Annotated in this window: 44 protein-coding genes and 3 pseudogenes; 21 read left to right on the top strand and 26 right to left on the bottom strand. The window is 70.1% G+C overall.

Annotated features, from left to right (window positions below):
- Nucleotides 1–87: 87 nt before the first annotated feature.
- From ACIRC0_RS37505 to ACIRC0_RS37490, 4 genes and pseudogenes are all read right to left on the bottom strand, one after another.
- Nucleotides 88–2,565 (bottom strand): tyrosine-type recombinase/integrase, encoded by a 2,478-nt coding sequence (locus tag ACIRC0_RS37505; RefSeq protein WP_403625924.1) that lies wholly within the window; start codon nt 2,563–2,565, stop codon nt 88–90.
- Between the two features lie 14 nt (nt 2,566–2,579).
- Nucleotides 2,580–3,860, bottom strand: a complete 1,281-nt coding sequence (locus ACIRC0_RS37500) for a tyrosine-type recombinase/integrase (RefSeq protein WP_403625921.1) — start codon at nt 3,858–3,860, stop codon at nt 2,580–2,582.
- A gap of 9 nt (nt 3,861–3,869) precedes the next feature.
- Nucleotides 3,870–4,025, bottom strand: a complete 156-nt coding sequence (locus ACIRC0_RS37495) for a diguanylate cyclase domain-containing protein (RefSeq protein ID WP_403625918.1) — start codon at nt 4,023–4,025, stop codon at nt 3,870–3,872.
- A gap of 289 nt (nt 4,026–4,314) precedes the next feature.
- Nucleotides 4,315–4,641 (bottom strand): annotated as a pseudogene (locus ACIRC0_RS37490) (MMPL family transporter); the annotation flags it as partial.
- Between the two features lie 6 nt (nt 4,642–4,647).
- Between ACIRC0_RS37490 and ACIRC0_RS37485 the strand changes: the two are divergent.
- Nucleotides 4,648–4,869, top strand: a pseudogene (locus ACIRC0_RS37485) (transposase); the annotation flags it as partial.
- A gap of 109 nt (nt 4,870–4,978) precedes the next feature.
- Here the strand turns inward: ACIRC0_RS37485 and ACIRC0_RS37480 are convergent.
- Nucleotides 4,979–5,749 (bottom strand): SDR family NAD(P)-dependent oxidoreductase, encoded by a 771-nt coding sequence (locus ACIRC0_RS37480; RefSeq protein WP_403625915.1) that lies wholly within the window; start codon nt 5,747–5,749, stop codon nt 4,979–4,981.
- 190 nt (nt 5,750–5,939) lie between these two features.
- Entirely contained in the window at nt 5,940–6,581 is a 642-nt protein-coding gene (locus ACIRC0_RS37475; protein WP_403625912.1) for a TetR/AcrR family transcriptional regulator, read from the bottom strand.
- 302 nt (nt 6,582–6,883) lie between these two features.
- Here ACIRC0_RS37475 and ACIRC0_RS37470 point away from each other — a divergent pair, with 302 nt between their 5' ends.
- The 3 genes from ACIRC0_RS37470 to ACIRC0_RS37460 all read left to right on the top strand — a co-directional run bounded on the left by ACIRC0_RS37470 (nt 6,884) and on the right by ACIRC0_RS37460 (nt 9,602).
- Nucleotides 6,884–7,723: an SDR family oxidoreductase gene (locus ACIRC0_RS37470; protein ID WP_403625910.1), complete on the top strand. Its 840-nt coding sequence runs from the start codon at nt 6,884–6,886 to the stop codon at nt 7,721–7,723.
- 121 nt (nt 7,724–7,844) lie between these two features.
- Nucleotides 7,845–8,894 (top strand): aldo/keto reductase, encoded by a 1,050-nt coding sequence (locus ACIRC0_RS37465; RefSeq protein WP_403625907.1) that lies wholly within the window; start codon nt 7,845–7,847, stop codon nt 8,892–8,894.
- Nucleotides 8,895–9,032: 138 nt separating this feature from the next.
- The gene (locus ACIRC0_RS37460) at nt 9,033–9,602 is read left to right on the top strand and encodes a TetR family transcriptional regulator (protein ID WP_403625904.1); all 570 of its coding nucleotides are present in this window, start codon (nt 9,033–9,035) and stop codon (nt 9,600–9,602) included.
- Nucleotides 9,603–9,703: 101 nt separating this feature from the next.
- On the opposite strand, the gene ACIRC0_RS37455 is transcribed toward ACIRC0_RS37460, so the two are convergent.
- On the bottom strand, nt 9,704–10,249 hold the full coding sequence (locus tag ACIRC0_RS37455; protein WP_403625901.1) for a CGNR zinc finger domain-containing protein: 546 nt from the start codon (nt 10,247–10,249) through the stop codon (nt 9,704–9,706).
- Between the two features lie 7 nt (nt 10,250–10,256).
- Nucleotides 10,257–10,682, bottom strand: a complete 426-nt coding sequence (locus ACIRC0_RS37450; protein WP_403625898.1) for a hypothetical protein — start codon at nt 10,680–10,682, stop codon at nt 10,257–10,259.
- A 71-nt stretch (nt 10,683–10,753) separates the two neighbouring features.
- Between ACIRC0_RS37450 and ACIRC0_RS37445 the strand changes: the two genes are divergently transcribed.
- The gene (locus tag ACIRC0_RS37445) at nt 10,754–11,224 is read left to right on the top strand and encodes an EamA family transporter (protein ID WP_403625895.1); all 471 of its coding nucleotides are present in this window, start codon (nt 10,754–10,756) and stop codon (nt 11,222–11,224) included.
- 39 nt (nt 11,225–11,263) lie between these two features.
- A complete protein-coding gene (locus ACIRC0_RS37440; protein ID WP_403625892.1) occupies nt 11,264–11,494 on the top strand; it encodes a hypothetical protein in 231 nt (76 codons plus the stop codon).
- A gap of 15 nt (nt 11,495–11,509) precedes the next feature.
- Here the strand turns inward: ACIRC0_RS37440 and ACIRC0_RS37435 are convergent, their stop codons facing one another.
- The 4 genes from ACIRC0_RS37435 to ACIRC0_RS37420 form a co-directional block, all read right to left on the bottom strand.
- On the bottom strand, nt 11,510–11,647 hold the full coding sequence (locus ACIRC0_RS37435; protein WP_403625889.1) for a hypothetical protein: 138 nt from the start codon (nt 11,645–11,647) through the stop codon (nt 11,510–11,512).
- Nucleotides 11,644–12,156, bottom strand: a complete 513-nt coding sequence (locus tag ACIRC0_RS37430; RefSeq protein ID WP_403625886.1) for an acetoacetate decarboxylase family protein — start codon at nt 12,154–12,156, stop codon at nt 11,644–11,646. The genes ACIRC0_RS37435 and ACIRC0_RS37430 overlap by 4 nt, the downstream gene beginning before the upstream one ends.
- Nucleotides 12,157–12,461: 305 nt before the next feature.
- The gene (locus ACIRC0_RS37425) at nt 12,462–13,181 is read right to left on the bottom strand and encodes an LLM class flavin-dependent oxidoreductase (RefSeq protein ID WP_403625883.1); all 720 of its coding nucleotides are present in this window, start codon (nt 13,179–13,181) and stop codon (nt 12,462–12,464) included.
- Between the two features lie 60 nt (nt 13,182–13,241).
- Nucleotides 13,242–13,754, bottom strand: coding sequence for a sigma-70 family RNA polymerase sigma factor (locus ACIRC0_RS37420; protein ID WP_403625880.1), 513 nt, complete (start codon nt 13,752–13,754; stop codon nt 13,242–13,244).
- Nucleotides 13,755–14,158: 404 nt separating this feature from the next.
- On the opposite strand from ACIRC0_RS37420, the gene ACIRC0_RS37415 reads away from it, so the two are divergent.
- Complete coding sequence (locus tag ACIRC0_RS37415; RefSeq protein ID WP_403625877.1) at nt 14,159–14,863, top strand: alpha/beta hydrolase; 705 nt, start codon at nt 14,159–14,161, stop codon at nt 14,861–14,863.
- 72 nt (nt 14,864–14,935) lie between these two features.
- Complete coding sequence (locus ACIRC0_RS37410; RefSeq protein ID WP_403625874.1) at nt 14,936–15,262, top strand: nuclear transport factor 2 family protein; 327 nt, start codon at nt 14,936–14,938, stop codon at nt 15,260–15,262.
- A 541-nt stretch (nt 15,263–15,803) separates the two neighbouring features.
- On the opposite strand, the gene fumC is transcribed toward ACIRC0_RS37410, so the two are convergent.
- The 4 genes and pseudogenes from fumC to ACIRC0_RS37390 all read right to left on the bottom strand — a co-directional run bounded on the left by fumC (nt 15,804) and on the right by ACIRC0_RS37390 (nt 21,101).
- The gene (gene fumC, locus ACIRC0_RS37405; protein WP_403625871.1) at nt 15,804–17,267 is read right to left on the bottom strand and encodes a class II fumarate hydratase; all 1,464 of its coding nucleotides are present in this window, start codon (nt 17,265–17,267) and stop codon (nt 15,804–15,806) included.
- A pseudogene (locus tag ACIRC0_RS37400) lies at nt 17,264–18,942 on the bottom strand (NAD-dependent malic enzyme). The gene fumC and the pseudogene ACIRC0_RS37400 overlap by 4 nt, the downstream one beginning before the upstream one ends.
- Before the next feature lie 165 nt (nt 18,943–19,107).
- The gene (locus ACIRC0_RS37395; RefSeq protein WP_403625930.1) at nt 19,108–19,734 is read right to left on the bottom strand and encodes a YoaK family protein; all 627 of its coding nucleotides are present in this window, start codon (nt 19,732–19,734) and stop codon (nt 19,108–19,110) included.
- Nucleotides 19,735–19,871: 137 nt separating this feature from the next.
- Nucleotides 19,872–21,101, bottom strand: coding sequence for an MFS transporter (locus ACIRC0_RS37390; RefSeq protein WP_403625868.1), 1,230 nt, complete (start codon nt 21,099–21,101; stop codon nt 19,872–19,874).
- Between the two features lie 259 nt (nt 21,102–21,360).
- Between ACIRC0_RS37390 and ACIRC0_RS37385 the strand changes: the two genes are divergently transcribed.
- The 4 genes from ACIRC0_RS37385 to ACIRC0_RS37370 all read left to right on the top strand — a co-directional run bounded on the left by ACIRC0_RS37385 (nt 21,361) and on the right by ACIRC0_RS37370 (nt 24,311).
- Entirely contained in the window at nt 21,361–22,221 is an 861-nt protein-coding gene (locus ACIRC0_RS37385) for an NAD-dependent epimerase/dehydratase family protein (RefSeq protein WP_403625865.1), read from the top strand.
- A 142-nt stretch (nt 22,222–22,363) separates the two neighbouring features.
- A complete protein-coding gene (locus ACIRC0_RS37380; protein WP_403625862.1) occupies nt 22,364–23,242 on the top strand; it encodes a LysR family transcriptional regulator in 879 nt (292 codons plus the stop codon).
- 89 nt (nt 23,243–23,331) lie between these two features.
- Nucleotides 23,332–23,484, top strand: a complete 153-nt coding sequence (locus tag ACIRC0_RS37375; RefSeq protein ID WP_403625859.1) for a hypothetical protein — start codon at nt 23,332–23,334, stop codon at nt 23,482–23,484.
- Entirely contained in the window at nt 23,484–24,311 is an 828-nt protein-coding gene (locus ACIRC0_RS37370) for an amidohydrolase family protein (RefSeq protein ID WP_403625856.1), read from the top strand. Before ACIRC0_RS37375 ends, ACIRC0_RS37370 begins: the two co-directional genes overlap by 1 nt.
- A 107-nt stretch (nt 24,312–24,418) precedes the next feature.
- Here the strand turns inward: ACIRC0_RS37370 and ACIRC0_RS37365 are convergent, their stop codons facing one another.
- Both ACIRC0_RS37365 and ACIRC0_RS37360 read right to left on the bottom strand, forming a co-directional pair.
- On the bottom strand, nt 24,419–24,655 hold the full coding sequence (locus tag ACIRC0_RS37365) for an SsgA family sporulation/cell division regulator (protein ID WP_403625853.1): 237 nt from the start codon (nt 24,653–24,655) through the stop codon (nt 24,419–24,421).
- Nucleotides 24,652–25,464 carry a LysR family transcriptional regulator gene (locus ACIRC0_RS37360; RefSeq protein WP_403625850.1) on the bottom strand — a complete coding sequence of 271 codons (813 nt, stop codon included), beginning with the start codon at nt 25,462–25,464 and terminating at the stop codon, nt 24,652–24,654. The genes ACIRC0_RS37365 and ACIRC0_RS37360 overlap by 4 nt, the downstream gene beginning before the upstream one ends.
- Nucleotides 25,465–25,566: 102 nt before the next feature.
- Between ACIRC0_RS37360 and ACIRC0_RS37355 the strand changes: the two genes are divergently transcribed.
- Together ACIRC0_RS37355 and ACIRC0_RS37350 are read left to right on the top strand one after the other, a co-directional pair.
- On the top strand, nt 25,567–26,064 hold the full coding sequence (locus ACIRC0_RS37355) for a nuclear transport factor 2 family protein (RefSeq protein ID WP_403625847.1): 498 nt from the start codon (nt 25,567–25,569) through the stop codon (nt 26,062–26,064).
- A 1-nt stretch (nt 26,065) separates the two neighbouring features.
- Nucleotides 26,066–26,992, top strand: coding sequence for an NADP-dependent oxidoreductase (locus ACIRC0_RS37350; RefSeq protein WP_403625844.1), 927 nt, complete (start codon nt 26,066–26,068; stop codon nt 26,990–26,992).
- Nucleotides 26,993–27,014: 22 nt separating this feature from the next.
- Here ACIRC0_RS37350 and ACIRC0_RS37345 read toward each other — a convergent pair whose 3' ends face one another.
- On the bottom strand, nt 27,015–27,437 hold the full coding sequence (locus ACIRC0_RS37345) for a DUF2000 domain-containing protein (RefSeq protein WP_403625842.1): 423 nt from the start codon (nt 27,435–27,437) through the stop codon (nt 27,015–27,017).
- Nucleotides 27,434–29,125, bottom strand: a complete 1,692-nt coding sequence (locus ACIRC0_RS37340; protein WP_403625839.1) for an alpha-keto acid decarboxylase family protein — start codon at nt 29,123–29,125, stop codon at nt 27,434–27,436. The genes ACIRC0_RS37345 and ACIRC0_RS37340 overlap by 4 nt, the downstream gene beginning before the upstream one ends.
- Before the next feature lie 139 nt (nt 29,126–29,264).
- Here ACIRC0_RS37340 and ACIRC0_RS37335 point away from each other — a divergent pair, with 139 nt between their 5' ends.
- The gene (locus tag ACIRC0_RS37335; RefSeq protein WP_403625836.1) at nt 29,265–30,422 is read left to right on the top strand and encodes a PucR family transcriptional regulator; all 1,158 of its coding nucleotides are present in this window, start codon (nt 29,265–29,267) and stop codon (nt 30,420–30,422) included.
- Between the two features lie 19 nt (nt 30,423–30,441).
- Here the strand turns inward: ACIRC0_RS37335 and ACIRC0_RS37330 are convergent, their stop codons facing one another.
- The 6 genes from ACIRC0_RS37330 to ACIRC0_RS37305 all read right to left on the bottom strand — a co-directional run bounded on the left by ACIRC0_RS37330 (nt 30,442) and on the right by ACIRC0_RS37305 (nt 39,199).
- Complete coding sequence (locus ACIRC0_RS37330; protein WP_403625833.1) at nt 30,442–30,939, bottom strand: SRPBCC family protein; 498 nt, start codon at nt 30,937–30,939, stop codon at nt 30,442–30,444.
- 122 nt (nt 30,940–31,061) lie between these two features.
- Nucleotides 31,062–33,848 carry an ATP-binding protein gene (locus ACIRC0_RS37325; protein ID WP_403625830.1) on the bottom strand — a complete coding sequence of 929 codons (2,787 nt, stop codon included), beginning with the start codon at nt 33,846–33,848 and terminating at the stop codon, nt 31,062–31,064.
- A gap of 150 nt (nt 33,849–33,998) precedes the next feature.
- Complete coding sequence (locus ACIRC0_RS37320; protein ID WP_403625827.1) at nt 33,999–35,552, bottom strand: FUSC family protein; 1,554 nt, start codon at nt 35,550–35,552, stop codon at nt 33,999–34,001.
- Between the two features lie 118 nt (nt 35,553–35,670).
- Nucleotides 35,671–37,155, bottom strand: a complete 1,485-nt coding sequence (locus ACIRC0_RS37315; RefSeq protein WP_403625824.1) for an aldehyde dehydrogenase family protein — start codon at nt 37,153–37,155, stop codon at nt 35,671–35,673.
- Between the two features lie 22 nt (nt 37,156–37,177).
- The gene (locus ACIRC0_RS37310) at nt 37,178–38,092 is read right to left on the bottom strand and encodes an SDR family oxidoreductase (protein WP_403625821.1); all 915 of its coding nucleotides are present in this window, start codon (nt 38,090–38,092) and stop codon (nt 37,178–37,180) included.
- Nucleotides 38,093–38,188: 96 nt separating this feature from the next.
- Complete coding sequence (locus ACIRC0_RS37305; RefSeq protein WP_403625818.1) at nt 38,189–39,199, bottom strand: alcohol dehydrogenase catalytic domain-containing protein; 1,011 nt, start codon at nt 39,197–39,199, stop codon at nt 38,189–38,191.
- Between the two features lie 418 nt (nt 39,200–39,617).
- On the opposite strand from ACIRC0_RS37305, the gene ACIRC0_RS37300 reads away from it, so the two are divergent.
- From ACIRC0_RS37300 to ACIRC0_RS37275, 6 genes are all read left to right on the top strand, one after another.
- Nucleotides 39,618–40,394 (top strand): SDR family NAD(P)-dependent oxidoreductase, encoded by a 777-nt coding sequence (locus tag ACIRC0_RS37300; protein ID WP_403625815.1) that lies wholly within the window; start codon nt 39,618–39,620, stop codon nt 40,392–40,394.
- 125 nt (nt 40,395–40,519) lie between these two features.
- On the top strand, nt 40,520–41,008 hold the full coding sequence (locus tag ACIRC0_RS37295) for a DUF2000 family protein (RefSeq protein WP_403625812.1): 489 nt from the start codon (nt 40,520–40,522) through the stop codon (nt 41,006–41,008).
- A gap of 124 nt (nt 41,009–41,132) precedes the next feature.
- Nucleotides 41,133–41,621, top strand: coding sequence for a (2Fe-2S)-binding protein (locus ACIRC0_RS37290; protein WP_403625809.1), 489 nt, complete (start codon nt 41,133–41,135; stop codon nt 41,619–41,621).
- 1 nt (nt 41,622) lies between these two features.
- Nucleotides 41,623–42,600 (top strand): FAD binding domain-containing protein, encoded by a 978-nt coding sequence (locus ACIRC0_RS37285; RefSeq protein WP_403625806.1) that lies wholly within the window; start codon nt 41,623–41,625, stop codon nt 42,598–42,600.
- Nucleotides 42,600–44,792, top strand: coding sequence for a xanthine dehydrogenase family protein molybdopterin-binding subunit (locus ACIRC0_RS37280; protein ID WP_403625803.1), 2,193 nt, complete (start codon nt 42,600–42,602; stop codon nt 44,790–44,792). Before ACIRC0_RS37285 ends, ACIRC0_RS37280 begins: the two co-directional genes overlap by 1 nt.
- A gap of 45 nt (nt 44,793–44,837) precedes the next feature.
- Entirely contained in the window at nt 44,838–45,947 is a 1,110-nt protein-coding gene (locus tag ACIRC0_RS37275) for an XdhC family protein (protein WP_403625927.1), read from the top strand.
- Nucleotides 45,948–46,915: the final 968 nt, after the last annotated feature.

Genomic DNA, 46,915 nt, shown 5'->3' with positions numbered 1-46,915 from the left:
TCCAATACCGGCCCGACACCCTCGACGGCTTCATAGCGGGCACCGGCCTGACCCTCGACGATCCAACGTCACCTTGACGAGCCGAAGTCAGTAACTCGAAGGTCTCGCAGCTGTGCTGGTCCGCGTCGAGATCTGGCTGAAGGTAGGCATACCGAGGTGGATCACCTTGCACTGCCGTTCTCGTTCCGAGTCGAGCTGGGTGAGCTTCTCCTCTGCGCTGGCGAGGCTGACTTGGAGTCCTTCGATCTCACCGAGCCATCCCTCCTGTTCTGCTTCGGTGATTCGGGCGATCAGGTTGTCGCGGATCTCGATGAGGCGGTGTCTCTGAGCCGGGTCCGGTCGGAGCATGGAGCATCGAATACACGCGTGTTCGTGGATGCAGGGAGTTCCGAATGCGCGAGCGCAGATTCCGATGGAGAGTTTGCGTCGCTCGAAGTGTCCAAGGAAGGCATCCCATTCCTCGTGGGTGGGGGTTCGATACTCCTCGCTGGGCCGAAGTGCTCGGCGCCGGGCGATGAACGCGCGATGAGCTTCGATAGCCTCGTCGGGGTAGATGGCGTTGTATCCCATGGTCGTGTTGATGCTGGTGTGCCCAGCGATGACCTGCGCGATGTGCGGGGGCAGGCCGCTTCGGATGGCGTCGGTGATGAAGATCCGCCGAAAGTCATGGGGTGAGAAGTCCAAGGGCTGTCCGGCTGAGTCGGTCAGATTCGTGGAAGCCAGCACCTCTTGAAGTGCTTCGCGCAGGAGCTTCGGGGAGAGACGGGAGCTCTCGCCACTGCGGCACCACTGGAAAAGCAGTGGCATCTGCGGATTCCAGGTCTTCTCGGCCATGTCATAGCTGGAGACGTAGGGGACGGCACCGGTGCGCGGGTCGCGGACGCGGGCGATGATCGCACTGAGCACATCGGCGAGCTCCGGGCTGACCAGGATGACCCGCTCCTCATCGGTTTTGGAGGGCGCGATCTGTAAAAGGGGGACAATCTCGCCGGTTGTGGGCAGTCTGTACTGGATCAGGCTGTGATGGCTGGCCTCCAGCATCTCCTCAATGCGGACACCAGTGTGCTGAAGAAACTCGACCATCGCCCAGGCCCAGAACGCGCGGCTCTCGGCCAGGGCCAGGTCGACGCGCCGACCGGTAGCGATGTTCACCGCCCAGGTCGTTCCGTCCTTCGTTGCCCGCCTGAAAGTGTCGCCCGCGAAAGCGAACTGACCGCCTGGCGGGGTGTCCATCAGCGCCTGTAGCCGGGCTTTGGCCTCGTTCAGGCATGATGAAGCCGCTCGGGCGACGACAGGCAGAGCCGGGAGCCGTTCCCTCGTCCGGTGGTCCATTCGGGCTTTGCGCCGCTTGTTGTCTTTCACGACAGCGACATCCGCGTCCTTGATCGGACTCGGCACCGCCCAAGGCCCCCAGCGCGCCGGCTCGTCAATGGCCCACTGGGCGATGTCGAGATAGAACGCCCGGACGGAGAGCATGATGCTGGCGACGTTGGCGCGTCCGGTCACTACTTCACGCACGTTGCCGTCTGGCTGACGGCGCCGTTCGATGCGAGTCTGGCATCTCTGCTTCCAGGCCGCGCTCACCTCGGGCGCCAGGTGGAGAGAGTCGATCCCAGGATGATGTTGTTCCAGATCACCCCAGAAGTTGCTGGCCAGGTGCCGGGACAAATTGTTCAGGGACGTGTAGTCGAGACCCGGCTGCCGCTCTTTGAGATAGTCCACCAAGAGATCTCGGACAGGGCGGCAGCGGACACCGAACCGGTCGACGAGCTGCTCCATCGACACCTGCCCACTGGTGTTGGCCAGGTAGCGCAAGGAACTGGGGGCTTCTGCAGGCAGGGTGCCCAACTCGCGCAGCCAGGCGTAGAAGAGGGTGTTGCCGCGCGCTTTGGCGTTCGCGGCTTTGTTCGCCGCTTTCAGTGCGGCGAGATACTCCACCGCGTCGCCGACGGTGATGTCCGCCAAAGTGCCGCCCTTGGCGGCCACGATCTTGACCAGGGAGTGCAGGGCATCACGCCCAACCTTGGAGGACCACGTGGCAGATTCGATCACCGCTTCAAGCTCGGCGAATCCTTCCGGGTCACGGGCAGGGATCAGCCCGATCCGCAGGCTCGTCATGTTGGCCGAGGTCCGTGACAGCAGCCAGGGGAGGGCGGGCCTGACAACGTCGGCGCAGATCAGACTCAGCAGCCCTCCCGACAGCGCCTGCCGTTGCGAGGGACCAGCAGCCGTTCCGATCCAACCGGGTGCCAACCGGGCCCAGTCATTGCCAGGACGCGTGCTCGCGGGACTGCTATTCCAGCGCTGCTGCCAGGTGGCCCCCGGGAAGGTCTCCAGCCACTGCAAGGTCTGGCGAGCTCCGCGGATCCTGGCGCGGTGCTGCTTCACGTCCGCCGGCCGCAGAGGAGGTTGCTCCAGGCGAGCCAGGATGTCGGCCTGCGTGCCTGCCGTGGCCGCCCAGTGATCCTCCGCAGGTCTGGGCGGGAAGCGCAAAGCGACGGCTTTCAATGCCTCCCCGGCCAGGCTCAGGGATGCGGGAGGTGCGACATGCGTCGCGGCGGACAAGGTCTCCGTAGGTGTCACCAGGCGGTCCCGAAAAGGTTGTTGAGGGATTCAGGGTTGTAGCCGGCTGCCGGAGGCGCGGGAGTCCGCTCGGTGGACTTGGCCCGTCGGGCATGGTGTGCTCGAACGTGTTCGATCACCTCGTTCCGGTCGGCCGGAAGATAGAGCTGTGTCGTCGACAGGTGTGCATGGCCGAGCACCCACTGCACGTCGGTCAGCGGCATCTTCGGATCCCTCGCCAGCCGATAGGCGGCGGTGTGGCGGAGATCGTGGCGAGTCCAGTTCGTACCGAGCAAGCCGTTGGCCCGGTTGAACATCGCACGGGCCGCCGGATAGTTCAGAGGGCGCCACGGGCGGCGTAGCGTCCACCACAGCCCCTCGTTCTGTCCGCGGGGCACCCCAGCCCGCCAGGCGCTCTCCTGATAGAGCCGTAGCCAGACGAAAGCGTCCGCTGAGCAGGGGAGTTGTTGATAGGCCCGGCTCCCCTTGCGGACCACCCCCAGGACCTGTTGGCCGGGCAGCGCGTCGCGGTGCCGACTGGTGAGCAGTTCCTCGGCGCGAGCCCCGTTGGAAACCCAGAAAGCCAGCAGAGCTCGATCACGGTCGTGCTTCAGCGCGGCGAAGAGTGCGTTGAACATTGCGTCGGGGATCCGCCGAGGGGCTCGCTTGGGAATGGCCGGCCGGTAGCGGCCTTGCCGTTCGTGGCGAAACCGCTCGTCAGGGTTGTGGTGAGCGTGTGCTCTGCCATGGCGCCGGGAGCGATCCAGTGGAAACGGGTTCAGGATCGGCCCAGTTCCCTCGGAGAGGTGGAAGTCGTAAAAGACCCGCAAGACGGTCTCGCAGTGCGCTCGCGTTGTTGGCGCGTATCTCAGCCCTGGTGACGACTTTCCGGTGATCGGATTGGGGGTTCCGGGCGGCAGCTTCTCTGGTGCTGGCTTTGGTGCTGTCTCCGTCTTGATGTCCCGTCGGTGGCGCCAGTGCAGCGGTGCGGGCTTGTTCGCGATCTTCATCCAGCGGGCGAAGTCCCGAGCGTCCGACCGGGCTGCACGATCCCAAGCGATCCCCCAGCCCCACAGGAAGCGCCACCAACGCAGCAAATCCATTCCGTACGACCGGATTGTGGCTGCTGACTTGTCACAAGCCAGCAGCTCCGCGAAGAAGGCGGCCACGGGTTCGATCTCGACCCCGTCCGCGTCCAGGAGGACAAATGGCCTCCATCGATCTCCCGTCTCCGCTAGCTGTCCGGCCTCGGGCAGCACGAAGCTCGCTAACTCCCTCTCGGGATCACGTCCAAGCATCCACGGAAGCTAGCAGAAAGGCTGCCTGACCTGCGAAAATGATCGAGTTAGTTCAGTCAACGGTTCATCTCCCCCGAGGCGGCCTACGGCTGCGCGTGGACCTGCCCAGGCGGTGAGCCGGGCCGCGATCGCCTTGAGGACGGCGTCCCCACCCGGGTGGCCCATCGTGTCACCAACCCACCCCCACCCCATGGGTCGGCCTGCGGCGGAGTTCCCACTTGCTGCAGTCCGGCACATCGGCGGACAGCCTTCGCGCAGGAGATTCCACGAAAGAGAAGTGGTCGGCCGACGACGTGCCCGGCCAGCAGGGCCGGGTGGCAGTGGTGACCGGCGCCAACACCGGCCTCGAGATCGCGAAGTGCTCGCATCCCGTGGCGCGTCGGTTGTGCTCGCGGTACGCAACGTCGACAAGGCAGGGAGGCTGCCGCACGCATCACCGGCCTGAACCCCGGCACGGAGGCCACGGTCCAGCAGCTCGACCCAGTGCCAGGACGGCCGGGACGATCGCCATGCGGACGACGAACGCGTCGAAGAAGACGGCGATGGCCAGGCCGAAGCCGATCATCTTGACCATCGACTCACTGGAACCGATGAAGCCGGCGAAGACAGCGATCATGATCACGATCGCCGCGGTGACGTCCCTCGCGCCGTGCCTGAACCCGGTCACGATGGACTGCGTCGGCTGCTCACCGTGGACGTACACCTCCCGCATGCGGGTCACGAGGTACACCTCGTAGTCCATGGCCAGACCGAAGACGACACCCACCATGAAGATCGGCATCCTGCAACCATTGCCCAGCCCGATGACCAGCGGGCCTAGCGCCGACGCAAGGGCCGGGCCGGTGGACGTCCGCCGGCCTTCGACAAGGCCCAGTACCGCCGCCGCAGTGCCGTCGAGCGGCGCATCAGCAAGTGGAAGCAGTTCCGCGCTGTCGCAACGCGATACGACAAGCGCGACTACATCTTCAACGGCACCCTGACCGTCACGGCGATCGTCATCTGGCTCCGGGACATCACCCAAGAGCTATCAGAAGCACCCTCACCGACACGAAGCAGACGTAAGACCAGACGTACGACCGGAAAGGCAGTGACCGCGGTGGATGACGCGCCTCCCCTCCTCAGGTGCGCTCAGAAATAACCGCCACGGTGGTGCGACCGCCGTCTACGTCGAGCACGGCACCGTGCACGAAGTCGGCTTCGTCGCTTGCGAGGTAGACCGCAGCGTGTGCGATCGCGCTGGGTGAGCCCATGCCGTCCGCCGGTGTGCCCTTCATCATCAACTCGCCCGGGTGGACCTCGCCCGGAACGGCTTCGTTGACGACACCCGGCGAGATCGCGTTCACCCGCACACCGCGCGGCCCGAACTCCGCCGCCCAGGCGCGGGTCAGCGTTTCCAGGGCGCCCTTGGACGAGGCGTAAAGCGAGGCGACGGGGATGCCGAGGCGGACTATCCAGGAGCCCAGATTGATGACGGCGCCGCCCCCGGCTTCGGCCATGGCGGGAGCGATTGCGGCGGTGAGGAAGAACGGTGCCTTCACGTTCACCCCGTAGACCTCGTCGAAAGTCTTCTCGTCTGTACTGGGGGTGTTCTCGCCGGGGAAGATACCTGCGTTGTTCACGAGGATGTCGATCCCGCCGCCCAGCGCCGCCGTCGCCTTCGCGGCGAGCGTCTGTGACGCCTGGGCGCTGCCGTCCAGCTCTGCCTGCACGAAGTCGGCGCGCCCGCCACGGGAACGGATCCCGTCGACTACTCCGGCGCCGCGCTGCTTGTTGCGTCCCGAAATAATCACGTGGGCACCCTCGGCGCCGAACGCTTCGGCGATGGCCCGTCCAATGTTGCTCGTCGAGCCGGTCACCAGCGCCCGCTTACCCTGCAGCCGTCCGCTCATCTGTCACTCCCGCACACTGGTGATCGCCGACAGGCGGGCAGGACAGCATGTCCTGGGCCCGCATGTTCCGCTCGGAGGGCCCGAGCGGCTTCTCGACTCACTGTGCGCAGAGAAAAATGGACTTACAAGTCCAATCTTGCGGGGAGGCCGACCGGATCCGGTCGGCCTCACGGGTGACCTCGCTCTCGGGTCACAGAGCTGCCAAGCGACTCCCAGCGCTGCCGGCCGCATGATCCAGTGCCGCACGGCGGAGCCCAGCAATGCCCTCGTCGAGCGCCATTCGCAGGTGGTATGCCTGTCCGGTCGCCTGAAGGATGGCGACGCCTCCCTGGATGGCCGCCAGCAGGGCAGCCGACCGCGCTTCGACGTCCAGATCTGCAGGCAGGTGTCCGGCACGCTGGAGCGCGCGGATTCCGCACGCGAGATCTTCCTGCCATGCGCGCATCAGCTCCACCACCACGGCCCGCGCACCTGGAGTGGTCCGGCCCATATGCAGAAAGAGAGCACCAAGCGGGCAGCCGGCGGCCTGCTCCTCGTAACGCTCGACCAGGTGGTCACGCCAGCACTGCCAGGCTTCCCAGGAATCGAGCGACCCGAGGTAGGGCTGCTGTTCAGCCAACACCCGGTCGGCCTCAAACTTTGCCACGGCAAGCAGCAACTCGTCCTTTCCACCCGGGAAGTAGTGGCAAAGCTGACTCTTGCTGGTCTGCGTGCGCGCCATGACGTCGTCCAAGGTGGCCAGCGCGACTCCCCTTTCTCGCAGCACTTCCGAGGCTCCCTGGATGATGCGTCTCTGCGTGGCCTTGCCCTTGGCCGTGAGCTCCCTGGTCATGACGCCCCCCAAAGTGGACCTGTCAGTCCATTCTAGAGCGCCGACCTTCCTGGTACCGCCATCCAGCCAAAGGAAGCGTTCAGGGGTTGGCACATCAGGCGCCCTGACGATCGCCATCCTGCGGCGGAGGCTGGCACCCGCCCCATGGCCCCGGACTCCGATTTAAACCATCCGGTTGCTTTAAACGACTGGGAGCGCTACGTTAAAACCAACCGGATGGATGGAACGGTCTGGACCGTCCGTCGCAACCATCCGTCCCACCAGAACGCGAGCAGTCAGTTGATTCAGCTGGAGGAATGGCTATGAGCACGTGGTTGGTGACCGGGGCGTCGTCCGGCATCGGTCGTGAGGTGGCAGAACAGCTTCTGCGGCGTGGTGACAGGGTCGCCGCCGTGGCCCGGCGCACCGAGCGCCTGAACGACCTGGTCAAGCAATACGGCGACCAGGTCTGGACGGCCCAGCTCGACGTGACCGACACCGCGGCCTTGCGCGCGGTGGTCGACCGTGTCTTCGCCGAACTCGGCCGGGTGGACGTCGTCTTCTCCAACGCCGGCTCCGGCGCCGTCGGTGCCGCCGAGGAGATGGAGGACGCCGCCATCGAGCAGCAGATCGCCCTCAACATGACGGCCCCGATCCAGCTCGCCCGCGCCGTGATCCCTCACCTGCGGGCCCAGGGCGGCGGCCGGTTCATCCAGACCTCCACGATGGGCGGCCAGATCACGACACCGGGCGCGAGCATGTACCACGCTTCGAAGTGGGGCGTCGAGGGCTTCATGGAATCGGTGGCCGCCGAGGTCGCGCCCTTCGGCATCGCGATCACGCTGATCGAACCTGGAGTCGTACGCACCGACTTCGGCGCATCGCTCTCCATCGCACCGGCGCTCGACGCCTATGCCGCGACCCCGGTCGGACGCATACGCCATTACATCGAGGCGACCGGCGGCAATCTGACGGCCGAGGCGACCGGTGACCCCGCGAAGGTGGCGGCCGCGATCATCGACTCCGCGGACATCAACCCGGCCCCCTTGCGCCTCGCCCTCGGCAGCGACTCCTACACGACCATCAAGAGCGCACTGGAGCGCAGGCTCGCCGATCTGGAGAGCACGAAGTCCATCGCCTTCTCCACCGATTACGCCAAGTAGCACACCCCTCCCGGGAGCCCGACGGCACCGCCCGTTCCTCCTCGGGCCATCCCATACGCAACTGCCGTTCTTCTGCCGCCTTTTGCGCCCTCTCGTTCATCAGCTTCAAGGAGATTCCCCCATGAGCCTCACCGACTTCCGCACGCTCGGACGCACCGGCCTTCGCGTCAGCCCCCTCGCGCTCGGCACGATGACCTTCGGCGACCCCTCCTGGGGCGCCGATGAGCAGACCTCGCTCGACATCGTCGCGCGCTACGTCGACGCGGGCGGCAACTTCATCGACACCGCCAACCGGTACATGGAGGGCCGCTCCGAGCAGGTCATCGGCACCTACCTGCGCAAGAACCCCGAGCAGCGCGACCGGCTCGTCATCGCGACCAAGGTCGCCCTGTCGATGGACCCCACCGACCCCAACAACGGCGGCACCAGCCGCAAGGCCATCCGCAAGCACATCGACGCCTCGCTGGGGCGGCTCGGCACCGACTACGTCGACCTGTACTGGCAGCACAACTGGGACCAGCACACCCCACTGGAGGAGACCATGTCCACGCTGGACGACCTCGTCCGCGAGGGAAAGATCCGCTACGTCGGCCTCTCCGACACTCCGGCATGGGCGGTGGCCCGCATGGCGACCCTCGCCGAATGGCGCGGCTGGACGCCGGTCGCCGCGCTCCAGCTGGAGTACTCGCTGCTGGAGCGTACCTCGGAGGGCGAACTGTTCGGCGTCGCGCGGGAACTGGGCCTCGGCGTGATGCCCTGGAGCCCGCTCGCCAACGGTGTGCTGACCGGCAAGTACACCCGCGAGGACCACAACCCCGAAGGCTCCGGCCGCGGTGTCTTCGTCGGCCGCCACCTCAACGAGCAGACCTTCGCACTCCTCGACGTGCTCGCCCGCATCGCCAAGGAACTGGACACCACGGTCGCGGCGGTCTCACTGGCCTGGGTGCGCCAGCAGCCCCTGACCACCGCCACGGTCATCGGCGCCCGCACGGTGGCCCAGCTCGAAGCCAACCTGGCCTCCCTGGACGTCAACCTCTCCGCCGACCATCTCGCCGAGCTCGACGCCCTCACGGCACCTGCCCTGAGCTTCCCCCTGCCCTTCCTCAAGACCCTGGGGGTCCCTGCCCAGCAGGGCACGACGGTCATCAACGGCGTCAAGGCCGGCGTCTGACCTCTCCCTCCCGCATGGTCCCTGCCCTGTGGCGCGTACCCTTCGTGGGCCCGCGCCCCAGGGCCTCGGACTGTGCGAAGGAGAGGCAGGGGCTTGGGAGAAATTTCCATCCAGACGTTTGTATTTTAGGCTGGTCCCATGGGTTATGACTCTTCCGCGACGCGTGCGCGGCTGTTGAAGGCCGCGCACCAGGAGTTCGTCGCATACGGACTCGCCGGGGCGCGCGTGGAGCGCATCGCCAAGAACGCACCCGCCAACAAGCAGGCCATCTACGCTTATTACGGCTCCAAGGACGACCTCTTCGACGCCGTCCTGGAAGCACGCATCCGCGTCCTGGCCGACGTCGTGCCCTTCACCCCGGACGACCTGGCCGCCTATGCCGGTGCCCTGTTCGACGCCTTCATCGAGGACCCCGAGCTCATCCGGCTCACCCAGTGGAAGACGCTGGAGAGACCAGAGGCGTCGGCCGAGGAGTTGGAGGCCCATCTCACCAAGGCGCAGGCCGTGGCCGACGCGCACGGCACCGATCTGGAAACCGGCATGGACGCCCTCATGATCGCTCTCGCCGCCGCCCAGGCCTGGCTGTTCACGCCTCCCGCCATCCGTAACCCCACGGGCGACGACGAGGAAGCGCGGCTGAAGCGGCACCGGGCGGCCGTGATCGCGTCGGTGGAGGCGCTTACCGAGCGGTTGATGCCGGCCAAGTGACGTTCCTCGGCCGGGCTGTTGGTCGTCGCAGTGACCGCCGGTACCCGCCCAGTCCTGGACTCTGCTCGACGGCGTCGCAGGAGTTCCGCACGAGGGCTTCGTCAGGCGCCCTGCGTCGTCGACTGGGTCTCGCCCCGGTGTCGTCCGCGATGCCGTGCCACAGCGTCGTTGTTGGCGCAGCGCACCGAGCAGTAGGTGCGACGGCCGTTGCGGGACGTGTCCACGAAGGCCAGACCGCAGCCCTGGCGCGCGCAGCGGCCCAGCCGGCCGGCGTCCGCGAAGCACACCACGTAGGCGAGTCCGGCGGCCGTGACCGCTCGGATGTGGGCGGCGGCATCCGCGTCGGCGGTGCTGTAGTGCAGATGAGGGCTGCCGTCGTGCAGGGAGATGTAGGGCCTGCTCGAGGAGTCGGCGAGCAGCGCGTTGACCGCCTGGCACCGCTGGTCGAGTTCCTGTGATCCGAAGCAGGCCGCCAGGCGCCGGCTCCACTCCCAGACTTCCTTCGCCTGTCCGGCGGTCAGCGCACGGCGCGCTATTCCGTGTGCGGCGAGCAGCGGTTCGAGGTCAGAGGGGCCCGGTGGATCCGTGAGGTTGGTCAGGTCCGCGGCCAGTCGGGCGGCCTCCCCGCCGTAATGGTTGAAGTACATAAGACTATTACAGCACCGTGGGCGGGGCGACGCGCAGCCCGAACGACGCCGGAGGTGCCCACGGTGAAGAGTCCCCGCCCGGATCGACGGGATGCCGCAGTGGCACGGCCCTGATGCTGGGCCAGATCTTCAGCCTGCAGGTGGGCTCGGCCCTGGCCGAAGAGGCGTATGCGACCGCGGGTCCGACAGCGTTGGCGGGTATGCGGATCGTCTTCTCCCCGGCGTTCCTGTGGCTGTTGGTCCGGCCCCGACTGCGGCAGGTGACGGCCCGGCAGTGGCGAGCGGCCGTCTCCCTCGGGCTGGTGCTCGCGGCCATGAACCTGGCGTACTTCCACGCCATCGGCCATCCGCCGCTCGGGGTGGCCGCCACGTTGGAGTTGCTCGGCCCGCTCGGGCTGTCGATCGTGCTGTCCCGCCGGCCCGAGCACGTCATGGCGGCCCTGCTGGCGCTCGCCGGCGTGCTGCTGGCCGCGCCGGGTAGCGTCCCTTCCCGCGGTCGGGGTCGTGCTCGGTGTCACCGCGGCGGTGCGCCGGGCCGGGTATGTGCTGCTGAATCAGCGGGTCGGGCGTCTGTTCACCGACTGGACTGGCCTCACCCTGGCCCTGGCGTGCGGCGCCTGTGTCCTGGCCCCGGTCACCGTCCTCACCGACGGTCGGGATGTGGCCGCCCACCCTGGCGTACTGGGAACCGGGGCCGCGGTGGCTCTGCTGTCCTCCTTGATGCCGTACTCGCTGGACATGACGCTCCTGCGGCGAATCGACACACGCACCTTCGGGGTACTGCTCGCGCTGAGCCCCGCCGTGGGGGCGGGGATCGGATTCGCCTTGCTGCACGAACAGCTCACGGCGCGCCAGCTGGCCGCCACGGCGCTGATCGTCGCGGCGGGCGTCTGGTCGCTGCGCCGGGCGACTGCGAGCCACACGCCCGCACGCCCCTCCGCTTCCCACATCGGGGAGAGCCGGCGGCCGGTGTAATGGTTGAAGTTCATTAGAGGGTTACCTCACCGTGGTGACATGGCTTCCACGTCCATGGTCACGCTCTCGGATGACGACCACTGCCCCTTCTGCCGGACTCCGGTCTCCGGACGGCTTCGGTGGTGGGCCCTGCTATCGCGGCACCGCACCTCGGAAGGCGAGGTCGAGTACTGCTCCGGCGGGTGCGGCTGCCAAGTCCTCGTGGTCGACGGGGAGATCGTCAAGACCCTCGTCCGCCGACCACGACCGGCCCGCGTCGCCGCACCCTGACCCGCCTCGCCCCCGTCAGTCGGTGGCCGCATCCGGACCGGTGAGGATCTTCAGGTCCGTCATCGTGTACGACAGGGCGCCCCGGAATCCCGCACCCGTGCGGGTCACGGCCAGGTCGGCCAGCTCTTCGCCGGGCACGGGGAAGAAGCTCACGCTTCCGTTGCCGGTCCAGCATGAGGCGACCCGCGGATGTCGAGGATCGACATGGTCAGCTCGTGCACGGCGGGATCGTCGTAGCGGCCGGCCATCAGACGAGGGAAGTGCCGCAGGTTGACGATCGGGCGGGCGAGCGCGGGCAGGGTGTCCGTCGCACGTTGCAGGGTGACCTTCGCCTCCGCCAGCCGTCGGCCCGCCACGAACGCCGCGGCGGCGAACGTGCCTCCCGCACCGACCACCGGAGCGGCCTGGCCGGTCACCGGGAAGGCCCTGGTCTGCTGGATGCTGCCGAGCTTCTTGGGGAAGCCCTGGAACCAGCCACGGGCCAGAGCGGCGTCGTTGTCCACCCAGATGAAGGGACACCACGCCACCGGGGTGCTCTGCCGGCGCGCGTCGAGCAGCACCAGGAACTCGGCGTACTGGCTGCGGACCGGGTCGAGGTACTCCTGGTGCTCGCTGGAGAACTGCCAGTCGATGAACAGTGCGTACCCGTGTCCCGGCGACACGGATCGGGGGTCAGTCCCGCGGGAAGCGCACGTTCCGCGGCCTCGGGAGAGGTCCAGAACTCCACTCCGACAACGTTGCCGACGTAGTGCCACGGAGGCGGCCCTACGATGTTGGCGGTCCCACGAGCGGAGAGCGGAAGGCTGTAGCCCCGCAGCTCGTTCTCCGGCACGACGGTGAGGGCCGCTGGTGCCTGTGTACCGCCGGCCTCGGCCTCCTCCGCCGAGGCGGAGGGCGCCAGTCCCCCCCCACGACGGCGGCCACTCCCCCGGCGATCAGTCCCCGTCTGCCCAGTTCCTGCGCAGCCTCATGCATGGATGTTCCTCCCCGTGTCTGAATCATCGGATACGCGCCACCGTGTGCGAAGGGTGGCGGTGGTGTCGGGCGTGTGCCGCGGGCGGGGCACCGGAGTCGGTGCGCCTCGCCGGTCCGCGGTTACAGCACTACGTCGGCCAGCCTGGCCACCTCGTCGATGTCGTCGCTCGTCGGGTTGAACACAAGCTCGTCGGCGCCGATGTCCTCGAACGCCTGGACGGTCGCACGGACGGCGTCCGCTCCTCCAGAACAGCAGCGGCACCTCTCGGGTGCCCTCGGGTACGACCGGGTTGTCGCAGCCGGGCGGGATCTCGCCGCGCCACAGGCTCTTGTAGACCTCCAGGTCGCGGTCGAGCCGCTTGCCGGTGCCACGCGGACCGAGTCCGTCCACGACGAAGTCGTCGGGCCGTCCTCCGAGGCCGATGCCGAGCATGAAGCGGCCCTCCGAGACCGCGTCGATGCTCGCCGCCTCCTTCGCCAGCAGGACGGGGGGCCACACGGGGCCGAGCAGGACGTTGCTGATGAGCCCGATCCTGCTGGTGGCGCCCGCGGCGGCGGCCAGCGCGATGGTGTCCATCACGCCCGGATAGGCGATGCGGCCGACGCTTCCGAGCGTGGAGAAGCCCGGCTCCTCGGAGCGCCTGGCCCACTCGGAGATGACGGTGGGCCGTACGTTGCGGACCTGGTTGGGCAGACCGATGCCGATCTTCACGAAATGTGCTCCTAGTCGATGTCGAGTAAATCTGTGCCCGCGTCGCTGGGACGGCTCTTCTCAGCGCGTCCGGTTCGGGTGCTGGTCGCTCCCCTGGCGCCTCAGACTGTTGAGGGCGTGGTGCCGGCGGGACTTGACGGTTCCGGCGGGTATGCCGAGGATGCGGGCCGTCTCCTGGGCGGTGCGGTCGTACAGGCAGGTGTGCAGGAGGACTTCGCGATGTTCCGGGGAGAGCAGGCGCAGCAGCGCGGTCGCCTGCACGGAGGTCAGCACGGCGTCGGCGTGGTCGGGCAGGGTGACGTCCCGGTGCTCGGCGCCGACGGTCTCGTGGCGGGCCCAGGCGCTGCGCGTCCGGTCGACCACCAGGTTGCGCGTCACGGTCAGCAGCCAGCTCCTGACGGAACCCTCGGTGCTGTAGGGGCGCTCCGCATGCGACCACGCGCGGATGAGGGCTTCCTGGACGATGTCCTCCGCCGTATGACGGCCTTTCAGCAGCTTCTCGGCATAGCCGAGCAGGCGGAACTCCCGGCGCAGCATGGTGTGGGCCATATACATGTCACGTACATCCGCCATGGGTTCATCGACGGCCAGACTCATCTGGACCTCTTCCTTTGTCATCGTGACTAGGAACCGAGGACGACGCCCGGCGCTTGTCCTGGATCCGCGCCGCGACCAGTGCGCCGCCCCAGTAGGCCCGCAGAACGAGACGCAGGAGGCCTCTGGCCAGGGATTTCTTGAAGTGGCCGTGGCTCGTGGGCTGCGTTCGTTCCGTGTCGTCCATGGATCCGTCCCGGTGGGGTGAATGCTCAGCGGGCGCCCGTGTGGAGGCGCCCGCTCAGTTCTTCAGTGCTGACACGACGCGAGGCGCGTGAGGGGTTCACCGGAAGGGTTCATCGACGCCGGGGCGGGGATGGCGCGCGTTCCTGCCTCCGCACGAACACGTGCGGTTGCTTGAAAGGTCTAGTAGAAAGAGGCGCATGAGCTCCGCCCCCGCGCTTCTGCTCGTCCACGGTGCCTGGCACGGCCCCTGGTGCTGGCAGCCGCTGATCGACGAGCTGCCCGACCTGGACGTGCGGACTGTCGCGCTGCCCAGCAGTGGCCCGGACCCGGCGGCGCTGGGCGACCTCTACGACGACGCCGCGGCGATCGCGGAGGCACTGGAGGCGATCGGCGGCCCGACCGTGGTCGTCGGACACTCCTACGGCGGGTGTCCGGTCAGCCAGGCCGCGGGATCGGCGGGTGACGTGCGCAGGGTCGTCTATCTGTGCGCGCTAATGCAGGACGTGGGTGACACGCTGCTGTCCCTGGTCAACGGGGCCTACCCGCCCGACTGGGATGTGCATGAGCGGCCGGGCGGTGCTGGCCTCGGCCACTTCGACGTCCACGACCCCGTGCGTGCCCTGTACGGCGATGTGGACCCGGACCTGGCCGAGCGGTGCGTGGCCAGGCTCGGCCATCAGTCGCTGTCGGCCGTGCACCAGCCGCTCACCGAGGCGGCGTGGCGCACGGTGCCCAGCACATACGTCCTCTGTGAGGACGACGTCGCCATCCCCCTGCCCCTCCAGGAGGAAATGGCGAAGCACGCCCAACGCGTCCGCCGCCTGCGCTCCTCGCACTCGCCGTTCCTCAGCCGCCCGGCGGAACTGGCTCGACTGCTCCGGGACGAAATCGGGTTGTCATGATCGTTGATGTCGACGGGACTGCCCGGGCACCGCGAACGGCCCGTGCCCACCTGTTGCGAAGGAGTCGTCACCATGACGGACATCGAGATCCCGCCCGCCATCCGCACGTTCATCGACGCGACCAACAACGCCGACTCGGACGCTTTCGTGAACGCGTTCACACCCGACGCCTATCTCAACGACTGGGGGCGGGAGTTTCACGGACGGGACGGCGTGCGCAGCTGGAACACCACCGACAACATCGGTGTACAGGCACACTTCACGTTGAAGGGCGTGGAGAGGCCGGCCGAGGACACCTTCGTAGTGACGCTGACCGTGACGGGGAACGGCTACAACGGCACCGGGCCCATGACCTTCGTCCTGCGGGACGACCTGATCGCCAGCCTGAGGATCAGCTAGGCGCGCGGGCCCGTAACCTCGCCGGGCGATCGCCGGTGCGCGCGGCGGCATCAGTCGTCGCGTCCGAGGCCGCGGTCGGGTGCCGCTCATGTCCCCCGTCCTGGGTATGCCCTCGGCGAGGCCGTAGCGCAGGTAGACCGTGCCCGTTGGACTGGCTGCCGGCGGTTCGAGGAGTGTGACGTTCTTGGGCACCGCGCCGCCCTCGAACACCTTCTTCCCGACGCCGAGCACGATCGGGTGGTCCCACGAGAGGTCGGGCTTGCCGCGGGAGTCCACGTACTTCGGCACGCTGTTGAAGAGTATGGCGATCTCGTGTCCTCGCCGCCCTTCTGGTGCGGCCAGTAAGCGGCGAAGCCAGCTGCCGAACAAGAACCCACCGGGTCCTCGTCGGGGCCGCCGGGCGACTACCCGACGAGGTCGGGGGTTGCGAACAGCTCGATGTGGATCTGGCCCATGTCCTGCTCACGATGAGTCGGTTGTCCCGGTCGGGAGGTGGTACCTGCGGGCACCGGCAGACTCGTCGCTGCGACCGCACCGGGTTTCACACAGGGGCCGGGCCGGCCATGGCCGTCGGATCGACGATCCGGTCGAACTCCTCCCCACTGACGTACCCGGAGGCCAGCGCGGCCGCGCGCAGGGTGGTTCCCTCGTCGTTCGCCCGGTGCGCGATGGCGGACGCCTTGTCGTAGCCGATCACCGGCGAGAGCGCGGTGACCAGCATGAGCGACCGGTCGACGTACTCGTCGATTCGCTTCCGGTCCAGCTCGGCGCCCTCGACGCAGTACTCGCGGAACTTGGCGCAGGCGTCGGCGAGGATGCCGGTCATGTGCAGGAAGTTGTTGATGATGACCGGCCGCATGGCGTTCAGCTCGAAGTTGCCCTGCGAACCGGCGAAGGCGATGGCCTGGTCCTCGGAGAGCACTTGGATGCACACCATGACCATGGCTTCGCACTGGGTCGGGTTCACCTTGCCGGGCATGATCGAGGAGCCCGGTTCATTGGACGGCAGAACCAGTTCGCCGAGCCCGCAGCGCGGCCCGGAGGCCAGCCAGCGGATGTCGTTGGCGATCTTCATCAGCGGCACTGCCAGCGCGCGCAGCCCGGCCGAGGCGCCCACCATGGCATCGAGTCCGCCCTGCGCGGCGAACTTGTTGCGCGGCGTGGTGAAGGAGATCCCGGTCGCCCGCGCGATCTCCTCCGCGACCTGCTCAGCGAAGCCCTCCGGTGCGTTCAGACCGGTGCCGACCGCGGTGCCGCCCATGGCGAGTTCGAGCAACCCCGCGCAGGAGTCGACGACGCGTTCGCACGCCTGCTCCAGCCGGCGGGCGTAGCCCGACCATTCCTGGCCGACGGTGAGCGGGACGGCGTCCTCGAGGTGCGTACGGCCGATCTTCACCACGTCGCGCCACAGCTCCGCCTTGTCGGTGATGGCCTGCTGGAGCGCCCGCACGCTGGGCAGCAGGCGCTCGTGCACCGCCTTGACCGCGGCGATGTGCATGGCGGTGGGGAAGGTGTCGTTGGAGGACTGCCCCATGTTGACGTGGTCATTGGGGTGGACCGGCGTCTTGCTGCCGAGTTCGCCACCGACGAGCTGGATCGCGCGGTTGCTGATCACCTCGTTGGTGTTCATGTTGGACTGGGTGCCCGATCCCGTCTGCCAGACGTAGAGCGGGAAGTGGTCGTCCAGTTCGCCCGCGATGACCTCGTCGGCCACCCGCTCGATCAGGCGGGCCTTCCAGGCGGGCAGCCGCCCGGCGCGCCCGTTGACGATGGCGGCGGCCATCTTGACGTGGCCGTACGCGTGGTAGACCTCCTTCGGCATGTGGTCGTCGCCGATGGAGAAGTGTGTGAGCGACCGCTGGGTCTGTGCGCCCCAGTACCGGTCGGCGGGCACGTCGACGGCACCCATGGAGTCGGTCTCGCGCCGGGTGCCGGTCGCGTGCAGGCCGATGGGTACGTCGTGGATCTCGGGCACGTCGGTGCCGCGTGCGTCTGGCGTGTTCATATGGACCCGACCTCCTGCTTCTCGTAGACCGGCTCCCACATCCGGTCGCGGACGGCCCTGGCGGGGTCGGAGGGACGGTTGCCGGCGATGCCCTCGTCCATGGCCGCTTGGACGACCGCGGTGGCGGTGCGGGCGGACGACTCCCACAGGTCCTCGACCGGCGGCAACAAGGCTGCGCCGGGCTGTGACGGGTCGACCTGGTCGGCGACGGCCTGGGCGGCGGCGCACAGCATGCCGTCGGTCACCCGGGCGGCGTTCGCGACGACGGTGCCGAGCCCGAGCCCGGGGTAGAGCAGGGCGTTGTTGGCCTGGCCGATCCGGTGGGTCACGCCGCCGTACTCGACGGGGTCGACCGGGATGCCGGTGGCGACCAGCGCCTTGCCCTCGGTCCAGGCGAGGACGTCGGCGGGCATGGCCTCGATCTGCGACGTCGGGTTGGACAGCGGAAGGACGATGGGGCGCTCGCTGCTGGCGGCCATGGCTTCGATGACGTCCTGGGTGAAGGCGCCGGGCACGGTCGAAGTGCCGAGCAGGATGGTGGGCCTGACGCGGCGCACGGTCTCCAGCAGGGAGACCCCGTTGTCGCCGTCCGCCCAGCCGTCGACCTCGCCGGGGTCCCGGGCGTCGCGCTGCTGGAAGTCGCGCAGGTTTTCCATGTCGCGGGTGAGGAGGCCCGGCTTGTCGATGAGCCAGACCTGCGCGGTGGCCTGCTCCTCGCTCGCGCCGTCGCGGACCATGGCGTCGCGCAGCTGGTCGGCGATGCCCACGCCCGCGCTGCCGGAGCCGAAGACGACCAGTCGCTGGTCGCGCATGGGGACGCCGCTCACCTTCACCCCGGCGAGAACGGCGCCCAGGGTGATCGCGCCGGTTCCCTGCACGTCGTCGTTGAAGATCCGGTACTGGCACCGGTACGCCTCCAGGATGCGGCGGGCGTTGCTCGGGCCGAAGTCCTCGAAGTGCAGCAGGGCGTCCGGGAACAGGGAGGACGTGGTGCGCAGGTACCTGTCGATGAAGGCGTCGTACGCGGCGCCGCGCACGCGGGGGAAGCGGATGCCCAGGTAGAGCGGGTCCTTCAGCAGCGATCCCGGTCGGTGCCCACGTCCAGGGACACGGCTACGACACGCCTGGGGTCGATTCCGGCGGCTGCGGTGTAGACAGCCAGCTTGCCGAGGGCGATCTCGATACCGCCCACGCCCCAGTCGCCGATGCCGAGAATCTGCTCGGCGTCGGAGCAGACGATCAGGTCCACGTCCCGCGGGCCGAGCCCCAGGCCGGCGAACGCCTCCTCCATGGCGTCCGGCTCGTCGATGGAGAGGAACACTCCCCTCGGGCCGCGGAACTCGTGGGAGTACTGCTCGATGGCCTCGCCCACCGTGGGGTCGTAGACGATGGGCAGCAGCTCCGGCAGGTGGTCGCGGAGCACCTTAAAGTAGAGGGTTTCGTTGCGGTCCCGGAGCTGTTCGAGATACACGTTCTTGGCGAGGCCGCTGCCCTGGGTTTGTAGCTGCCCGTAGGCGCGCTGCGCCTGCTGCTCCAGTGTGAGCACGGCGGCCGGCAGGCGGCCGGTCAGGCCGAGCGCCTTGCGTTCGGCTTGGGTGAAGCCGACGCCGTGGTTGCGCAGCGGGTCCGTCAGTGCGTCGGGGGTCGCGGGGGTGTGCACGTTGTCCTCCGCCATGTCGAACTCCTTGTCCGTGTCGGGGCGGGTCGGAGTACCGCCCGTGGTCGCTCCTCATGTGCCAGCGTGGACGGAAAGGGACACATCGCACATCGGTCATGTGACTGGGCGTGGCATCGAAGGACGACGGCGCTTCCCGCTGCCGCGGGATCCGGGCGCCGTCGATCAGAGCGGGTCGGTGCAGTGGTGACGCCGTGCCGCGAGCGGTACGCAGGCGGCGGCGATCGCGCACAGCAGCAGGACCACGGGGGACAGCGCGGCCCAGGCACGCGCGTGTTGCAGCAGTACGGCGGAGACGGCGGCGCCCGCGATCAGGCCCACGAAGCGCAGCGGCACCCAGACGCCCGGGCGGCCGGTCCCGACACCCTTGACGTCGTTGGTGGCCAGCGTGCCGGTCAGATACGTCGTGGGAGCGGCGGCCCGTCCTGCGGCGACCATGGCGGCGGACTGCGCGCCCATCAGGAACGCGGCCCCGAACTGCATGACGTCCCGGGTCACCCGGTCAGGTGCGCCGTCGATGAGTCCCCAGATCAGCGCACCCACCGCGAGCAGGACCGCCTCGACGCCGAGGACGAGCATGATACGCGGTGCCCAGTGGGTGGCGGCCGGCACGCACCCGCGGGTGTACCGGGCCGCGACCAGCGCACCGGCGCCGAAGCCGGCGAGCGCCAGCACGGCCGCCGTCACATCGACCGACTCGCCGCGGCCCGCGGCCATGCCGAGCAGGGCGAGATTGCTGGTCATGACCCCTGCGAAAACCCGGTCCAGGGCGAGGAAGGAGACGGATTCCAGGGCTCCCGGAGGCCGCCACCAGCAGCACGACGGCGATCCGCAGTGACCGTTCCGGGCCGGCCTTCGGCTGCACCTGCTGCTTCACGGTTCTCCCGCGCCAAGGATCGTCACTGGTGGTGTGCCAGCGTAACGCTGGGCTACGGCTCGCGCCGCGCCCGTGCGGCGGAGGTGCGGGCCCACAGCAGTGCCGCGAGCGCGGTGACGGCGAGGCCGGTGAGACAGACGCCGGTCCAGCCCGCCCTCGACCACATGAAGGACGCGACGGCGGAACCGAGGGCGCCGCCGGCGAAGTAGAACGTCATGTAGATGCTGTTGACCCGGTTGCGGGCGGCCGCGTCGACGTCGTAGATGACGCGCTGGTTGAGTACGTGCAGCCCCTGGACGCCGATGTCCAGGACGAGCACGCCCGCGATGACGCCCCCGAGGCTCTGGCCTGCGAACAGGAGCACGGCGTAGGCGACGGCGATGAGGGCGACAGCGGTGGCCGTGGGCATGGGGTGGGTGTGCCGCCTGACGCGGCCGGTGAGATTGGCGGCCATCGCGCCGACGGCACCGAGGAGTCCGAACAGGCCGATGACGGCGGGCGAGTAGGTGAACGGAGCCCGGCTGAGCTGGAGTGCGGCGGTGGACCAGAAGACGCTGAACGCGGCGAATCCAAGGGCGCCGTAGGTGGAGCGGATGCGGACCGCGGGTTCGGTCCGGTAGATACGGACGGTGGAGCGCAGTACCGCGCGATAGCCGACGCGGCGGTGCGGGACGGCATCGACGCCGTGCAGAGCGCGACGCAGCACCAGGTTCACGAGGATCATCAGCACGGCGGCGCCGAGGAACAAGGGGCGCCAGCCGACGAGTTCGGTCACGACGCCGGCGACGGTCCGGGCCAGCAGCATGCCGGTGAGCAGACCGCTGATCACTGTCGCCACCGTGCGCCCGCGCTGCGCGTCGTCCGCGAGATGCGCCGCTACGGGCACGAGCACCTGCGCCGCGACGTTCGCGAGGCCGAGCACGGCGAAGGCAACCAAGGCGACGGCCAGTCCGGGCGCGACGCCCACCGCGGCCAGCGCGGCGGCGTCAAGGACCAGCAGAACGGTCAGCAGGGACCGCCGCCTGACGATGTCCGCCAGCGGAAGCACGAGCACCAGACCCGCGGCGAAGCCGAGTTGGGTGACGGTGACGATGACACCGGCGGCCTGCGTGGAGGTGCCGAGGGAGCGCGCGATCACGGCCAGCAGGGGCTGGGCGTAGTACATGTTGGCGGCGACCGCGCCGGTGGCCGCCGCCAGCAGCAGAGTCATGGCGCGTGTGATGCCGGGGGGCACGGGATCCGTCGTCGTGGGGGCGGGCCGCGCTGCGGCGGTGTGGGACATGGTGCATCTCCTGGTGAGCCGTGGTCTGGCCCTTCCCAAGCTCCGGGCGCGGCGGCCGGATGTCCAAGACCTCTTTCGGCATCGCTGATGCCTGATTGACATGAGCGGCACCGCGGGGCGTACGGGCAGCGCGCAACCGGCCCCGGTTGATGCACTTCGGGTATCAGAGACGTCGAAAGAGGTCTTGGACGCCGGTCCGCTCCCGGACGCAGGCTGGTCAGCGAAGTCGGCAGCCCACGAAAGACAGGAGCCCCTGACCATGAAGATCTTCCTCACCGGCGGATCCGGATACATCGGCAAGGCCACGATCAGTGCGCTGGTCCGCCACGGGCACACCGTCGAGGCTCTGGCCCGCAACGACCGCGCCGCCGAGACCGTCGCCTCCCTCGGAGCGACGCCGGTACGCGGCGGGCTGGGAGACCTGGGCGTGCTGAACGCGGCCGCGGCCCGCGCGGAGGCGGTCGTCCACCTGGCGCAGGCCGAGACGGGGGACGAGGACCTCGCGGCCGCCACCGCCATGCAGGACGGCATCGGCACCGGCACCTACGTGCACACCGGCGGCACCTGGGTCTACGGCGACACCGACGGAGTCGTGGACGAGACCGCCCCCTGGAACCCGCCGTCCCTGGTCGCCTGGCGCAAGCGCGTCGAGGACGCCGTGCTGCGGCGCGCACAGCAGGGTGGCCGGCCCGTCGTGGTACAGCCCGGCCTGCTGTACGGCGGTGAGAACCGCCTGATCGACATCTTCTACGGCACTCCGGGCAAGGAAGCGGGAGCCGTCCCCTACATCGGCGATGGTGCGAACCGCTGGGCGCTGGTGCACATCGACGACATCGCGGAGCTCTACGCCGCCGCCCTGAAGGCGAAGCCCGGCTCGGTGTACGTGGGCGTGGGCGGAGTGAACCCGACCGCCAAGGAGTGCTCGCTGGCCGTCGCACGAGCCGTCGGCCTCGACGGCAAGGTCGTCTCCCTCACGCTGGAGCAGGCCCGCGAGCAGATGGGCCCGATCGCGGACGCCTTCGCCCTGGACCAGCAGCTCACCCCGGCGCGCGCCGAGGCCGAGCTGGGGTGGATCCCCGCGCACACCGACCCACTGGCCGTACTCGCCGGGGGCGCGTGACGCGGGTAGGGAGCGGGCTGCGTCGGCTGGGACGGCTCGCGAGGGCCAGGCCGGTAGATTTGTGACCAACTGCCCCGCTCGTCCCAGGTGTCGGCAGGGGCGACGAAGTCGGTGAATCGGCGAAAGTGAGCGGTGAGTCCGGGTGGATCTTGACCTGCGAAAGCTCCGGTACTTCGTGGCGGTGGCCGAGGAACTTCACTTCGGACGCGCGGCGGAGCGGTTGCACATCGCGCAGCCGGCGCTGTCCCGGCAGATCCGGAGCCTGGAGGACGACCTGGGCGTCGAGGTCTTCGACCGGGACCGGCGCGGCACGCTGCTCACGCCGGCCGGGAAACAGCTGCTGGAGGACGCGGTCCCGCTGCTCGCCTCGGCCGAGGCGCTGCTGCGGCGGGCGAAGGCGGCAGCGCGGGGCACGCCCACGCTGACCGTCGGCTTCATGCCCGGCATCACGATCACCCCGGCCATGGCCGTCTTCTCCACAGTCCGTCCGGACGTCAACGTACGCCTGCTGCGGACCAGTTGGGACGACCAAGTGGAGGTGCTGCTGGACGGCCGGGCGGACATCGGCGTCGTACGGCTGCCCATCGACCAGCGCGGCCTTCAGGTACGGCCTCTGTTCGAGGAGCCCCGGGTCGTCATGCTGCCGGTGGGGCACCGCCTGGCGGACCGTGCGTCGGTAACCGTCCACGACCTCGCCTCCGAGCATCTGCTCCAGGACCCGGACGCCGTACCCGAATGGCGGGACGTGGCCCTGGAGTTGCGTGACCGGCGGCGCCCCGAAGTGCCGGCGATCCACCAGGTGGAGGAGAAGCTGGAGCTGGTCGCCTCCGGCGCGGGCATCTGCGTACTGCCCTTGTCCACCGCCAACTTCTACATCCGCCCCGATGTGATCCCACTGCCCGTGGAGGACATCGGCCCCAACGAGGTGGCCCTGGCGTGGGTGGTGTCCCGCCGCTCCCCTCTCGTCCACGACTTCGCCGAGGCCGCGGCGGAGACCCTGGGCCGGCCTCGGTCCGAGTAACGCCCCCGGGACCACCGAGGGCGCACACGACAAGCGTCTCTTCGGGGACGACACGAAGTCACGAAGTCCCCACGGGAGGAGAGCCGGTCATGACCACGGACTCGGAGCGCACACCCTTGATCGACGTGCACGCCCATTTCCTCACCCCTCGGTACGTCCGGGCCACGCAGGACGCGGGACACGCGCGGCCCGACGGCATGGCGCGGTTCCCGAGTGGGAGGCGTCCACGCATCTGGAGCTGATGGACCAGTGGGGCGTGGCGACGTCCCTGTTGTCGATCTCCTCTCCTGGCGTCCATTTCGGGGACGACACCGCGGCGCGGGCCCTGAGCCGGCATGTCAACGAGGCCGGTGCCGAGATCAAGCGGCAAAGCCCGCTCGGTTCGGGCACTTCGCCTCGTTGCCGCTCCCCGACGTCGACGGCGCCCTGGCGGAGCTGGCCCACGCCATGGACCAACTCGGCAGCGACGGCGTCACATTCGAGACCAACGCGCACGGCATGTATCTCGGAGACCCGCGCCTGGAACCGCAGACGCACGCCCGTCTTCGTCCACCCCACCTCACCGCCCAACCACCGACAGGTGGCGCTCGGCAGGCCCCGGCCCATGCTGGAGTTCCTCTTCGACTCCGCACGCACCGTCAGCGACCTGGTCTTCAGCGGTCACCTCGTCAAGTACCCGGACATTCCCTGGATCTTCACCCACGGTGGTGGTGCGCTGCCGCTGCTCAGCGAGCGTATGGAGCTGTTCCGCAGCGTATTCGCCGGTGACAGTGATCCCCCAGGGGACAATCCGCCGATCGGCCCGATCCCGGAACAGGTCGGCCGGCTCTGGTTCGACCTGGCGGGCACGCCGTTTCCGCACCAAGTGCCCGCCCTGACAGCCGCGTTCGGCACCGAGAGAGTGCTGTACGGCAGTGACTACTGCTTCACACCTGCCCTGGGCGCCAGCGCGCAGGTCACCTCCATCGACGCCGCACCGCAGCCCGACAGCGACACCTGGCGCGCCCTCACGACGTGCAACGCGCTGCGTCTGTTTCCGCGCCTGAACGGGAGCTCCGAGCACGACTGAACGCTCGGCCGGGTCCGGTCACTTCCCGTCGAGCAGCTCGCGGACAACGGCGTCCCAGTCGACACCCTCCCGTTCCTCCCCCGGCGGGAACAGTTCGCAGGTACGCGTCAGCCAGTCCTCCAGGTCGAGCCGTGCGTCTCGAGTCGCACTCTCACGAGCGGGCGGCCTCTGTACCGCACCGGCCAGATCCGGACGTCGCCTATGCCGCTGGGCTGCTGCAGACCGTCGCACAGCAGGTCGCGGCTGATCCGCCAGGGCAGGTTCGCTGTCGCGCTCGTGCGTCCGGATGCACTGCCCGAGTACCCACGAAGTCGTACGCCCCTCCGACCCCGCCGTCTCTTCAAGCCGCCGTCGGCCGCGACGGCGAACCCCGCAGAGCCGGACTGTCCACCAGCCTCCGCAGGTCGGGATTGCTGTTCTCCGGGGACCAGCAGAAAGCCAGCGTGGTGGGCGGCAGGTCGGTGACCGGCACGGCGGTCACCTCGGTCGGCAGCCGGTCCACCACCGCGGAGCCGACCACGGGGACCAGCCGTCCGAGCGCGACCCGGTCGGTGATCTCGTCGAGCCCCACCTCGGGGCAGTGCGACCGGTAACCCGGCTCCCCCTGGATGTCGGCGACCGTGAGGGCGGCACGGTCGGCCAGGCGGTGGTCCCGGGGCAGCAGCACCATCGGGTTCTCCTCCCCCACCTCGACGCCCCGCAGGCCGGTCAGGTCGTCGCTCCCCTTGCACAGCAGGGCGGCGTCCGCGACGCCGTCGCGCAGTGCGCCCGCCCGGTCATGTGTGAAGACCAGCTCGGGCTCCGGTCCGGTGTAGTCGCGCAGCACCCGCGACAGCAGCCCGCTGCCGGTCCCGGGCCGCACGGCGATGACCAACCGGGGCGCGTCGGCGGATCGTTGGGTGCGCCGGACGGCGATGTCGAGCAGACGCAGTAGGCGGCGGCACTCATCACTGAAGGTGCGGCCGGCCTCGGTCAGCTCCACCCGCCGGCTCGTGCGATTCAGCAATCGGACGCCCATGCGGCGCTCCAGGCGGGCGATGGCGCGGGAAAGCACCGGCTGGGAGATGCCCAGGTTCTCCGCCGCCCGGCTGAAGTGCAGCTCCTCGGCGATCGCCGCGAAGTACTCCAGCTCTCTGGTCTCCAGTCGATCCATGCCTTCAGGGTATTGCCGCATGCCCCATTGCTCATGGCTCCCCCGTGCGCCTTCTGGTCGACTGAAGCGGAAGGGATCACACAGCACGAGGAGAGCCCCATCATGAGCGATGAGCGCGACGCACGCGCGGTGCGAGAGGTGCTCGCCCGCTACGTCCGGGCGACGGACGCCCGCGACGGCAAGGCGCAGGGCGCCCTGTTCACCGACGACGCGGTGGTGCGGATCCGCACCAGAACCGGCCAGGGCGGCTACGAGCCGTTCGGCGAGCCTCTGATCGGCGGCGCCGCGGTCGCGTACGCGGTCGAGAACTACATGGCACCGCACCCCGAGGGCGGCGCCGGCCACCACATCACCTCGGACCACATCATCGAGGTGGACGGCGACCGTGCCCACATGAACGCGCAGTTCATCGTGTTCCGGATACGCGCCCGACGCCGCCCGGAGACCGGCTGGCCGGCGGACACCTTCGGCACCCAGGGCAGCGTGGAGCCGGTCGAGTCGGGTTACTACGACACCGAGCTGCGCCGGGTCGACCGTGAGTGGAAGATCGTGCGCCACGACGTCCTGCTGGACATGCCCATGGCCGTTCCGGGGGCCTGACATGAAGGCCATGGTCTACGACCGCTACGGCGGCCCCGAGGTGCTGAGGCTCGCCGAGCTGCCGGAGCCGAAGACGCACGTCGACTCCGTTCTCGTACGCGTGCGCGCGGCGGCGCTGAACCCCGCCGACCTCGCTCTCCAGGCCGGCGCGCTGGACGGCGCCGTCGCCACCTACTTCCCGGTGATACCGGGCTGGGACGTCGCCGGAGTGGTGGAGCGGGCCGGTCTCGCGGCCGGTGAGTTCGCGCCCGGCGACGAGGTCGTCGGGTACATCCGCGCCGACGTGCAGCACGCGCACGGCGCGCTGGCCGAGCTGGTCTCGGCGGACGTGCGCACCCTGATGCACAAGCCCCGCTCCATGGACTTCACGGAGGCGGCCGGGCTGCCCCTCGCGGGCCTGACCGCCTACCAGGCCGTCGTGCACGCGCTGGACGTCCGGGCGGGCGAGACGCTGCTGGTGCACGGCGCGGCGGGCGGGGTGGGGTCGCTGGCCGCGCAGATCGGCCGGGCGCGAGGCGCGCGCGTCGTCGGGACCGCCTCGCCCGGCGATCACGACCACCTGCGCTCCCTCGGCATCACTCCCGTCGCCTACGGGGAGGGCGTCACCGAACGCGCCCTTGCCGTGGTGCCCGCCGGTGCGGACGCCGTCCTGGACACCGTCGGCAACGGCATCCTGGCGTCGGCCGCCTCCGCCGCCCGGCCGCGCGCTCGTGCGGCCTCCGTGGCGGAGGTCGGGTTGCCCGGTGTCACCCCGGTCTTCTGCCGGCTGGACGGCGACGACCTGCGGGCGGTGGCCGAGCTGGCCGACTCCGGGCGGCTCGGTGTACGCGTGGGGCGCACCTTCCCGCTGGAGCGCGCCGCCGATGCCCAGCGGGCGCTGGCCGCGGGGCGTACGGGCGGAAGGGTCGTCGTGACCGTCGGAAGCTGAGTCTCTGGAGGTTTCCGGCCGGTCAGCGCAGCAGCGGCAGGCTCCCGGTGAGGCTGTTGACGGCCTTGCGGGTGCCGTAGAGCGCGATCGCGGCCCGCTCCAGTTTCTCGGTGGGGGTCGCGGCGACCAGTTCGGTGAGTTCGTCGTAGCTGTTGGTCGTCTGCGCGACCGCCGGGAACTCGCACAGTCCGAGGCCCCGTTCGACGGCGCGGGCGCAGATCCGGCCGAGTTCGTCGCGGTCGGCGCGCAGCACGGGCAGGCCGGTGGTGTAGGTGCCGGTGTGGGCCTGGCCGTCGGCGTCCTTGAGGTCGGCGCCGAGCAGGTGGGGCATCCTCGCGCCGACGATGAGGCCGGCCACGGCCGCCGCGTTGGCCAGGTGGCCGGGCGGCAGGTCCTGGTCGACGACGATGACGAGCCGTTCGACGGTCTCGGGGGTCTGGTTCATGCTTCTCCTCCGTTCCGGGCCCGCACGGTGCGGGCGAGCCGGTGCAGCAGTTCCGGCATGTCGTCCATGCCGGTGTGGACCTCGACGAGGACCATGCGGTCGGTGGTGCGGCGCGCTGCCTCCAGGGCGGCGGCGAGTTCCGCGGGGGTGGCCGCGCTCAGCACGAGCGCGTCGGGGGCGCCGAGTGCGGCGGGCATTTTCTGCCAGTCCCAGGCGGCGATGTCGTTGTAGGCGGCGCGCCGGCCGTGGATCGCCCGCTCGACGGTGTAGCCGTCGTTGTTGACGAGGACGATCACCGGAGTCAGGCCCTGGCGGGCGAGGGTGCCCACTTCCTGGACGGTCATCTGGGCCGAGCCGTCGCCGATCAGCAGCAGGCCGCGCCGGGTGGGGTCGGCGAGCTGGGCGCCGAGCAGCGCGGGCAGCGTGTAGCCGATCGAGCCCCACAACGGCTGGGCGATGAACCTCGCCCCGCCGACGAGGTGTTGGGTGCACATGCCGAAGAAGGAGGTGCCCTGCTCCGCCACCACGGTGGTGTCCGGGCCGATCCAGGCGGCGAGCGCCGGCCACAGGTGCGCCTGGGTCAGCGGTGCCTCCGGGTCGGCCGGCACGGGGGCCACTGGCACGGCTGGCGTGGGGAGCTCGGTGCGCTGCGGGCCGCCGAACCGGCGCGCGACCAGTTCGGTGAGGACGGGGAGCGCGGCGGCCAGGGGCACCTTCTCGAATTCCTTGCCGTCCACGCGCGCGGAGCCGGGGCCGAGGTCGATGCCGGACTCCGGGTCGAAGCCGTGGGTGAAACCGCCGGTCGTGGTGTCGGCGACGACGACTCCCACCCGGATCAGCAGGTCGGCGCCCTCCACGACCGCACGCGCTTCGGGTGCTGCGAGCGCTCCGCAGTAGACGCCGGCGAATCCCGGGGTGTCCTCCGGCAGCAGGGCCTTGCCCGAGGACAGGGTCGCCCAGGGCAGGTCGCCCGCTTCGATCAGGCCGGCCAGCAGGTGTCGTACGCGAAAGCGGTCGGCCAGGAAGTCGGCGAGCACGGCGGCGCTCCCGGCCTCGTCGATAAGTGTCGCGGCGGCGGCGCAGAAGGCGGCCAGGCTCTCTTGGTCGGTCTCGGCTGCCGCGTCCAGTGTCCCCGTGGGCGCCGCGACCCGAGCGTCCGCGACATCGGAGGGCAGCCGCAGATAGCCGGGGCGGCACTCGCGCAACGCGGTGGTGAGCACCCGGTCGATCTCGCTCGCCGCGGTCTCGGGCCGGAGCACGGCCGAGGCGCAGACCACGGGGGCGTGGGCGCGGGCGAAGCGGTCGTAGTCGCCGTCGGCCGCCGTGCGGTGGACCACCGCTCCGGCTCGCTCGGCCGCCTGGGACGGGCCGACTGTGATATGCACCAAGGGCACGCGTTCGGCGTAGCTGCCGGCGACGCCGTTGACCGCGCTCAGCTCGCCCACGCCGAACGTGGTCAGCAGGGCGCCGAAGCCTCGGGTGCGGGCGTAGCCGTCGGCCGCGTAGGCGGCGCCAAGTTCGCCGGAGGTGCCCACCCAGGTGATGTCCGGGGAGGCCAGAACCGTGTCCAGAAGTGCGAGGTTGTAGTCGCCGGGCACACCGAACACGTGGTGTACGCCCAGCGAGGCGAGGCGGTGCAGCAGGTACTGCGCGACCGTGATGGTCGGGGGTGGCTCGGTCGGGCTCATGTGTTTCAGCTTCGCCGCGCGGCCGCGGTCGTCACCAGAGAGGTATCGGAGAAGCTCGCGGTGCAAAACTGTGGAAAGCACGGAGGAGCGACCGGAGCCCGAGGGCAGAGACGGTTCGGCGAAGGGGTCACGGGTAGAGGTGTCAGCGCGTGAGGAGGGCGGGCAGCGGGTCGTCGCGCTGTGCCGCGCCGTCAACGACGATCTCGATGCCCTGGTCCCGGGCATCGTGGACCGTATCCGCGGCGAGATCCCGGGCTACGCGGTGGTGGGGCGCGCGGAGCACGAGCAGGCGGTGACCGTGCAGTACGAGGGGCTGCTCACCGGTCTGATCACACGCCGGCCTCCCTCGCGCGAGGAGAGCGAGCGGGCGCGGGAACTGGGGCGGCGCCGGGCGCAGCAGGGGCTGGCGCTGGAGTCGATGGTCAGCGCTTATCACGTCGGCTACCGCGAGATGTGGAACATCCTGCTGCAGCGGGCCGGCTCCGACGACCAGGCGATGCGCTCGGAACTGGCGGGCCTGGTCGGCACGGTGTGGATGTGGATCGAGCGGGCGAGCAGCGCGGCGGCCGACGCGTACGGAGAGGCCGTACGCGCGGAGGACGCCGCCCGGCTCGCCCTGACCCACCGCTTCCTGGACGCTTTGACGGCGGGCGGACCGCCCACGGCTGAGCACGCGCACATAGCGCAGGCGCTCGGCTTCGATCCGGCCGGCAGGTTCCAGGCCGTGTGCTCGCCCGGAGTGGAGTGGTCGGAGGAGGACATCGAAGCGCTGCGCAGCCGTATGCGCCGCCACCGCGGAGCGATGCTGTGCGCCAACCGGGACAACGCGCTGATCGCCGTCCTTCAGGGGGTGTCCGCCGACGTGTTCCTCGATGTTCTGCGCGGGCTCGGGCCCCGGCCGGCGGGGGTCGGTCTGGTCAGGGAGGGGCTGACGGGGGCCGGCGTGAGCATCCTTGACGCCAGGGAGGTCCTGCCCGCCGACGGCACGGGAGTGGCGCGGTACGAGGACGACTGGCTGGCCGCGACCGTCCGCCCGCAGTCCGGCAGGCTGACCGCGCTGCTCGGCCCGTGCGCCGCGGCGGCCGGGAAGCACCCGGACCTGGCGGAGACGATCCGCGCGTTCGCCCGGCACGGCTTCTCGCTCACCGGCACCGGCCGGGCCCTGCACATCCACCCCAACACCGTCAGGTACCGGCTGGACCGCTGGCAGGAGGTGACGGGGTTCGACGTGCGCACGTGGGCGGGTCTGAGCGCCAGCATGGTCGGGCTCGACCTGTCCCGCCGCCCGGGTTCCTGAGCGGCGGCCGGCTGGGGGGTCAGCGTGCCGGTGAGCAGTTCTCCACCCGCTGCTTGAGGGCGGCGAGCCAGCCGTACCGCAGGAAGTTCTCCCACTCGGGGTGTGCCTCGCGCATGGTGACCGCGGTGGCGCCGCGCGCCGCCTGCTCGCTGACGACGACCGTCGCTTCGTACCGCGGCTCGAAGGTCCAGCCGTGGTAGAAGTGCAGCCCCGGGCCGAGCCCCGACCAGCCGAGGCGGGTGGCCGGCTGCCACTGCGCGATCAGGCACTCCAGGTCCACCTCGAACAGTCGGTAGCGGAAGGACTCCTGCAGGCTCAGCGCGCCGCCCGACATGGTCGGTCCGGCCTCCGTGACGCCCGGCACCCACAAGGGCCAGCGGTCGAGATCCGCCAGACAGCCGAACACCGCTGCGGGCGAGGCGTTGATCGTGGTGCTCGCCCGGAAGTGGTAGTCGGCTTCGTCCGGAGTGAATCCGGACGGCCAGTGAACCGTCAGGCCCATGTGATCGCTGGGCATGTCATCGTCTTCCCCTCGCCGCCACCCGTCCCCCAAGACTGGCTCGTGCGGCAGGTCGGGGCATCCGTCATCTGACTGCCGTACGGCGGCGGACCCGGCCGGGGACACGTCGGGTACGGCGGTCAGGCGTCCGTCGGGCCCTCGTCGAGGGAGGCCAGCGCGTCGCGCAGTGCCGCGCGCGTGGTGATCCCGAGCTTCGGATAGATCTGGTACAGGTGGGAGCCGACGGTGCGGTGCGAGAGGAAGAGGCGTTCGCCGATCTGCTTGTTGGTCAGACCGGTGGCGGCCAGGGTGGCGATCTCCAGCTCCTGCGGGGTGAGCTGTGCCTTGGGGGCCTCCCCCGCCGCCCTGGGCAGGATCTCGCCGGCCGCCCGCAGTTCGGCGGCCGCCCGGTTCGCCCACGGGGTCGCACCGAGTCGGCGGAAGGCGGCGAGCGCGGACGACAGGTGGGTGCGCGCCTCGCCGGTGTTGCGGGCGCGTCGCAGGTACTCGCCGTACAGCAGCTCCGTACGTGCGTGTTCGAAGGGCCAGCGGCGGGCCTCACCGGCGAGCGCGGCCTCGAAGTGCCGCTCGGCCTCCTTCCCGGTGGCGGTGATCGCCTCGATGACGTCCACCTGCGCGGCCATCCGTGGTGAGAGGGCGGCCATGTTCGAGTTCCTGACCGCCCCGGCGTGATCGCGTGCCTCGTCGGTGCGTCCGGTCCGGATTGCGGACTCGACCAGGTCGAGCGCGTTCCACATGGCGTGCGGCACGAAGGGGGCCAGCTCGCCGGGCGGGGAGACCAGGCAGGACTGGCGGTAGGCCTCCTCCAAGTCACCGGAGCCCATCGCGCACAGGGCCCGCGCCTGCGCGGCCCAGAGCGCGGCCCCGTGGGCGCCACGGGGTGCGGCCCACTGCTTGATCTGGTCGGTCAGTACCCGGCTGGTGTCGGTCTGTCCGCGCGCGGCGGCGGTGAAGGCCTGGCAGTAGCGGAAGTACCAGACGAAGAAGTGGAACTCCTGCTCCTCGCAGATCCTGAGTCCTTCCTCGGCGAAGCCGTCCACCTCGTCCCAGCGCGCGGTCGACAGGTACTCGACGCAGAGGTGCATGAGGGCGCCGAGGTGGCGGCGGGCGGGGCTCTCGCCGCGGCGTCCTTGGCGGATCACTCGCCAGGAGGCCTCTCTGAGGTCGCCGAGCCGGTCGGGATAGACCGACGCGGTGCCCATGCGGATCACGCGGGTGGGGTCGGTCTCGGCCGAGGATTCGCGCAGCACCCGGTCCAGGCGCGGCAGGGCCTGGACACCGGTGCGGGCGGCGTCGCCGAAGGTGTGGGCGGTCAGCCAGAGCAGTTCCGGGACCGCCTCGCCCAACCGGTCCATGGCCTGGAACAGCGGTTTCCACAGTTCGGCGCGGCCTCCGTACCAGCACAGCAGCAGGAGGGTGTGCAGGGCCTCGGCGAGCGCGAAGTCGTCGTACGGCTCCGGGCCGGCCAGATGCGCCTCGACCGCGCCGACGACGAGGGTGTGGGCCGTGTCGACGTCGCCGTCGGTGTTGATCAGCAGGTGGGCGGTGGCCGCGGCGGCCAGGAGCGAGTCGCGCAGGGCCGGGTCGACTCGTCGTGCGCTGTCCAGCAGGACGGAGGCGCTGCGCAGTTCGCCTCCGGCGTCCGCCCCGATGTAGGCGGCCTCCGCCAGCCTGCGGCTCTTGTCCTGGGGCAGTGGGCTCAGCCGCGCGGCACGGGACAGGGCGGCGACGGCACCGGTGGCATCCCCCCGGGCCAGATTGCGCTGGGCCGCGGTCTCCAGCAGTTTGGCGACCTCCTCGTCGGCCGAGAAGGCGGCTTCCCCGAGGTGCCAGGCGCGGCGCTCCGGGTGCGCGGTCAGGGTGTCGGCCAGCGTGCGGTGCGCGTCGCGGCGCTCACCGGAGGTGGCGCTCTCCACCACAGCGGAGGCGAGCAGCGGATGCGTGAAGGCGAGCCGGTACGAGGCGAGGTCCACCGTCACCACGCGGGATCGTTCCGCCGGGCCCAGGTCGTCCACGAAGGAGGCTCCGATCCCTTCTTCGATCACCGAGAGGTCGCCCGTGCCGTCGAGGGCGGCCAGGAGCAGGGCATGACGGCAGCCCGCGGGGAGTTCCGCGACGCGCTCCGCGAACAGGGTCTTCAGGCGTTCGTTGAGCGGCAGCACGGAGGGCATGCTCGCCTCGGCCTGCTGCTGCGGTCCCGACAGCACCGACGGCAGTTCGACCAGGGCGAGTGGGTTGCCGCGGGCCTCCGTGACCAGGCGGCGCCGCACGCTGAAGGCGAGACGAGGGTGAACGGTTTGCAGAAGTTCGTGGGCGGAGTCGTCCCCAAGGGGCTGGAGGACGTGCTCGGGCAGGCCACCGCGTTCGAAGTAGCCGTCGGAGCCCGAGCGGGCGGTGGCGAGAAAGCCGACTCGGCTGCCGATGAGGCGGCGGGCCACGAATCCCAGGACCACGGCCGTGGACCGGTCCAGCCAGGGCACGTCGTCCACGATCAGAAGAACCGGAGCCTCCTCAGCGACCCGGCGCAGCAGGAGCAGGGTCGCCATGGACACCAGGAGCCGGTCCGGAGCGGCCCCGGAGCCGATGCCGGTCGCCACGCGCAGGGCGTCGCGGTGGGCTTCGTCCAGGTGGTCGAGATGGGGCAGCAGCGGAACCAGCAGCTGATTGAGGCCGGAGTAACCGATGTCGGCCTCGAACTGGACGCCGGCCACCCTCAGCACGGTGCATCCGAGTCGCTCGGCGTCCTGTGCGACGGCGTCCAGCAGGGCCGACTTGCCGATACCCGGGTCACCCGTCACGATCAGCGCGCCGCCCTTGACCGATGCCTCGGTGAAGAATCGGCGGATGAAGTCGAGTTCGTCCTGCCGACCGATCAGCGGGCGCGAGTGCACCGGGGTGGTATCCATCGCCGGCCTTTCCTCCGGGGCCAAGGTGCCACGCGCTTTTTCGTCAGCCTCGAAACTCGAGCCCGGAAAATCGGACCGGCCCGCAATGGCATATGAAATTCTTTGACTCGGACTTCCAGGCGAGATCAAGCCTAAGCGGCTGAATCTGTGCTATGCAAGCCCATGTCCGAGGTTGGGGTTTCTTCCTCCGCCGGTGAAGATCCACTCTTGCACGCTGTCCGTCAGTCGCGCCAACTCGGGCCTGGTGCAGGGGCGATGCGGTGCCGCGAGGTCGCGTCGTGGCGGCTCGCTCTCGGCGGTTGCCAGCAGTGCGGCAAGGCTCCGGAGTGGCTCGGCGTACGTATGGTCGCCCTTCTCGGCCTCCCGATGGCGGCGCAGCGCTTCGTCCGCCACCGCGTTCGTGTCCCTGACTACGGCATCCAGTTCGGCGATGCCGTTGCGCACTGCGGGCCGTTCACCGGCGGCGCGCTCGGAGACGAGTGAGAGATGACGAATCCGGCGCGTGAGAATGTCCGCGTTTCGGTCCCCCGGCCCGTCCGGTTCCGGCTCTTCCAGGAGGTCGGCCGCGGCCACGAGGACGGCCCGTACGGCTCGCAGCCGCTGCTCCACCGCCCAGTGGACGGTCACCAGTTGGCCCGCGGCGACGGCGCCGACACAGCCGAGGAGGGTCTGCAGCAACCGTTCTCCCGCCAGTGTCCAGGGCGCGACGGTCACCGGTGACGCGACGGAGGCCAGCACGGTCGCCGTGGGCGTCACGGAGATCATCGCCAGTGCGTAGTTGCGTGCCACGACGCATTCGGTGGCGAAGGCGAAGAAGGCGAGGAGCAGCACTGTCATCGCCGTGCCGGGGTGGAAAGCGAGTACGGCCCCTGCCACGAGGCATCCCACGAGGGTGCCGGTGCCGCGCAGCAGGGCGCGGTCGTTCACGCTGGTCGCGTGGTTGCCCGCGGTCAGGATGGCGGCGGCGGTGGCCATGGCCCAGAAGGGATGCGGGGCGCCGATCGCCAGCGCCAGGACACCGCCGAGCGCCACACCGGCTCCGGTGCGCAGTCCCGCCCAGGTCAGGGTGGGTGCGTAGAGCTGCCAGGTGGGGGGCCGGAGGGGACCGGGGCGCCACGGCTGCCGACGTGGCCGGCCATGGGTTGGGCTTCGGTCGGGTGCCGGGTGCCCGGCGTGTGCCGAGCCCAGGTCTCGCAGGCAGGCGCTCACCCAGACGAGCAGCGTCGCCAGCAGCCCGGTAGCCGCGATCGCCGCGACGAGGGGAAGGGGATCACGCGGTGGCAAGGCGGTGGCGACGGCTCCTACCAGGACGGGCATGACCATCCCGGGTGGCCTGGCCGCGAAGGCACCGCAGACGAGGGTGACCACCGTCGCCCAGGCGCCGGTCACCGCCACCGCGAGCCAGGGCCGGCCCTGCGCCGTACCGCACACCCAGAATCCGACGGCGAGTCCGAGCGTGGCCAGGGCGACCGCGCGGGCGTCACGAGCCGGCGGGCTCGGTCTGCCGTAGAGGGCGGCGAAGGAGCCGAGGCCGCCGATCGCTCCGAGCGCGGGACGGTGCGCGGCAAAGGCCAGCGACATGGGCAGCGCCATGCAGACGGCCGCGATGGTGGCGGTGCGGTAGCGCTGGGGTGCGGGCTGGGTGCGGACGAGCCTGGCCAGCAGGCGGGAGGCGCGGGCCCGGTCGAGCGGGGTGGCGGTCATGTCGGTGGCTCCAGGTCGGGGCGCTGGTCACGGCGGGCCCGGAATCGGCACACGGCTGCCGCATCGACGAGCGCGCCGATACGACAGCCGTCCGCGTCCGGTGCGGCGGGCCAACCGGTCACACCGGATAAGGAGTGTGACGGTCCGTCACGGTCACCCAGCGGGTCTCGGTGAAGAACTCCGCGCCCCACTCGCTGCCGAAGTGGCCGTAGCCGCTGTTCTTCACGCCGCCCACCGGGGCCTGGGGTTCGTCTGCGACCGACTGGTCGTTGACGTGCGTGGCGCCGTGACGCAGGCGGCGTGCCACGTCGAGACCGCGCGAGGCGTTTTCGGTGAACACCGCGCTGGAGAGCCCGTATTCGGTGTCGTTGGCGAGGTCGACGGCCTCATCCACCGTGTCGACCCGGAAGATGGTGGCGACCGGTCCGAACACTTCCTCGTGGTAGATCCGCATGTCGGGCGTCACCTTGTCGAGGATGGTGGCCGGGTAGAACGCGCCGTCGGCGAGGCCACCTCCGAGCAGGACCTCGGCGCCCTTCTCCACCGCGTCGGCCACCAGCCCCGCCACGCGCTCGGCCGCCCGGGCGTTGACGAGCGGGCCGACGAGGGTGTCGGGCCGGGACGGGTCGCCCTGGCCGAGTGCCGCCGCCTTGGCGACGAAGGCCCGCACGAACGCGTCGGCGATGCCGTTCTGCACGATCACCCGGTCCACGCACATGCAGATCTGGCCGGAGTTCATGAACTTCGCCAGGGTGACCCCGGCGGCCGCGTACTCCGGGTCGGCGTCGTCGAGCACCACGATGGGGTTCTTGCCGCCCAACTCCAGGATGACGGGCTTGAGATGCTCGCCCGCCAGGCGGCCGACAATCCGCCCGACCGGAGTCGAGCCGGTGAAGTTGACCCGGCGGACCCGCTCGTCCGCCACGAGTGCCTCCACGACGGCGGGGGCGTCGGCTCGGTCGTTGGTGACGACGTTGACCACGCCGGCGGGCACACCCGCGTCGGCGAGCACGTCGGCGAGGAAGAAGCCGCTGGTGACGGGCGCGTCCTCGCTTGGCCTGATGACCACCGGGTTGCCCGTGGCCAGGGCCACGGCGATGGCACGGGCGCAAAGGATCAGAGGGCCGTTCCACGGCACGAACGCCGCCACGACACCGGCGGGCGCCCGGACGGCCATGGACAACTCCCCCGGCACATCCGTGGCGAGCAGCGCGCCGGCCGGGCGGGTGGCCATGGTCGCGGCCTGTCGCAGCAGGTCAGCGGACATCCGGATGTTGAAGGCCGCCCAGGTCCTGGTGCCGGCGGTCTCGTGGACCATGATCTGAGTGAACCGGTCGACGCGTTCCTCCAGCAGGGACGCGGCCTTCTCGAGCATCGCGCGGCGGGCCGAGGGCGCGGTCCCGGCCCAGGCGGGAAAGGCGGCGTGTGCGGCGGCCACGGCGCGTTCCACGTCGTCGATGCCCGCGGCCGGAACCGTCATATACACCTTTCCGGTCACGGGGTTTAGGTCGTCGGTGGTGCGTCCCGAGGCCGCCGGAACCTCGGTGCCCGCGATGAGCAGGCCGCGGGTGGCGACGGTGCGTTCCTGTACCTGGTCGATCATTACGTCCTCCTGAGCTGGTCACTCAACCGATCGGGGTGTCTGTCACGGGGCAGTGCGGGTGGAGGACGTCCTCCAGGCCGACGCGCGCCAGGAATTCCTCGCGGATGCGGTCGGCGACCCGGCTGACTTCCTCGGCTCCGTCGTTTGCCGGGTCCACATGGACGCGGAAGGGCCGCGAGCCGTGCGGCGTGTCGACGACCCTGGCCACGGCCTCGGCGACCTGGGAGACACCGGCGTCGGCGGGGGCCAGGGCGGCGAGGCGCTTGCTGACCTGCTCCACCAGACCCGGGTAGCGCTCCTCGTACGCCGTGACGGTCCGCTCGTCGGCGGGGCGTCCGCCTGTGGCGAAGTGATTGGTGCCCTTGGTGAAGGACCCGGGAACGACGATCGTGGTCTCGATGTTGAACCGGGCCAGCTCACTGGCGTAGCTGACCGCGAGGGAGTCCATCGCCGCCTTGGCCGCGAAGTAGGGGGCGAGATACGGCGGGGTGCCGCCCCGGGTGCTGGTGGAACCTATCCACAGCAGTAGTGCCTTGCCCTGCTCACGCAGCCGGGGCAGGGCGGCGCGGTTCACACGCTGGGTGCCGAGCACGTTGGTGTCGTAGACCGCGGCGATCTCCTCCGGGGTGAACGCCTCGGTGGGACCGGTCACCATGTGACCGGCGTTGTGGATCACCACATCGAGCCGCCCCGCCTGGTCGAACACCGTGTTGATGGCGGCGTCGGCCGACTCCTGGGAAAGCACGTCGAGTTCGACGGTGCGCAGGTCGGCATCGTTGTCCGCCGCCCACTGGGCGGCGTCGGCGACCCGGCCGGCGTTACGGCCCTGGGTGTCGCGCATCGCGGCGTAGACGGTGTGGCCCGCCTTGGCCAGAGCGCGGGCGCTGAGCGCGCCGAAGCCTGAGCCGGCGCCGGTGATGAGGATGGTCTTGCTCATGGGGGTGCCTCCTGAAGCGAGTTGAGGATGGTCGAGGGGACGCCTGCGTGTGCGGGTGCTGTCTGGTGGGAGATCCGGTCGTGGTCCCAGGGACCGTCAGAGGAAGGAGATGACCGACCGGCCCGAGCTGCGGCCGGCCGCCATGGCGTCAAGGGCAGCGGGCGCCTCATCGAGGCCGATGGGGGTGACCTTGGGGAAGATGCCGTGGGAGGCGGAGAAGGCGAGGGTGTCGCGCAGGTCGTGCGGCGAACCGGAGGGCGAGGCGATCACGTGCAGCCGGTTGAGCACCATCGGCTGGATGGGCAGCTGGAGCGGTTCGGTGCCGTATCCGCAGAAGACGAGCGTTCCGTCGGGGGCCAGGCCGCCGAGGGCCGCGGCACCGGCCGAGGTGGAGGGGGCCGCGTTCAGGACGACGTTCGCCCCGCCCTCCCACTCTTTGAGTGCCTGCGCGGGGTCGGTGTCCTGCGTCGCCACGAACAGCTCGGCGCCCAGTTCCTTCGCCGCGTCGGCACTCTTCTGGGAACGGCCCACGACGGCCACTCGGGCGCCCATGGCGACGGCGTAGCTGATGGCGAGTGCGCCGATGCCGCCGGCACCGACGATCGCCACACGTGACCCGGCGGTGACGCCTCCCTGGCGCAGTCCGTTGAACGCGGTGATGCCCGCGCACATCAGCGGGGCCGCCGCGACGGGATCCATGCCGGTGGGCAGTTCGGTGACGAATCCGGCCTTGAGGATCACGTACTCGGCGTATCCGCCGTCCGCGACGATGCCGGTGATCCGCTTGGCGGAGCACAGTATCTGCTCGCCGCGCACGCAGTAGTCGCAGTGGCCGCAGGAGTCGTAGAGGAACTGACCGCCGACAGCCGTGCCGACGGTGGGTGAAGTGACTCCGGGACCGGTGGCCGCGACCACGCCGGTGATCTCGTGGCCGGGGGTGATGGGGAAGCGGGCGAAGGGGTAGTGGCCGCGCAGGAGGTTGAGGTCGGAGAAGCAGACCCCGCAGGCGGTCACACGGACGAGCACCTCGCCGAAGCCTGGCTGGGGAACGTCGAGTTCGGTCAGGGACAGCGGTGCGTCAACCGCGGTGGCGATGGCTGCGTGCATGAGTCGGACCTCGGGTTCCTTGAGCTTTCGCGACCAGGCCGGCCGCGTCTGTCGCCGATGAGTCTTCGCCCCGGCTCGACGCGGACGGATGCGTCAAATGACTGCCGGTGCTTCGGTGCCTGCCGGGGAGTCGCCGGCGCGGTGATCGCTGAGCGACGCGAGGCGCGTAACGCGCACGATCCGACGACTGCCGGATCGACGATCCGACGACCTGCGGGGAACTCAGTCGACGGGCAAACGGGCCACATCGGCCCCGCCTGGGCCCGATGACGGCCCAGACCTCCGATGCGGCACCCGGACCGCGGTATCGGAGCCAGTCAGATGACCGATGTACCGCCGTGCCGCTGCTCCGAGCATGGAAATGGCGGCGCGCGCCCTGCCCGCTCGCCGACTCTCACCAATGGAAAGGAGCAGTTCCATGGCCCACGTCTTCATCACGGGCACGACCGACGGTCTCGGTCTGGCGGCGGCACGCCTGCTCATCGAGCAGGGCCACACGGTGACCGGGCACGCCAGGAACGAGCGCAGGGCGGAGCAGCTCCGCGAGCGGTGCCCCGAGATGGACACGGTTCTGGTGGCCGACCTGTCGAGCCGCAAGCAGACGGTCGACCTGGCGGAACAGGCGAACGCCGGCGCGCCGTTCGACGCCGTGATCCACAACGCCGGCATCGGCTACCGGGAGCGCGCCAAAATCACGACCGAGGACGGACACGCGCATGTCCTGGCCGTCAATGTGCTCGCCCCGTACATCCTCACCTGTCTGATGCGCCGGCCCGAGCGCCTGGTCTACCTCAGCAGCGGTATGCACCAGGGCGGGCGCGGCGACACACGCGACCTCGACTGGGAGCGTCGTCCCTGGAACGGCGCCCAGGCGTATTCGGACAGCAAGCTGTACGACGCCACGCTCGCCTTCGCCGTGGCGCGGCTGTGGCCCGATGTGCTGAGCAACTCCCTGGAGCCGGGCTGGGTGCCCACCAAGATGGGCGGCCCCGGCGCTCCCGACGACATCACTCAGGCGCACATCACCCAGGCATGGCTCGCGGTCAGCGAGGACCCGGAGGCGAAGGTGAGCGGCCGCTACTTCTACCACCGGCAAGAGGTACCGCCCTCACCCGCCGCGCTCGACGTCGGTTTCCAGGACGATCTGCTGGCGACCTTGGAGGAGCTCACCTCGGTGCCGTTCCCTCGTTCGTGAGGACGACCGCCGCAACGCCTGTGACTTCCCCGAAGGGGGGCCGACGGATGTTTCGGTTTCCTCGCTCCTTTCCGGGGACCCGGCCGAGCAGGCTGGGGGCGTCCTCATCAGGCGCAGGAGAACAGATGACGATCTACGTTCCCACCAGTACTCCGGTCGGCGAGGGTCCGTACCGTCTGCGCGGCCGACTGTCCGTCGAGCACATGGTCATCGGCGTCGACGAGAAACTCAGCGCGGAGACGATGCTGAACGCCGCCGCCATCGTCAGCGTGACCGCGGGCGCCCGGATGCCCGGCGTGCGAGGGCTCGACCTGCCGGACGCCGACCACAGCGTCCACACCGGGACGCCAACCTCCTGCGTCGCCGTGCTCCCCACCTCGCAGGCCGACATGGTGGCGCTGCGGGAGGCGGCCGTCCGGGCCGACCTGGGAGTCTGCGAGTGCCCCGTCCGCCCCGGCACCGCTTTCGGTGACGTGGAGCCGACACAGCTCTTGCGGAGCACGCCGACGCGCGAGCCGGCGTACGCCGCTCTCGCTCTCTACGGGCCGCGCAAGGTCGTCGAGGCTGTGACCTCGGTGCTCACAGCGGCCGGCGGACACAACGGCACCGTCTGACGGGCGGCGACAGTCGTCCAGGCCAGTCACTTGACCGATGCCCGGGCTCGTCGATCCCGCCAGGCTTGCGTCCCTCGGACTCCCCGTTTCCCACGATCTACCGCCCTTGCTCAGGAGCGATGCGATGCCGAACGAGACCCTCACCCCAGAAGTGACCGTGACCTTGCAGATCAATGGGACGGCGACGCAGGTGACCTGCGACGTACGCACGACTCTGCTCGATCTCCTGCGCGAGCGGCTTCGGCTGACCGGCACCAAGAAGGGCTGCAACCGGGGAGAGTGCGGCGCCTGCACGGTCCACCTCGACGGGCGCCGCGTCAACGCCTGCATGGTGTTGGCCGCGAGCGCCGACGGCTGTGCCGTGACGACGATCGAAGGGCTCGCGCGGAACGGCGCGCTGCACCCCGTCCAGCAAGCCTTCATCGACGCGGACGCCTTCCAGTGCGGCTTCTGCACCCCCGGCCAGATCATGTCGGCGGTCGGCTGCATCAGGGAGGGGCACACCGGGTCGAACGACGAGATCCGGGAGTGGATGAGCGGGAACATCTGCCGCTGCTCCGCGTATCCGCAGATCGCCGCCGCTGTCGAGGCGGCCGCCGGAGAGGAGCGGTGACATGCGGCCCTTCACCTACGTCCGCGCCGAATCCGTGCCCGACGCCCTGAACGGTGCGCATACCGCGGACACCCTGTTCCTCGCCGGTGGCACCGAGCTGCTCAACTGGGCGCGGATCGGCATCGAGTCGCCGCGCCGGCTGGTCGACATCGGCCGGCTGCCCGGGCTGGACGAGATCGTCTCCCACGGCGACGGCCTCCGCATCGGTGCGCTGGCCCGGCTCAACGACGTGGCACAGGACCCGCGCGTCGAGACGTCGTACCCGGTGCTCGCCCAGGCCATCCTCAAGGCGGCTTCCGCGCAGCTGCGCAACCTGGCCACCATCGGCGGCAATCCGGTGCAGCGCACCCGCTGTCCCTACTTCCGCTCCCACGACCCGGTCGCCTGCAACAAGCGCGAACCCGGCTCCGGTTGCGCGGCCCTGCACGGCGCCAACGAGCGGCTGGCCATCTTCGGGTGGACCGAGGGCTGCGTGGCCGTACAGCCCTCGGACCCCGCGGTCGCCCTCGCCTGCCTGGACGCGGTGATCATCACCGAGCATGTGGAGGGCGGGCGCAGGATTCCGGCGGCGGAGTTCCACACCCTGCCCGCCGACGACCCGGCCGCGCACAACGTGCTGCGCCCCGGTGAGCTGATCACCGGCATCGAACTGGGGGCGCCGGCGCCCAAGTCGGCCTACGTCAAGGTGCGCGAGCGCCAGAGCTACGAGTTCGCCCTCGTCTCGGCCGCTGCCGCGGTCGAGGTCCAGGACGGCTTGATCGCCCGTGCGCGTCTGGCCCTCGGCTCCGTGGCGCCGCGCCCGTGGCGTCTGTACGAGGCGGAACAGGCGCTGGTGGGGCTGCGGCCCGGCAGCCCCGATCTGCTGGACGCCGTGACCTCGGGCTTCGCCGACAGCCGCCCGCTCTCCTCGAACGCGTACAAGATCCCGCTCGCCCGCAACACGGCGCTGCGGGCCCTCGAACTGGCCCTGGAGGCGTGATGACCAGCATGCGTGGCGCGACGAGGCAGGACGGTCCCGCCAAGGTCACCGGGGCGGCCGCGTACGCCGCCGACCACACGGTGGACGGGCAGTTGTACGCGGTCCTGGTCGGGGCGACCATCCCCGCCGGCCGGGTCTGCGGCTACGACCTCGACGAAGCGCGCGGGGAGCCAGGGGTCGTCCACGTGCTGACCGGGCTTCCGGCCGTCGACGAGGCGTTCGCCGCACTGCCGAGCCCTCCGCTCGCGACCCGCTTCCTGCCCCTGCAGTCGGACGTGGTGCACTACTGGGGCCAGCCCGTGGCCATGGTCCTGGCCGAGTCCCTGGAAGCGGCCGAGGGCGCCGCGATGCGCGTATGCGTGCACTACACGCGTGAGCCCTTCATCAACCCGGACACGGCGGTGGCCGTATCGCCGTCACCGGAGAGCGGCTACGGCGTGCTCACCGATCTGGAGTTCCGCAAGGGCGACGCGGTCGCGGCCCTCGCGGCGGCGCCCGTGCGCGCGGAGGGCACCTACACTCAGCCGTCCCGGCACGGCAATCCCATGGAACCGAGCGCGATCGTCGCCGAGTGGCAGGACGGCCGGCTGACCGTGCACGACTCCGTGCAACACATCTACGCGGTGCGGGACATCCTGGCGGCGGCCTTCGGCATCGCCTCCGACAGCGTGCGGGTGATCGCCCGTCACACCGGCGGCGGCTTCGGTACCAAGGCGTTCGTCTGGCCGCACGAGATCCTCGCCGCCCAGGCCGCCAAGGCCGTCGGCCGTCCGGTGAAGCTGGTGCTCAGCCGCCAGGACATGTACAGCGTCGTCGGCTACCAGCCGCTGACGGAACAGCGCGTGTCCCTGGGCGCCGACGAGAGCGGCGCATTGCGGGCCGTGGTCCACGAGGTCGACAACATCACCGCCGTCACCGACGACTACGTGGAATTCGCCGGCGTGCCCTCCAGGTCCCTGTACGCCTCCCCGAACATCTCCACGAGCCAGCGGGTGCGGCGCGGCCACGTCAACCTGTCGTCGTTCATGCGCTCGCCCATCGACGGTCCCGGCACCTGGGCGCTGGGTTCCGCCATGGACGAACTGGCTCACACGCTCTCGATGGATCCGCTGACGCTGCGCCTGGTCAACTACGCGGAGACCGATCCCGCCGACGGCGCTCCCTGGTCCTCGAAGAAGCTGAAGAAGGCGTACGAGGAGGGCGCCCGGCGGTTCGGCTGGTGGGACCGGCCCAAGGGCGGCACCCGGGACGGGCACTGGCTCATCGGCTGCGGCATGGCCGACTGCACCCAGGGCCAGTTCCGGTTCACCTCCAAGGCCCGGGTCCGGCTGCGGGCCGACGGCACCGCGCGGATTGAGGCCGGCTACACCGACATCGGCGCGGGGGCCACCACGATCTTCCCGCAGATCGTTGCGGAGATCCTCGGCCTCGACATCCGCTCCGTCCAGGGGGTGGCCGGCGACACCGACCTGCCGTACGCGGGTCCCCACTACGGATCGGGCACGACCCTCGCCATGGGCACCGCGGTGCACGGGGCCGCGCACGACGTCCTGCGCCGGCTCGCGAAGGCTGTGTCGTGGCCGGCCGAGGAGGTGCGCGCCGACTCCGGCGCCCTCGTCCGGCGCGGCGAACGTCGGCCGTACGGTGACATCCTGCGCGCCGCCGGCCTGGACGAGGTGGTCGGCCACGGGGAGATGGTGCTGCCCGGAGGCGGCTCCGCCGACGCGGGGGCGCCGGGTGTCTCGTCGCGCACCTTCGGCGCCATGTTCGTGGAGGTCGGCGTCGACCCCGATCTCGGGCTGCTGCGGCTGCGCCGGGCGACGGGCGTCTACAGCGTCGGCGCGGTCGTGAACGAGCGCACCGCCCGCTCCCAGATGATCGGCGGACTCGTGTGGGGCTGGGGCATGGCCGCCATGGAGGCCAGCCATTTCGAGCCGCGGCTCGGCCGCTGGCTGTCCCAGGACCTCGCGGGCGTGGCCCTGCCGGTGAACGCCGACATCCCGCCCCACATCGACATCTCCTTCGTCGAAGAGTTCGACCCGCACGCCGGGCCGCTCGGCGCCAAGGGGATCGGGGAACTGTCCGCCACCGGCATCGCGGCAGCGGTCGCCAACGCGGTGTTCGACGCGACGGGACGGCGCGTGCGGAACCTCCCGATCACGCCCGACAAACTCCTTGACCCCCGCATGTGACCACCGGACCCGGCCCGGACAAGACCCATGCCCCTGGAGGAGAAGGTGCTGGACATAGCAGCCGAGGCGCTGCACAGCTGGAGCGTGCGCGCCGAACCCTTCGCGGTCGCCACCGTGGTGTCGACCAGCGGCAGCGCACCCCGCCCGGCGGGCGCGGCCATGGCGGTCGACGCGGCGGGCCAGGCGGTCGGCAGCGTCTCGGGCGGCTGCGTCGAAGGAGCCGTGTACGAGCTGTGCCGGGAGGTGCTGGCCGGGCGCGGACCCGTCCTCGAGCACTTCGGGTACAGCCGGGACGACGCTTTCGCCGTAGGGCTCACCTGCGGTGGCGCCCTCGATGTGTTCGTGCAGCGCGTCGTACCCGCCGAGCAGCCGGAGATCGCGGCGGCCCTGGCGGCGACGGCCGCGTGCGAGCCCGTCGCCCTCACCCGGGTGGTGTCCGGCCCCGGGCATCTGCTCGGTCGGGCCATGCTGGTACGGCCGGACAGGGAGGCGGTGGGGACCCTGGACGGTGGCGACCTCGACCGCTGGGCCGCGAACGAGGCGGGTGCCCTGCTGAGCGCCGGCGTCACGGGGCTCGTCCACCACCTGTGCGGCGACGAGACGGTGACGCTGCTGGTCGAGTCGCAGACGACGGCGCCCCGACTGCTCGTCTTCGGCGCCGTCGACTTCGCCGCCGCGCTCACGCGCGCGGGCGCGCTGCTGGGCTACCGGGTGACCGTGTGCGACGCCCGCCCGGTCTTCGCCACGCCGGCGCGGTTCCCCGCGGCCCACGAGGTGGTGGTGGACTGGCCGCACCGCTACCTCGCCTCGACACCGACCGACGCCAGAACCGTGGTCTGTGTGCTCACTCACGACGAAAAGTTCGACATACCCCTGCTGACCCGGGCCCTGCGGATGCCACTGGCCTACGTCGGCGCCATGGGGTCGCGCCGCACCCACGAGCAGCGGCTGCGCCTGCTCGCCGACGCGGGACTCCCCCCCGAGCAGCTCGACCGGCTGCACTCACCCATCGGCCTCGACCTCGGCGCCCGCACCCCCGAGGAGACCGCCCTGTCGATCATGGCCGAGGTGATCGCGTGGCGGAACGGAGCCAGCGGCTTGCCGTTGCGGCAGCTCGAGGGTCCGGTGCACCGTCCCCTCATGTCCGTCGTGTGAGTGTCGTCAGCGCCCCCTGGATGCCTGCCGTAACGATCGTCCCGGCGGATACCGTGCGGTCATGTCCGTGTTCCTGCCGCTGCCGGCCGAGGCGACCACCGGCCGGGATCCCTCGGTTACTACACGGCGGTGCGGGAGGACCTCGGCCTCCCGCCGGGCCACTCGGCGCGCCGGCCACTGTCCGCGGACCCCGCCCCGCCTCAGCGGTAGCCGTTGGGGTCCACCTACACCTCCCCCGACAAGGGGCCCCTGTTCGACCAGGGAAACCAGCAGCGCGTCTACTCCACCGTCTTCATGGACCTCAGCGTCGCCTCACCCAACGTGGCCCCCTACACCGACGGCGTTGACGCCTACCACTCCAACGTCCGCTACGACTACGCCGGCAAGATCGCCGGCAAGTACCTGGGCACCGTCTTCACCCAGGCCCACGTTGAGCTCGCCATGAGCCAGAAAGATGCGGCAGTCAAGGAAAGCGCTCTGCACATCTACGACGCCCAAAAGCACCCCGAACGCACCTTCCCCTCCTGGCCCGGCAAGACCGTCCCGGGAGAGAAGGAACCCCTGCACCGGCTCGTCAGCCCGGACAAGATCGAAGCAAATCGTAAGAAGTCCATCGGCGAGTGCAAAAAGGTCTGGGGTGACTACACGGGCAGCGGGCAGGACTGTCCTGCGAACGGCCCAGCAGGGGCGAACGAGCGCACGAGTGAGCGTACAGATCTTCGTAGGCGGCTCGCCGGTTCGGGTGGTTCATGCGCGGCGGACCACCGGCGGGAGAAGGGTCAAGCGTCCCTCGGCCCGGGCGGGGTGTGGAAGCCCCTATGTTTCGTCAAGCCGCAGAAGGGACCTGGTTGGTGGCTCGGGGCTGGATGTGCTGGTAGAGCTCGCGGGCGACGTACCGCTTGAGGCATCGGATGATCTCGCGCTTGGACATGCCCTCGGCGGTGCGTCGCCGCAGGTACTCCTGGGTG

The organism is Streptomyces sp. NPDC093984 (genome assembly GCF_044764595.1).
Taxonomy (GTDB): domain Bacteria; phylum Actinomycetota; class Actinomycetes; order Streptomycetales; family Streptomycetaceae; genus Streptomyces; species Streptomyces cynarae.
This window is presented reverse-complemented; position numbering and strand designations above follow the sequence as displayed.

Bases quoted from the DNA above. Each gene is read 5' to 3' on its own strand.
- ACIRC0_RS37480 (WP_403625915.1), bottom strand. From the start codon at position 5,749: ATGAGCGGACGGCTGCAGGGTAAGCGGGCGCTGGTGACCGGCTCGACG.
- ACIRC0_RS37450 (WP_403625898.1), bottom strand. From the start codon at position 10,682: ATGACGTGCTCGGGCCGGCGGGACAGCACGATCGACAGCCCGAGCGGG.
- ACIRC0_RS37360 (WP_403625850.1), bottom strand. From the start codon at position 25,464: ATGGATCGACTGGAGACCAGAGAGCTGGAGTACTTCGCGGCGATCGCC.
- ACIRC0_RS37330 (WP_403625833.1), bottom strand. From the start codon at position 30,939: ATGCCCAGCGATCACATGGGCCTGACGGTTCACTGGCCGTCCGGATTC.
- ACIRC0_RS37455 (WP_403625901.1), bottom strand. From the start codon at position 10,249: ATGTACTTCAACCATTACGGCGGGGAGGCCGCCCGACTGGCCGCGGAC.
- ACIRC0_RS37315 (WP_403625824.1), bottom strand. From the start codon at position 37,155: ATGATCGACCAGGTACAGGAACGCACCGTCGCCACCCGCGGCCTGCTC.
- ACIRC0_RS37355 (WP_403625847.1), top strand. From the start codon at position 25,567: ATGAGCGATGAGCGCGACGCACGCGCGGTGCGAGAGGTGCTCGCCCGC.
- ACIRC0_RS37370 (WP_403625856.1), top strand. From the start codon at position 23,484: ATGGACCAGTGGGGCGTGGCGACGTCCCTGTTGTCGATCTCCTCTCCT.
- ACIRC0_RS37465 (WP_403625907.1), top strand. From the start codon at position 7,845: ATGAGCCTCACCGACTTCCGCACGCTCGGACGCACCGGCCTTCGCGTC.
- ACIRC0_RS37310 (WP_403625821.1), bottom strand. From the start codon at position 38,092: ATGAGCAAGACCATCCTCATCACCGGCGCCGGCTCAGGCTTCGGCGCG.
- ACIRC0_RS37285 (WP_403625806.1), top strand. From the start codon at position 41,623: ATGCGGCCCTTCACCTACGTCCGCGCCGAATCCGTGCCCGACGCCCTG.
- ACIRC0_RS37440 (WP_403625892.1), top strand. From the start codon at position 11,264: ATGGCTTCCACGTCCATGGTCACGCTCTCGGATGACGACCACTGCCCC.
- ACIRC0_RS37340 (WP_403625839.1), bottom strand. From the start codon at position 29,125: ATGAGCCCGACCGAGCCACCCCCGACCATCACGGTCGCGCAGTACCTG.
- ACIRC0_RS37320 (WP_403625827.1), bottom strand. From the start codon at position 35,552: ATGACCGCCACCCCGCTCGACCGGGCCCGCGCCTCCCGCCTGCTGGCC.
- ACIRC0_RS37345 (WP_403625842.1), bottom strand. From the start codon at position 27,437: ATGAACCAGACCCCCGAGACCGTCGAACGGCTCGTCATCGTCGTCGAC.
- ACIRC0_RS37460 (WP_403625904.1), top strand. From the start codon at position 9,033: ATGGGTTATGACTCTTCCGCGACGCGTGCGCGGCTGTTGAAGGCCGCG.
- fumC (WP_403625871.1), bottom strand. From the start codon at position 17,267: ATGAACACGCCAGACGCACGCGGCACCGACGTGCCCGAGATCCACGAC.
- ACIRC0_RS37410 (WP_403625874.1), top strand. From the start codon at position 14,936: ATGACGGACATCGAGATCCCGCCCGCCATCCGCACGTTCATCGACGCG.
- ACIRC0_RS37280 (WP_403625803.1), top strand. From the start codon at position 42,600: ATGACCAGCATGCGTGGCGCGACGAGGCAGGACGGTCCCGCCAAGGTC.
- ACIRC0_RS37470 (WP_403625910.1), top strand. From the start codon at position 6,884: ATGAGCACGTGGTTGGTGACCGGGGCGTCGTCCGGCATCGGTCGTGAG.
- ACIRC0_RS37290 (WP_403625809.1), top strand. From the start codon at position 41,133: ATGCCGAACGAGACCCTCACCCCAGAAGTGACCGTGACCTTGCAGATC.
- ACIRC0_RS37295 (WP_403625812.1), top strand. From the start codon at position 40,520: ATGACGATCTACGTTCCCACCAGTACTCCGGTCGGCGAGGGTCCGTAC.
- ACIRC0_RS37325 (WP_403625830.1), bottom strand. From the start codon at position 33,848: ATGGATACCACCCCGGTGCACTCGCGCCCGCTGATCGGTCGGCAGGAC.
- ACIRC0_RS37420 (WP_403625880.1), bottom strand. From the start codon at position 13,754: ATGGCGGATGTACGTGACATGTATATGGCCCACACCATGCTGCGCCGG.
- ACIRC0_RS37500 (WP_403625921.1), bottom strand. From the start codon at position 3,860: ATGCTTGGACGTGATCCCGAGAGGGAGTTAGCGAGCTTCGTGCTGCCC.
- ACIRC0_RS37350 (WP_403625844.1), top strand. From the start codon at position 26,066: ATGAAGGCCATGGTCTACGACCGCTACGGCGGCCCCGAGGTGCTGAGG.
- ACIRC0_RS37300 (WP_403625815.1), top strand. From the start codon at position 39,618: ATGGCCCACGTCTTCATCACGGGCACGACCGACGGTCTCGGTCTGGCG.
- ACIRC0_RS37495 (WP_403625918.1), bottom strand. From the start codon at position 4,025: ATGGGCCACCCGGGTGGGGACGCCGTCCTCAAGGCGATCGCGGCCCGG.
- ACIRC0_RS37475 (WP_403625912.1), bottom strand. From the start codon at position 6,581: ATGACCAGGGAGCTCACGGCCAAGGGCAAGGCCACGCAGAGACGCATC.
- ACIRC0_RS37385 (WP_403625865.1), top strand. From the start codon at position 21,361: ATGAAGATCTTCCTCACCGGCGGATCCGGATACATCGGCAAGGCCACG.
- ACIRC0_RS37305 (WP_403625818.1), bottom strand. From the start codon at position 39,199: ATGCACGCAGCCATCGCCACCGCGGTTGACGCACCGCTGTCCCTGACC.
- ACIRC0_RS37415 (WP_403625877.1), top strand. From the start codon at position 14,159: ATGAGCTCCGCCCCCGCGCTTCTGCTCGTCCACGGTGCCTGGCACGGC.
- ACIRC0_RS37375 (WP_403625859.1), top strand. From the start codon at position 23,332: ATGACCACGGACTCGGAGCGCACACCCTTGATCGACGTGCACGCCCAT.
- ACIRC0_RS37390 (WP_403625868.1), bottom strand. From the start codon at position 21,101: ATGTCCCACACCGCCGCAGCGCGGCCCGCCCCCACGACGACGGATCCC.